The following is a 46,297-nucleotide window of genomic DNA, read 5'->3' on the forward strand; positions in this document are numbered from 1 at the left end:
ACAACATGGAGAAGTCCGGAAGCTTAAACAATGCAGCGGTATCCATGAGAGAAGCGTCTGATTGAGCCATATGATTGAGTACGTCCAGTTTAAAGCTTGCCGGATAATTTGTATAGCCGTTAGTAAAGACGGCCTCACCATGCATCTCATAGAGCTTTAACCAATATTGGAATTGAGACTTGGTAACGCGCATTTGATTTGCGTATTCTGACTGAGATAGAAGATCCGAGTCATACCCTTGAATTAATGCCAATTTGCTGTCCTTAGTAAATTTAGTCATAAAAAACTGCACCTCCAACTGTTAGATGTGTCTAACAATTGGGGTGCAGTTCAATTATGCGGCTTTTTATATTTATGTTATCAAGTTCATGTTATTACGCAATGACAAGAACTTGATAACATTCCCGACTGATGACAAGAACATGGTTACATTCCGGATATGATTTCACCCCGCACACGTTCTCAAAGAGGTCCAATGCCGCAACAGGGAATATGGTCCGATTACCGATTAGGTAAATATATAACTATGTTTCCATGCAATTTTATTAAGTTACGGGAAGTTTAACAAAACAAATTTATTCCAGGTTCGTCTAAAAAGTAGGTTGGATTTTGCGAGGAGGAGTTGAAATGTTGAGAACGTTAGTTTTAGGAGCAGCTTTAGTACTTGCCGTATGTATGCTTAGTGGTTGTAGTGCTTCGCCCGAAGCCAAAAAGGGGGATTATATTATTTCGAAAGAAGGCCAAAGAATCTTAGTAGCGAAGAATATTTCAAAGAAGGATTCTGAAAGTAAGGCCATCGCTGAAATCAAAAAGAGTAACATCGAATTAATCAATTATATAGTTGAGGATTCCCAACTCTATAATGAGCTTATGATAGGCGAAAAAGTTCATGTAACCCCCAAAACGAATGACAAAGGTGAATATGTTGTAATGAAATCCGATCCCCCGCAAATTATAGCTGGTCAGATAGAAAGACTTAAAGATTGATAAGATTATTGTAACGACTAAACAATATTTAATTTGTAATATTAGACTCGAGACTAAACAATAAACTTCCTATATACGCATTTGAGAAAGGACCTCATCGCATGTATTTGATAATATATTTACGATAACATTTTCACCTACTAACATACCACTTCAAGCGCGGCAGGAACAGGAAATCAACCCTTTTTTACTTTCCGCTCTGAAGCCGATAATGTGATCGTAAAGTGAACAATTTTGCAAGAAGAGGAGGGATCGCGTGAAAAAGATTCTTGTCATTGATGATGAAGCAGCCCTCAGAGATTTAATTGAGCTTGTGCTCAAAAGGGAAAATTTTTTGGTGCGGACAGCGGAAGACGGAGGTGCGGGGCTCAAGGAGCTGGATTCCTTCAAACCGAATCTGGTTTTACTGGATTTAATGCTGCCGGACTACTCGGGGTATGACTTATGTAAAGAAATCACCAATAAACAAGCTATTCCAGTCATTATGTTATCGGCGAAGAATGAGATTATAGATAAAGTGTTAGGACTAGAGCTCGGGGCGGAAGATTATCTGACCAAACCTTTTGATAACCGGGAGCTTATTGCAAGAATTAAAGTGGTCCTTAGGAGATATGAAAACAACGATCTGAATACATTAGGGGAAGACAAACCGATGTATTTTGAGGAATTGGCATTTGATTTGGACAGAAAAGTGGTGCTGAAGAACGGGGCTCCGGTTTCCTTGACCGCTAAAGAATTTAAAATTCTGGAGACGCTGCTCAAAAGGCCGGGAAAAGTCTTTACAAGGGATGAACTTCTGGAGCACGTTTGGGGCTATGATTATTTGGGGGACAGTCGCAGCGTGGATATGACCATCATGCGGTTAAGAAAGAAGCTGGAGGACGACACGGAAAACCCCAAATATGTGAAAACCGTCTACGGCTTCGGTTACCAGCTGGGAGGTGGCTCCAACTGAAATATGCAACTCGGCTGCTGCTGAATTATTTATTTTTCTCCGTGTTATCCTTTGCCATTATAATTATTTCCGTGAACAAAGCTATCGACTACTTTAGTTTTGTGACGATAGAGAAGAAAATGATGAAGCAGGCCGACTTATATGAGCTGTCCTTTAGAGAAACCCTCGCTATGCAGGATAGAACTGCGGCCGAGGAACCGGCTGCAGAGGTGGCGAGAATCGCTTTGGAAAGGTTGAAATCTGCAGGCCAGGAAGTGCGGATCTACGACAGCAGCCAGAAGCTATTGGGATGGGCCGTTGACGGCATTGTCATCAATGATGGAACCCCTCTAATTTTTCAGGGAAACATTCAAAATGCCATCAGAGGGAATTATGCGTACACCATTACCGATGCTAAATTGCTCTACTTTGCAGTGCCTATTCAAGATAAATATTATCAAAACAGCTTTGTATTCGAATTTGTGGAGGACCTTTCGTATTTCTACGTGATGATGGATCAAATCCGGTATATTTTACTTGCCGGGGCAGCAGGATTTCTAATTCTGATTACATTAGCAAGCTTATTTATTGCCCGTAATACAACAAAACCGATCAAATATCTGCTTGGGGCCACGGAGAAATTCTCCAAACAGCAGTTTCAGCAGGTAAATTTGAACAGAAAAGACGAGCTCGGGATGCTTGCCGCTGGACTAAACCGGATGGGCATTCAATTAAATGAGTATATCCAGCACCAGAAGCAGTTTGTTTCGAATGTTTCTCATGAACTGAAAACACCGCTTGCAGCCATCCGAGGATTTTCCCAATATTTATATGAAGAAGAAAATGAGGACAAGGAATTACAAAAGATCTATGCTCATCTTGTAAATGAATCGGACAGGCTGACCCTGCTTATCAATGAGTTGCTGTTGTTATCCCGGTTTGACAAGGCAGGTTCGGATGAAATGGGTAAGGAAAAGACGGATTTAACCGTGTTAACCGAACGTGTGGCCGCGGAAATGAGATCAAAAGCGGAGGACCAAGACATTCTGCTTGACTTCAAGCCGGGGAAACCGGTCTTCGCCTGCGTCAATCCAATCCTGATGTCGCATTCTGCCGCGAATATTGTTGATAACGCATTAAAGTATTCCAAAGGCGGCACACGGGTTAGAATCGAGACGTTTATCAGGGAGGAGACGGCGGTCATCCAAATAAGGGACGAGGGCGTCGGGATCCGTGAAGACGAAATTGCCCGGGTGCAGGAAAGATTTTATCGGGCGGACAATGCTCACGTGGCCAAAGGTTCAGGATTGGGACTCTCCATGTGCAAAGAAATCGTTGAGAAATTTGACGGTGAACTGGAGATTGAAAGCGAAGTGGGCGTCGGGACCACCGTGTCCATCCTTCTTCCTTTAGCATGAAGTTACAAGAATGATACAAGATTGTGATTAGACTAATAATTTGTTTTCATATGATGACTTCATAAGATTAAGAAATCATGTTGGGAGGGTACCCGTATGAAAGCATTAAGCAAACCAGCAGCCCTGATGATGTCGATTGTCCTTCTTGGGACTTTATTGGCGGGATGTCAGGGAACCAGGGAGAGTACGCCGGAGGCTCCCGTACCTTCATCAGGCAGTAACCCGGCAGAGGGCAGCGCCGATTCCGGCGTAATCAAGGAAGGAACGATTCCCAAGGACGGGAATGTAATTTTAAAAGAATTGGCTTTCGTCTACAAGGACAATACCATAGCCCTTTCCGATATCGTTGACGATGCAAAACTTGAAAGCATGCTGGGAAAAGCGGTTGAGAAAAAATCCCACACCTATACGGCAGACGATAAGACCAATATGGATCAGCTGCTTGGCCGTACAAAAAATGTATACACCTTTCCAGGGCTTGAAATCGAAACCTTCAATACAGGAGAAGGTACTGATTTCTTTATTACCTCGATTGAAATTACAGCCCCTGAATATTCCACAGTCCGAAATATGAAAGTCGGCGACAGTTTAGAGCTGCTCAAAAAAGCATATCCTGAAGGGAATCTAATGGGCAATGGAGCGACCAGCGCGGAGGACGATTACCGGTATACGCCGGCCAACTATGTGGATGTAATGACGTTCCATATCAAAGATGCAAAGATTGACCGTATTCGCATAAACACGCTTTTGGACTGAACAATTCAATTCACATAAGAGCGTCATGTAAGAAAGGTATCTTAAGGTTCAACCTAGCTGGAAGAGGGTTGGACTAGTAGATGGATATAATGATGATTAGGTGGAAGTTTGATCGACACCAAGCTAATCGTTGTTGAGTATAATCCTGATTCTCACGATGGATTATGCCATGATAGGGGCATCCTTGGTCAAAAGGCTATTCCGCTTTATAAAGCGGAATAGCCTTTTTTGACGATTCCAGAAAGTATAAAGAACTAGTACCGTAAAGGATTAGATAAGCATCTGCTATGTTATTCTTGCGATTTCATTTAATCTAACGGGCAGTTTCAAGTAATGGGTGGTCATTATTATCAGGCAGAAACCAAAAAAGGGCGAAGCCGTAAAGGGAAGGAGATTATGGAGGGATACAAAAGCCATTTATTAAATCAATTAAAATAAATGATGATATAATTACATAACAATAATTGGGTACCATGTAAGCTGGAATGTCCCAATAGACTGTTGTTATGTGAACATAATTTTTAGGAGGTTATTTATGTCCAGGCAAAATAGAACCCTAATGGATTGGAATGAGGGTGTATGGCTCAACGCCCCTCAGGCTTCTAGCATAGAAGATGGGATGCTGAAGATTGTGCCGGAGAAAGGCAGAGACTTCTGGAAAAAGACTTTGTACGGATTTGAATTTGAAGATGGACCGGCATTGTTGGCAAAATGGGATCGCAATACGGGAGTTGAGGTTTCCTTCCGGCTCAACTCCTTTGTCGAATTATACGATCAAGCGGGTCTGTTATTATATCATGGCCAGGAACAATGGATTAAAGCCGGCATTGAAATGAATGACGGGACTCCTCAACTTGCCGTTGTAGTTACAGACGGATATTCAGATTGGTCGCTTACGGCTGTACCGGATTGGGAGGGAGAGGAAGTTACCTTGCGGGCATCGATTATTAAAGATGCTGCGGTTATTCGGGCACGGAGCGGTAAGCATGCTTGGAGGACCATTAGGGTCGCAAGATTTCCATACCCTTCGAATAATCAAGCCGGTCCTTTTGCCTGCTCGCCGCAGCGCGAGGGCTTTGAGGCTACGTTTACCCGTTGGGAGGTAACTGCCCCTGACGAAGATCTTCATATTGATCCACCATTACAATAATCTAAACTATATACGCAGAATGGAATTTCAAAAACGAGATTAGGCGCAGACGATTATATCACCGAGCCCTTCAGCCCCCTCAAAGTAGTGACGCGCGTCAATACCGTTCTGTGTCGAAAGTCCAACGGAACATTGCAAAATCCTTTATCGATGGGTGTTGCTTTTTAAGTATACGAGGAAAGGGGGCTTCATCCTGAATAGGATGAAGCCCCCTTGTACCAACAACCTTTTTTTATAGAAACTACGGCATGGTCAAATGGGGCAGGCCTTGAGAGACCTTTTTCAGCGAGACATTAGTATCCCCTTTGACGTACCGGTCGAAGAAAGCGGATGAGAGCTCGTTAATGGAGCGGTGCATCTGACGAGGGGCAGCCCCTGTTGGCGGCAGCAATGGAGAGAACAGATAAAAATCCGTGAAACTCATATGGTTCGCATTGGCGAATACAACCGAGTATCCTTCTCCTGCACCAGCCCGTTTTCGACGATCCGCCGACTCGGCCCAAAACTGCTCGTAATCTTCCCGACTACGGCCGGAAGATTCAATTGCCTGGTCCAAGGATCGCTCGAATGCGAGGCGGTCTACGCTAGACTCCGCATTCATCTGCATATACGGCTTCCCGTATCCGCCTTCAGGCACCGGCTGGCCGTAAAGCGTTCCGTCCATATTAAGGGCAGCTTTCACTCTGCTATCCGCCAGCAGCATCTGGGCTGCCGTGGCTCCGCCAAAGGAATGGCCGAACATGCCGACCTTATCCATATCGAGTCTTTCGGAAAAGATCCCTTTATGGTCCGATCCGTTTAGCAGCTCTAATTGATCCAGTACAAACTTGGCATCTTCGACCCACAGCTGGCTCTTCTTCTCGTATGCATCGAATCCCGAAAGGTTCTCAAGTTTCAACATGGCTGTCTGGTCCGGAAAGACGACGGCGGCGGCATCATAGGGATGATCGATGCCAACGACAACGTATCCTCGACTGGCCAGTTCTTCAACCTGAAACGTATTCTGGTTACGGAAGCCGGTCAGCCCGTGAGAGAACAACAGTACGGGAAAACGATCCTGGTCCGTGGATAACTCCGCATCTTGCTCGGAATGGGATTGCACGTATTTCAGCTGGCCTAACAAAAACGGGGGGATGGAGATGGCCTGCCGTAAACCTTCAAGAACGACCGGGAGATGATTTATATACGGAGATTTCCCGGTCCCTGTGCCCAGTGACGCAGGGTACCAGATTTGGATCTTAAGCTTTCTGCTATCCGCAGGATCATCCGTGGCCGGCTCTTCTCTGCGTTCGTCCTCGAGTACCATCGTGGTCGACCCGACAGGATATGGTCCTTGAGGTTCGGCAAAGGAGAAAACCGGAAGGAGTATCGGCAATGCAGCGGAAACGCCGATATACACGATCAGAAGCAGCGCGGTGATCCAGCGCTTGATTGCTGTCATTACAGCAAACCGCTTTGCAGGCTGGACCGAGGGATGATCCTTCGAGTGGGTGGATTGCCGTAAATGATAAAGAGCCAGTCCTCCTACGATTAGACATTCCGCATAGGTCGGGATCATCTGCCATCGGTAGCCTTCGGTTAACATTTGGATAATGCTTAGGCCCCCGGACAGTCCGGCTGCCCAATAGCAGAGGTGTACAGAACGTTTGTGTTTTCCCAATAAGTAGACGCAACTTATGATTATTGCCAGATTCATGATCCATAATGCCGTTTCATATATACGCATAAGTATCCTCCTGTTTTATCGTAAAATAAGCTTATCAACCGGAGCTGTAGCCTAGCTGTAGCCAACCTTACATAATCCTTACAAATAATAATGGCTCCGTCTGACCGATAATTACAGTGTATATTTTTATAAAGAGAGCTCGGCTTTGCCGTATACATATGGAGGAACGATATGGAACAAGATACTAGACTAGCAAAAGGACGGACGATCTTGATAGCGGACGACGAGTCGGACATCACGGAGCTGCTGAGGCTGTTCTTGGAGCGCGAAGGCTATCGCGTGCTGGAAGCTTTAAGCGGACGGGAAGCGTGGAATATATTGCATCGGGAGCCGGTCGACCTGGCGGTAGTCGACATTATGATGCCTGAACTTGACGGCTATCAGCTGATCGCCCGGATCCGGGAGAATCACAGGCTTCCTGTCATTATTTTGTCGGCTAAAAATGGTGATGTAGATAAAGTTACCGGGCTGGGACTCGGGGCGGACGATTATATCTCCAAACCGTTCAGTCCGATCGAAGTCGTAGCGAGAATCAAGGCGCAGCTTCGTCGTTATTACGAACTGATGGGCGCGGAACCCGCCCAGCGGTCGGAGATGTTAAAGACCGTGTGCGGATCACTAACCCTGGATCATGAAGCTTGCGTCCTTTACAAGCGAAGCGAGGCGATTACGTTAGGCCCGCTGGAATACAAGCTGCTCAGGTTGTTGATGGAAGCGCCAGGGCGGATTTTTACAAAGCGTCAAATTTATGAAAATGTGTGGAACGAGCCGTATCTGGAGGACAGCAACACCGTCATGGTGCAGATCAGTAGACTGAGAGAAAAGCTTGAGGACGATCCTCGTGAACCGAGGTTTCTCATCACCATTAAGGGACTTGGGTACAAGCTCGTACCGAGAGACGTGGCACCATGAGGAATCGAAGAAGGGTCCATAACAGCCTGATGATAAATTATGTCCTGTTTTCCGTCATTCTAGGGGTTATCGGTTTTGTGGTATATGACAACATGTATGATGCCCGCGAGGAATATATAAGTCGGACACTTCCCAGGGTTGAAGCGAACCTGCTGATACGGGACGATTGGGAGAGCATCCCCCATGAAACCGTCCAATCCTTTGGCGGTTACATCCAGGTGCTGGACAAGAGCCTGAACGTTGTCTTTTCGCGGGGCAGCGGAATGGAGAAGGCAAAGGCGTCCTATACGGAGGAGGAGCTGCTTGCTCTGTTCTATGAAGGGAACGGATCGGGATATCACTCCCTTGCCCCTTTCGTTTCACCGGAAGGCCGGGAATACCACCTGCTTGTTACGATACCGGGCGGAGTTGTGATGAAGGAAAGCCATTTGGTGAAGACAAACGCCGAGATAACCAAAGTTTTCACGAGACTCCTGATTGATGGATTTCTGTGGTTTGCCGCCGCATTTTTATTGAGTTTATGGTTATACGGCCGGATTACGGCAAGAAGGATCACGAATCCGCTCACGGAAGTTTCCCGCGAACTTGCACAGATTGCAGAAGGCAGGGGAGGGAAACGGCTATTTTTTCGAGCCAACAAGGAGTTAATGGATCTTCAGCTTCATTTCAACCGGATGGCGGACAGGCTTGAGCAAGCGGAGACAGCAAAGCGAAGACTTGAAGAAGAGCGCCGCCGGCTGATGATGGACATTTCCCATGATCTGAAAACGCCGATCACAACGATACAGGGTTATGCAGAGGTGCTGCAGCTCGGTATGGAACAGAGCGAAGAGCAGCGCCAGAAATATGCGAACCGCATACATACCAAGGCGAGGTTTATCGCCTCGCTTGTTGATGACCTGTTTGAGTTAACCAAACTGGAGAGCACGGAACTGTCATACGAGCGGAAGATAGGCGATTTAGCTGAGCTGTGCCGCACTGCGGCAGCCGATCTGTACGATTCGTTTGAACGGAAGGGAATTACGCTGGACATCCGCATTCCGGAATCGCCAGTCATGCTGTCTTATCACGAAGGTCTCATGCATAGAGCTCTTTCGAATTTATTGACGAATGCCCTGAAATACAATAAGGAGGGTGCTCATGTATGGCTGGAGCTGGTGGCATGCGATGAGGATATCGTGCTTACCGTTGGAGATGACGGTCCAGGAATATCGGACCCTGTGAGAGAGACGGTGTTCGAACCTTTCGTGCGCGGTGATCAGGCTAGGAGAAGTGACGGCGGCAGCGGGCTCGGCTTAGCTATCGCACGAAGTTCAGTTGAGCGGCATGCCGGGCAAATTTGGCTTGATCCGGAGGCGGAGGGCACCGTGGTTCATATTCGATTGACCAAGACATAAGTGTATGAGCGAATTGGATGTTAAAGCATATTCACCGTTTCCAACTAGAAAGCGCCATGCAAGATAAACTTTCAAATAGGGGACCGCCAACATTTTTACGAAAACATACGTTAAGTTTTTAAACATGACGGGATTGTCGTTATTTATTCCTTTAATCTGAAAAAGTGTAAACTTATCGCCACTTACTATTACTGGAGTTAGGGTCTAGCCGTTTACGTTTCGGATGATAATTTCTAATTTTGAACGGATGCGCCCGTTTACACTCAGACGCATCCTAGGATATGCTACGCTGATTTTGTAAAATGTTGTATCGAAACCGCAGATCGCGCTAAAATGGCTTTAAATGTAACGCTCAAAAAAACGGGGGCTTCGCCGTGACGTTGAAATGGATCGACTTGTCCAGGAATGCGATAGACTTATATGAGCAGAAACATAGGGGCGGGCATCTCGTGTCCGAGCACTATCACCAGACGCACCAGCTGCTATTTGTGCTGGAAGGGGAAGGCACGATCCGGCTAGGGGGTGAAGTACGGAAGCTTACGGTCGACGATACGGCGCTGATCGTTCCGTATTCCGTCCACTCCGTCATGTCCGACTTCAGGCTGACCTTGTTAGTGTTGGCGTTTGACGAGGCAGTGCTCGATCCGGATATGAGGGCGCAGCTGCTCCACGCCTACTTTCCGGCCTCCTGCCTGATGAAGCCGGGATTGTTTGCTGCGAGCGAACTGCGTCAGCTGCTGAGGAAAATGCTGTTCGAGCAGTCCAGGGAGCTGTCGCCGCTCGTCCGGCTTTCGCTCAAAGTCCAGCTGTCCCAGTTGCTGCTCTTGCTGGTTCGATCGGCCGGAACGGAGGCAGCCGGAGCGGGCTCCAGCTCCAACAAGCTGCGTGCCGAGAAAATTCGCAGCTATATCGATTCGAAGTATTTTGATCCGCTGACTGCGGGGGACATCGCCTCCAAACTTGACATCAGCACGCGGCACGTGAACAATATTTTCAAGGAAAGGTACAACATGACACCGATGCAATATTTGACCGAGGTACGCATCCGCGTCGCCCAGAAGTTGCTGGCGGAAACGGGTAAGGACATTATATCAATCTGCTTCGAGGTCGGCTACGATTCCGTGTCTACGTTTTACCGGTCGTTCAAAGCTGTCACCAAGCTGTCGCCAAAAACGTACCGGGAGCTGAACGCGCCCGAGCAAGCTGAGTAGGCAGGGAGCCTTCCGCAAACGGACAGTGAGTGCACAATGTGCGATCAAAGGAACAAGATAACGCATATTTTCCCCTTCATCCCCCATCGGATAAGCGCCGGCGGGGGATTTTGTTTTTCGCTCGAATAATTCGCTTCCAAAAATGAGAATTGTGTTCCCGTAATCGTAAGAAAAGCGGTTTCACATCGACTACAATACGGTTATACGAAGCGAAGGGAGCGATGAACGATGGCAGTTCGCAACATCGGCATTATTATGAACGGCGTTACCGGACGGATGGGAACCAACCAGCATTTGATCCGTTCGATTCTTGCGATTCGCAAGCAAGGGGGCGTCGCGCTACCGGACGGCGACGTCATCATGCCCGACCCGATTCTGGTCGGACGACAGGAGAGCAAGCTGCAGGCGTTGGCCGCCGCCCACGGCGTCGAACGTTGGAGTACCGATCTTGAAGCATGCCTCGCCGATCCGTACGATGAAATCTATTTCGACAGCCAGACGACGGTGCGCCGCGCCGAAAGCATCAAGCAGGCGATCGCCGCGGGCAAGCATATTTATTGCGAGAAGCCGACGGCCGTCGATTTGGAAGGGGCGCTTGAACTGGCTCGCATTGCCGCTGAGGCCGGGGTGAGAAACGGTGTCGTGCAAGACAAGCTGTTTTTGCCAGGATTGCTCAAACTGAAGCGCTTAAACGACTCTGGCTTCTTCGGGCGTATCCTGTCCGTGCGGATGGAGTTTGGCTATTGGGTGTTCGAGGGCGACTGGCAGCAGGGTCAGCGTCCATCGTGGAACTACCGCAAGGAAGACGGCGGCGGCATTATCGTCGACATGTTTGCACACTGGCGCTATGTTCTCGAGAATTTGTTCGGGGAAGTGAAGGCTGTTTCCTGTCTTGCCGCTACACATATACCGAAACGTCTGGATGAGCAGGGCGTTCCGTACGATTGCACGGCGGACGATGCGGCGTACGCCATATTTGAGCTGGAAGGCGGCATTATCGTGCAGGCCAACTCGTCCTGGGCGGTGCGCGTAGACCGCGACGATCTGCTCACGGTTACGGTCGACGGCACCGAAGGCAGCGCCGTGGCAGGTTTGCGGGACTGCAAGACGCAGCATCGGGTCAATACGCCGAAGCCGGTATGGAATCCGGACATTCCGAACCCGTTCCAGTTCCGTGACCAATGGGTGGAAGTGCCGGACAACGCGTCATACGACAACGCGTTCAAGGTGCAATGGGAACTCTTCTTGAAGCATGTCGTCATCGGCACGCCGTTTCCGTGGGATTTGCTCGAAGGCGCGAAGGGCACCCAGCTTGCCGATCTCAGCTTGCAGTCGTGGCAGGAACGCCGCTGGATCGACGTGCCGAAGCTGAGCCTGCGTGAGTAGAGGAAGGCCCGGCTGAATTCAAGATTCGACGTCGAGTAAGCTTCATAGCTATACTTCGTGATCAAAAGCCGATTTTTTAACTACCTCTTAAGGAGGGGAATACAGATGGCCAAATCGTTGCTCCTCCCCCGCGCAGGGGGAGCGTTGTATGAATATACTCCGGGCAAAGCAGGCTCGTTCTTCGTGCCGGCCAAGCCGTTTACGGGCCGCATCGCCTTCTCGGCCGCCCATGTCGTCTGCGATCCGTTTGCGGACACAGATCCGCTGCATCATTCGCAGATTGATTGGAACTCGACGCTCGCCTACCGGCACCATTTGTGGTCGCTCGGTCTGGCCGTGGCGGAAGCGATGGATACCGCGCAGCGCGGCATGGGCCTCGACTGGAACCGCTCGAAGGAGCTTATCCGCGCTTCGATCGCGGAAGCGCGCTCGGTCGGTGGCAAAATCGCCTGCGGCGCGGGAACCGACCATCTGTTTCCGGGACCGTCGGTCACGATCGCCGACGTGGAAGCCGCTTATGAAGAGCAGGTCGGCTTCATCGAAGGAGAGGGCGGTCAAGTCATTCTGATGGCGAGCCGCGCGCTTGCCGCCTGCGCGAAAGGGCCCGAGGATTACCTGCGGGTGTATGGGCGCATTTTGGGACAGGTGAAACAGCCAGTCATTCTGCATTGGCTTGGCGACATGTTCGATCCCGCTCTGGCCGGCTATTGGGGATGCAAGGACGATCTGGACGAGGCGATGGACGTTTGTTTGCGCGTCATTCGGGCAAACGCGGACAAGGTCGACGGGATTAAAATCTCGCTGCTCGATGCCGGTAAAGAAATCAAGATGCGCCGGCTGCTGCCGGAAGGCGTCAAGATGTACACCGGCGACGACTTCAACTACCCGGAACTGATCAAGGGTGATGGGCTGGGATACAGCCATGCGCTGCTCGGCATATTCGACGCGATCGCGCCGGCGGCCGCCCAGGCGCTTCATGCGCTAGACGCAGGCGATCTGGTCAGTTATGAGGCGATTATGGAGCCTACCGTTGCCTTGTCGCGTCATATTTTCCAGAAGCCGACGTACGCCTACAAGACGGGAATTGTGTTCATGGCCTACTTGAACGGCTGCCAACCGCATTTCCGCATGATCGGGGGAGTGGAGGGATCACGCTCGATCGTCCATTTGGCCCAGCTGTTCGTGCTTGCCGACAGGGCCGGGCTGTTGGCCGATCCGGAGCTTGCCGCCGAACGGATGAAGCCTATCTTGGCGCTGGCGGGTATTCGGCCGTAATCAGTTATAGAGATGTTTGAAATCAAGGAGGGATCAGTATGGAACCGCTTCGTTCCATAGACAGACTCAGCTTGAACCAGATTACGACCGATCGGCTGAATATGCGTGAGGCCGTGGAAGCATGCCTTCGCGCCGAAGTGCCTTGGATCGCGCTGTGGCGGCATAAAGTGGCCGAGACCGGCCTGGCCGAGAGCAAGCGGCTTGTGCGGGACGCGGGCCTGAGCGTCTCCAGCCTGTGCCGTGGGGGTTATTTTCCGGCGGCCACCGCTCCTGAGCGCAAAGAGCGGATGGACGACAATCGCCGCGCTGTCGAGGAAGCGGCCGAGCTCGGCACCGATGTGCTCGTGCTCGTTTGCGGACCCGCGCCAGACCGGGATATCGATTTCGCCCGCAAGACGGTCGAAGAAGCGATCGCGGAACTTGTGCCGTTCGCCCGCTCGCACGGAGTCAAGCTCGGCATCGAGCCTTTGCACCCGATGTACGCCGCTGAACGCTCCGTCATCAATACGCTGGCGCAAGCCAACACGCTCGCGGAGCAGCACGACCCGCAAGACGTCGGCGTCGTCGTCGATGCGTTCCACGTCTGGTGGGATCCGGAGCTGTACGCGCAAATTGAGCGGGCCAGGGGGCGTATACTCGGCTTCCACGTCTCCGATTGGATCGTGCCGGTACCCGACCTGCTGATGGGCAGAGGGATGATGGGGGACGGCGTTATCGAGTTGCGCCGGATGCGTCATGCCGTTGAAGCGGCCGGTTATCTGGGGGCGATCGAGGTGGAAATCTTCAACCGGCAGGTATGGGATATGCCGGGAGACGAGGCGCTCACGCTCATCAAGGAACGTTATTTGCAGCATGTATGAATTATAAATTTGCAGCTTTGGCGGGCCGGGAGAATCGTTCCCGGCACGTCAAGGCAAAGCTTTGGAGGGAAGGAATGGTGAAGATTTGTCGCACCGCGCTGATCGGGATCGGGGGATTCGGCGCTGAACATGTGAAAGTCATGCAGAAGCTTGTCGAAGAGGGCAGCCTGCAGGTTGCTGCTTTTGCGGAGCCGAATGTCGGTGCTCATCAGGAGTCTTACGACAAGCTGACCGCGCTTGGGGCCGTCCATTATATGGATTACGTGCAGATGCTCACGCTGCATCCGGATATCGATTTCGTCGTCATCGTCACACCGATCTCCTCCCACAAGCCGATGTGCATCCAGGTGATGCGGATGGGATTTCACGTGCTGGTGGAGAAGCCCCCGGCGGTAACGATTCAGGACTTGGACGAGATGATCGCGGTGCAGCTGGAGACCGGGCGTTTGTGCCAGGTGAACTTCCAGAATACGTCGGGCCAGGCGTTCCGAACGCTGCTGGAAAGGATCGGCTCCGGTGTGCTCGGGCAGGTGGAGCATGTAGTCGGCATTGGCATGTGGAAACGGTTTCGCTCTTACTACGAACGAACCCGCTGGGCCGGCAAACTGGTCAGCGACGGCCAGTGTGTGCTGGACGGGACGTTCAACAATCCGTTCGCCCACTTGCTGCACCATAGCTTGCTGGCGGCCGGAGGAGGCGCCGCAGACTTGAACCCGGAATCGGTGCAGGCCGAGCTTTACCACGTCAATGACATCGAGGGGGACGATGTCTCCTGTATTCGCGCCGTTATGGCTAACGGTGTGAGCGTTCATTTTTACGCCATGCTTTGTCACGAAGTCAGCGAAGTGCCTTCGATTGCAGTTTACGGAACGCTAGGGGAGGCGCATTGGAATTACCAGAACAAGCTGACCATTCGCGCACAGGACGCCGAAGAGGATTTGGCGTTTGGTCCGACCGATTTGATGTGCAGCATGTATCTGAACCTGATGGAAGCGATTGAAACCCCAGGGAAACCGCTCTTCTCGCCGCTCAAGGCAAGCCGAAGCTTCGTGCTGGTATCCAACGGCGCCTATGAGTCGGCTCGCGCCGTTCGTGCCATTCCCGGCCGATTCGTGACCGAGCGGGAGGATGGAGATTCCACGGTGCGCTTGCTGCCCAGCTTGTCCGAGAAGATGAGAGACGCTGCAGCGAAACGGCAGCTGTACAGTGAATATCCGCTTCCTTGGGCGACGCCGACCCAGCTGTTCCGGATGGAGGGCTACAGCCGATTCGAGCTGCCTGCCAATATGCACACAAATAACGGTAGACCGACCAATTAGAGGCGTTCCTTCAGGGCTCTTTTTACAATGTCGAGGTTTCATCTAAAGATAAACCATAGATCAATAGTTTGCCGAGGCAATTCCATTTCTCACTGTTTTTTGGATTCCAACACAGTTAAAGATGGGGTTTCTTGTTGCAAGGGGAAGCCGACAAGTTACATGCATTAAAAATTCATTTTATGTATTTTTGGAGGCATGCTACCTATTTAAATGAATCAGGACCCAATGGTCTCTGGTTCTTTATTTTGTTTACCTGACTATTTCCTCACTACAGTTTTCATACAACTACCTTTTTAAGTTATTACCAAATTGATTTAAGGGAGTACATTTTTTTATTTGATCCTGAAGGTAAAATGATAAACATGAGAGCTCCTTATTACAGTCGGAAGGATGGGAAAAATGAAAGCGGTTTTAGACAGCTCCCGAAAGTACGGCGCAACAAAAAGGAATAATAACTTTCTGTACTATATCAAAAGAGACGGTCTGTTATATTTTCTTTTGCTGCTGCCGATGGCGTATATCCTGATTTTCAAGTATGCACCCATCTATGGCCTTGTGATGGCATTCCAAGATTACAACATTTTTGAAGGAATTAGAGGGAGCGAATGGGTAGGACTGGATGTGTTCCGGTTTATTTTTGAGCAGGACAGCTTCTACCGTGCATTAAAGAATACGCTGGTCCTGAATGTTCTGGACTTGATCGCGGGTTTTCCGGCCCCAATTCTTCTGGCGATTTTGCTCAATGAAGTACGGCAAGCAAAATTCAAGAAAATGACCCAGACCGTGTTGTATCTGCCCCATTTTTTGTCCTGGGTTATTATTGGCGGTATGGTCTATCTGATGTTTTCTAACGGCGGCATGATCAACCATTTTCTGTCGGGCTTGGGTTTGGAAAGAATCGAGTTTCTGTCGCAGAAAACACCTTGGTTAATTACTTATATTACCGTTGGCGTATGGCAAAATATCGGATGGGGCACCATCATTTATTTGGCGGCCATAACCGGAATCAATAGGGAGTTGTATGAGGCCTCCGATATTGATGGCTGCAGCAGGCTGCGCAAAATGTGGCATATTACACTGCCTGGCATTAAGTCTACCATCAATATTTTGTTGATTCTCCAAATCGGCAGAATGGTTTCCATCGGATTTGACCGTCCCTTTGTGATGGGGAATTCACTGGTTAGCGATTACTCTGATGTTATCAGTACTTTCGTCTATAGAGTTGGTATTAGTTCGGGTGATTTCTCCCAGGCAACGGCGGTAGGATTGTTCCAATCCGTGGTCGGCCTGATCCTGCTGTTATCTGCAAACTTTGTTGCGAAAAAATTAGGCGAGGATGGGATATGGTGAGGGCGGCTATCAATAGGGGCAAGAGGAAAAAAATGACTGTAGCGGATATGGCCATCATTGTATTTATCGTGGCATTGTCCTTCACATGTATCGTGCCGTTTCTGTATATGATTGCGCTTTCTTTCAGTTCCAACGAAGCGATAATTTCTCAAAAGGTAGGACTGTGGCCAGTAGACTTCACAGCAGAAACGTACAAAACCATATTGAGCGATATGGATATGCTGTATACGCTTGGATACAGTATCGTGCTTACGATATTTTACACTTTGGTATGCATGTTCCTGACCATATGTGCAGCGTATCCGTTAACGAAGAAGCGGCTAAAGGGAAGAAACTTTATTCTGACGGCGTTGGTCTTCACCATGTATTTCAGCGGCGGTTTAATTCCCTCCTATATTCTGGTTAAAAACCTGGGCATGATGAATTCGGTTTGGAGCCTGGTTTTGCCGGGTGCCATGAGCGTGTTTAATATGATCATCCTGAAAACCTTCTTCAGCAATCTTCCGGAGAGTCTGGAAGAATCGGCAGCCATTGACGGGTGTTCGGATCTGGGCATTCTCATCAAGATTGTGCTCCCCCTTTCGTTGCCATCGATCGCCACATTGAGCCTTTTCTATGCGGTGGACAGATGGAATGGATTCCAGGATGCGCTGTTCTACATTACGAAAAAAGAGCTGTACCCTATGCAGATGAAGTTATACCAGATCATTTCGGCCAATCAGCAGTTGGATAGCCAACAAGGAGGAGAAGGAAGTGTCGGCTCCTATATTGTCCCTGAGTCTTTGAAAGCGGCCAGTGTCATGTTTACAACGATTCCGATTTTGCTGATCTATCCTAAACTGCAGAAGTATTTCGTGGATGGTGTGATGACTGGGGCTATCAAGGGATGATGGGGAAACAGATTATGATGAAGGGGGGATCCCGGCCTAGCGGATGATTTAAGAGAATTAATCACAAGAACGAAAGGGTGGTTAACGTGTATAAGGGCATAAAGAAGAAAGCAGCAATTCTATTTAGCACAGTGCTTCTAGCCGTAGGAGTGGCAGGCTGTGGTGGCGCAGGCCATAACAATGGGGAGACGGTATCAAAAGGGTCCAACGTTTCGGAAACGGGCTCCGGTTCCCCAGTAACCTTGACAGTGGAAGTGTTTGACAGAGGTATTCAGGGACAACCAGACTTGAACAACAACACGTGGACCAAATATGTCAATGAAAAATTCGGGAAGCCTAATAACGCTATTGTAAAATTTGTTCCTGTCCCCCGTTCCCAAGAAGTCGATAAGCTGAATGTATTGATGGCTGCCAACGAAGCTCCTGATATTTCCTTCACCTATGACGGGAATACCGTAACCCGTTTCGCAAAAAGCGGTGGCCTTTATACACTGGATGAATTGTTGGAGAAGCATGGCCAGCAATTAAAGTCTTATCTGGGCGAGAACGTTCTTTCCTACGGGAAATATGAGGGCAAACAAATCTCGATCCCAGGCAAGCGTACCCTGATTGCTTGGAACGGCATGTTTATCCGCAAGGATTGGCTGGATAAGCTGGGAATGCCTGTTCCAACGAACCGGGATGAATTATATAATACCCTCGTGGCTTTCCGTGACAAGAACCCGGGTCATGTGAATGGTGTCATTCCGTGGGCAACAGCGGCTTCCGGTATGAACTACACCTTTGGCAACCTGATTCCTTCGTTCTGGGGTCCGATGTCGGAGGAGGAATTCGTTACCACCACCAATTGGCTGAAGCCCGGCACCAAGGATGCATATAAATGGCTGAACAAACTGTACAATGAAAAGCTGATCAGCCCCGACTTTGCGCTGGATAAAACAACCAAACAAGCGGATGCCGATGTGACCAATGGCAAGGTAGGCTTCTACGCTGCCAACTGGGATTATCCACTTTCACAAAAAATTCGTGAACCCCTGAAACAAAATGCACCTGATGCCAACTATGTTGCTGTAGATACCTTCAAAAACGATGAGGGGAAATATCTGAAAGAGATGTACAATGAAAACGGGATTTTCTCCTTCATCCCGAAAAGCAGCAAGAATGCGGAGCTGGCCATAAAGTATCTGAACTGGATGGCTGATCCGGAGGTGTTGTTCTTCCTTCAGTTTGGCGAAGAAGGCGTCAACCATAAGCTTATAGACGGCATCCCGCAAGGGATTGCGCAAACCGGCGAAAATATGCAAACGAGCAATCTGAATATGGATTATACTCTCATTGTTAACGGTGCAGAGCTGGGCGATACCGAAAAGAATGTCCGAACGTACGCAGCAGCCTTAGCAGCCGGAGATCAGAGCTATGAAAAACTGGCTGTCGAGTCATACAAGATCAATACGACGGATGGCTATACAGGCTTCTATTACGGCGTCTCGAACGAAGCTAGTATCAAGTACGGCAAAACGCTGGGTGACATGAACAAGCAAATGAGTGACAGGCTGGTCGTTGCCAAGCCGGCAGAGTTCGACGCCTTGTATGACAAGCTGGTGAAGGAATATATGGACGCCGGCGGTCAGGCTGTTCAGGATGAGAATATTAAGAACTACAGAGAAATCAAAGCACAGAGCAAGTAATCCATGGCATAAGGATAAACCAGTCCGTGGTTTATCCTTATTTCGTTGCTGTCCCCGAATAATTTTGCTATTATTCGGGGAAATCCATATGTTCAGGAGGATACCCATGTACAAGGTCATGATTGTAGATGATGAGCCGTGGGCAATTAAAGGAATCCGCAACGCCTTCGATTGGGATAAATATGGATTTGAAATTATCGGGCAATTTAAAAGCGCTTACAAAGCATGGGATGCCATAAAAGCGGATAAACCAGATTTGGTATTTACGGACATCCGTATGCCTGAGATATCCGGACTGGAACTGATGAAGAGGGCCAAAGTAGAAGGGCTGGACATTGAGTTTGTCATCGTAAGCGGATATGCGGAATTTGAATACGCCCAGAAAGCGCTGCGCTACGGCGCGCTGGATTATTTCCTGAAGCCTCTGGATATCGATAAGGCTGACCCCTTCATTGCGAAGCTGGCCATGCATTTCTCCCGAAGAAGCACCGCACGGAACCAACTCCTTCTGGATGCGCTGACCTCGGCGAATGAGGACGCGATCAAGAGCTTCCTACCGCTTCCCGATGATGCAGCTGTGTACTATTATCAGGTGTTGACCATCTATTTTGAGGGAGAACATAAAAATATAAGGAACATGCTTTCTTTGGAGGGAAAGCCTGTTCATGTTGTGGAAGTTGAAGCTGGAGCCCGAAAAATGCTAGTTGTCCTGATGACGGAGCATCGGGCTTGTCTGGAAGGACTTTCGGATAAGTGGATTCTGAATAAGACGGGCATCCATGTTATGGGCGTCAGCAGCATCTCTAATCAACTAAAGCACATGAGCAAGCTGATTAAAGAAGCAGACCTGTCCGCTTCCCAGGTTTTTCTTGAAGAAGCTGGGGGAGTCGTTCACTACGAGCCGAAGCTTCATCTGGTGAAGCCATGTATCGATGAAATCCACCACATCCTTCAGGGAAATCAATTTGACGATGTGGAAGCGTACATTAATGGGCTGCAGACATATTTCAGGGATCATCATCTGGGCATGTCTGAGGTTGTCTACCTGTGGAATCAAGCTGTTGGGATCCTTATCAAAGCATATTCTGAGGAATTGAAGGATATGGAACTGGAATTCCTGAATTATTCCGAGATCAAGGAACGATTTGAACACTTTGAGTCGCTATGCAGCTTTTTACATGAGGTTCTCGACTCCATCAGGATAGGAAACAGCCGCTCTGTGCAGGAAGGGGACATCCAGTCCTGCTTCAACAGGATGATCCATTATATCAACCATCATTTTGAACAGAAATTGTATTTGAAGGATTTATCTGCCCAGTTCTTCATTAACCAGGTGTATTGCTGTCAATTATTCAGAAAAAATCTGGGCAAAACCTTCTCTGAATATGTGTCGGAGCTGAGAATCAAGAAAGCCCGCGAGCTCCTGAAGCGAACGGATCTATCCATTGAAGAAGTGGCCATTCAGGCCGGGTATGTCGATTATTATTATTTCAATAAAGTGTTCAAGAAGCATTGCGGGATGACCCCCGCCAAATTCAGAAAAAGTTGATATGAACGGAGCGGCGGGCCATGAAGATCAGTAAACTGAAATTGAAGCATCAGATATGGCTTATCTTTTTTTTCTCCATCATCATTTTTACTGTCATGGAATTTTATTATTATTATAGTTTCTCTAATTTGACCCAGAAGAGAGCCGCCCATTACAGTAACCAGATGATAGAACAAACACGCCGCAAAATTGATTCTGCATTTAGTGACATCAGGGTCAGCACCAGCATTGCGGTCAATAGCAGACGGGTTCAGGAATTTTCTGTAGTGGATGATGATTATCAAAGGGCGTTTAATAGCGGTCCAAATGCATTGGATCTCATGGAATATATGAGATCCTTTAATTCGTATGTGGACGGAATCGTAATTAATGATATTCGGGGAAGACGGCTTTACAGTTCGGCATCAGCAAGCGGAGATATTTTTTTTCTTAATCGTTACGATACCTTTATCCAGAAGTATAAGGAAGATCCTTCGCTGCGGGACAAGGGGATGTTCACCTCGATTCTAAAAGACGACAGAACAGGAACGGAACAGTTCTTTTATATTGCGCCGATTGTGGAGGCCATCGGAGGAATCTATTTCTCCCAAATTACGGGTTACTGTACCGTTTTGGTCAATATGGACAAAATGCAGGGGCTTGTGGAAAATACGGAATTAACGCCCAACTCTACCTTGTACATTCTGAATAGCCGGGATGAGGTGATTGCTTCCACCAATTCCAATGCCCGAGGTGCGTTATTCAGGGAAGTTCTGTCTATGGATAAGGGCGTCCTGCTTAACGGGGTCAAAACAACGATCGATGGGGAAGATATTCTTGTCCAGGTTAAGGATTTGGAGCAGGCAGACGGGTGGCGGGTTGTGAGTATGATTCCAGTGCAAGAGCTTACTGCAGACATGAACCCTATACGGAAAGTCAGCATTATCGTGGGGATGGGGATGATTCTAAGCATGCTTATCATGGGCAGTTTCTTTATGAACAATCTGATGCGTCCGGTGATGGGACTTGTTCTGGATATGAAGAGAGTGGGGAGCCGGGACATGGGCTTCCGCATTAAAGTCCGGTCTACCAATGAAGTAGGCATGCTGGCCTGCGACATTAACCGGGTCATCAATGAAAGGGAAGAGATGGCAAGTGATATGATCAATACCCAGGCCAGATTATACGAATCTGAGCTGAGTCAGAAACAGGCGGAGTTTGCTGCCCTGCAAAGCCAGATCAACCCCCACTTTCTCTATAATACGCTCAATTGCATCAGCAGCATCGGATTGGAATACGGAAGCAGGGAGATCGCGCAAATTGCATCTTGCATGTCCAAAATATTCCGATACAGTATAAAAAAAGATAATCTTGTGCGGATAAGGGATGAACTGGACTGTATTCAGGCTTATATGAACATTATCGCCATCCGGTACGAGAATAAATTTATCATCGACATCGATGTGGACGATGGACTCCTGGAGATGCAAACCCCCAAGATGATTCTCCAGCCCATTGTGGAGAATGCGGTCTATCATGGGCTGGAACGGATGGATCAAGGGGGCCGGCTTCAAGTTACCGGGAGCATAGATTCGCATGGGGACGTGTGCTTCCAGATCACGGATACTGGGAAGGGCATGGACCCGGAGAAATTGGCTTCTCTTCAGGCTAAGCTGGGCATGGCATCCCCTGAACCTGCACCAGATGGCCAACCTGCTACAAGCATTGGACTATCCAATATCCATAACAGGCTTCGGCTATTGTTCGGAGAGGGTTACGGGATCGCCATACAAAGCCAGTTCGGCCATGGGACGACCGTGACCGTGAGGATTCCAAAGCTGTTAAACAACCGCAAACCTTCAGAAGAGTAAGGTTATGTCGATAGCCGGACACACTCCCTACAATGTATTGTTTTTCTTCAGGACACATCCCTTCATTGGGGATTGTGTCCTTTTTTTCTTCGGATTCCCGGCAATAACAATCAAACGTTGAGAGGGTTAAGAATAATCCGAAGGTCAAGACACTTTTTCTAAAACGGTTACCAAAACAATTTAAGATAGTACCTTTTTTTATTTTTCTCTGAAAGTAGAATGAGGTCATGGCTGAAAATATCAATGACAGGGGGATGGATGAGGTTGAAAGCGGTTTTATGGGATCGGAAAAGATTCAGGTATTTGCTGTTTTGTCTCGCAGTGCTGCTGATGCTGCCGCAATGGAACGGAGCGGCTATGGCGGTAGAGCAAACGCCAGATAGGGCGGATTTGACATCCCGGCAGGAGGGAAAAGATGTGTCTGATTTCTACAATGTTATCATGCAGACAGGCGCCGACCCTTGGGTTTACAAGCATACGGACGGCTACTACTACAATGTCTTTGTCAATGCCAGCGGCATCATGATCCGCAGAGCGAAGACCATTACCGGCATTGAGGCGGGCGAGAGAAGCCTTGCCTGGACACCGGTTAAGGGTACCATGTACAGTTCCAATGTTTGGGCGCCTGAAATGCACTATCTCAAAGATAGCGATGGCCAATTTAAATGGTATATTTACTTCGCAGCCGACAACGGTACCAACGCAAACCACCGTATGTACGTGCTGGAGAACACCAGTGAAAACCCGATGACGGGAAGCTGGGAGTTCAAAGGGAAAATTACCGATTCCACTGATCGTTGGGCAATTGACGGAACCGTGCTGACTGTAAACGAGGATCATTATTTTATTTGGTCCGGCTGGGAGGAAACCGACGGAAGCTTTCAAAATTTATATATCGCAACGATGAGCGATCCTCGGACCATCAGTTCGGAACGGGTCCTGATTTCAACGCCTGAATATGACTGGGAAACTTCCCCGGGGAGGATCAATGAAGGCCCTGAGGTCACGGTAAAGGGCGACACCATCAATCTGATCTATTCAGCCAACGGAAGCTGGACAGACAGTTACTCCCTCGGGTTGATCACGGCCAAGATTAGCGACGATGTAATGAATCCCGACTCCTGGGTAAAGCGGGATAAGCCGATCTTTTCTAGCGCCAATGGTGTTTACGGCCCTGGCCACCATAGTATCGTCTCATCTCCTGACGGCACAGAGGACTGGATCATTTACCATGCTGCCCGCTGGCCGGGGTCAGGCTGGACCCGCAAAGTCTACGCACAGAAATTCACTTGGAATGACGATAATACGCCGAACCTGGGAGAGCCGGTAGATCCGAACATACCGATTGCCATACCTTCCGGCGAGCCGATGCGGAAGCGGTATGAAGCGGAGAATGCGTTGTTGGTGAAGGATCCAAATGGAGAAACTTCTCCGGCTGTCCGGCGGGAAAGCACCGCATCAGGCGGGATGAAAATCGCGGGTATCAAGAACGCTAATGATTATGCCCAGTTTTCAGTAAATGTGCCGGAGGCGGGATTCTATAACCTGTCTGTGCGCAGTGCCAACGGCTCCCCCAATGCGGCGGATGCCTCCCATATATTGTCGGTCAACGGCAGCTCCGGTGCCAAATTGAACATCGTCTATTCTGGTCCGAATCGTTGGGGAGCCTCCACGGCGAAATTCTTCCTTAAGGGAGGCGACAACATCATCCGCTTCTCGAAAGGGAGCAATCTGGCCGAAATCGACAGTATGGATCTGTTTAAGCTGGATACATCGGAAATTTTATTTGAAATCCCGGGATTCACCCTGGGGTTGAACGAAACCCGCCGTTTGCCCCTGTATACGGTAACGGGCGCTACCTATACCGCTATCGATACAGGAGCTGCCTTCAGTTCTTCCGACACGAAGGTAGCCATTATTGATGAAGGGGATCAGATTCAAGCTGTCGGGGCGGGCAGTACGACAATTACCGCAACATATAATGGGAAAACAACAACGGCTGCGGTAACCGTTGTCGCAGAGCCCAGATCAGTGCAGTCACTTGACATAAGCGGATTGGACAGCGTCTTGAACAGCGGACAACGAAGCCTCCCATTGCAGGTAACTGCTCGCTATAACAACTATGAAATGAAGAATGTGGCAGCTGATGCTCAGTATACCAGCAGCGATCCCGGGGTGGCCCGGATTGATACTGTCTCGGTCACCCCATCGGTATACGCAGATAAACCGGGTACAGCTCTTATTTCAGCCGAATACAACGGCAGCAAAACGGCAATCCATTTGACGGTAATCGAGGCTTCTGATGCGGTTCAGGTGGTTTCCGAAGTGAAGACTCCTTCCGGAGTGACTCCTGATCCGCCCAGCGTTGTGGATGTTGTCAATCATAGCGAGTCGATGACGGCGGAAGTTGCCAGCTGGAAGCCGGAGGGAATGGACTTCAGCTCTCTTGGTACTACTCAGGTGCCAGTCATTCTGAAGGTGGATGGCCGAGATATTCCTTCCACTGTATCCGTAGAAGTTGTTGCAGGATGGGGCCTTGATGACATTGTGGACCAGCTCCGCAATAGACTGGCGAATTTCTCTTATCCGTTGGGCACGGGGTTAGGCAACTATAGCCAATCCAAGTATGACGCTTTTGTGGCCGAGGTGGATAAAGCGGAGGAGATGGCCTCCAACCCCGATCTGAGCAAAGAGCAGTTTGACGGGCAGCTGGATAATCTCGCTCAAGCGGAAGAGGCTTTGTTAGCTTCACTTAACCTCATACAGGATGGCGTTGTCTATAACGCTTACCGGGATTTCTCCGGCGATACGGTAGGCAAATACCCTTACGGTATCACTACCGAAGATCTGACCAATGGAGCTACCGCAACGGTAAAGGAAGAGGACGGGAATAAATTTCTACGACTGACCACGACCGCTACCTCGGGCAAGGCAAACCTGTTCCTGCCATATACAGGCGAGGTAAAGGCTGGGGCGGATCAGCGCATCGTCATCGAATACCGCGCCAGATTAAACAGCAGCTTCCCATACGCGAATGGCGCCATGATGAGAAACGACAGCGGTACCGGCAATTATTCGATGGTCACTGCTTTTGATACCGGTAAGTTTATTGTACAGAACGGCGGGTCCAAGAAAGCAGTCCAAAACGTGTCCTACAATACATGGTACAAAATCAAAATGGTGGCCAACTGGGATAACAAAACCTACACCGTCTACCTCGACGATGTTCCGGTAGCTACGGATTACAATTTCCGCCATACAGGCGGTGACAAGCTGATTGGACAACTGTTTGGGATTGACGGATACGCCAATGCCTCCATCGATTTTGATGATTTCAAAGCTATGGTCATAGGAGGACCATAGGCTGCGCCAGAGGGTCTTGGGAAAGTCGATGAAACAGCGGCTGGCGCCAAAGATGGACGCATCACCGGGGTGAATGATTCCATGGAATGGTCTTGCACCTGGTTAAATGTAGAAGGTGATACACTTGCCAATCTGCCGCTCGGAACGTACTGGGTTCGATACCGCGAAACGGACACTCATAAAGCAAGTCCTTATGTGGAGTTCACTATCTTGGCCTTTAATCAATCAATTCCTGTCACCGGTGTTAGATTGGACCAAACGATTGCGCAATTGTATACCAATCATGGGAGCTCTACTGTCCAGCTCACCGCACATGTAGAACCCGCTGAAGCATAAATTTAATACAAAGGAGAAGCTTTGGTTTGTAATCTCAATGTCTGTTAGAATTCAGCCAATTACTAACATCTTCAAGTGTGTTTTTCAACGCTGAAAACACCGCTTACCATCTCAAGTAGAAAACAATCCCTGAAAAATGAGAGAGCCGATAACCGCGTGATAGGGTTATCGGCTCTCTGTCTGTACGACTAGCTCTTTGACATGCGTTTATCAGCAACTTCTTGGTTATGTCACTTGTTGCTGGTCTTCTTGATCAAGTCCACGCCATCGTATGCCAGACTTTCCACGCTTGCAGCCTTCTGCAGTATATAATGATCAAAAAAGTTCTTCGTGTAGTCTGTAACAAGATTTCGCATCTCCATAGCATCCCGTTCGCCTCTGAGTTCCTCATTAACACTGGTAAACACGATGTCGCAGTAATCTAAATGCGCAACACGATCAACAGAGAAATAATAGGTTTCCATGCTATTGTTAGCGCCAATTATCGCATTCATGTTATAGTTAGGTTCGCAAAACAGTAGTAAGAAGGGTTTCTTAAGGTCGCTGCCCTGAAGGCCGAACGCACCACTATCCAAGCCAATCCCGCAGGCGAACCGATCGTCGTCCCGGCAAACCATCGCCGTCGTAGGCCCTCCATAAGAATGTCCGACTATGCCCATGCCGATGTCAAGCAGCAATCTGCCCTTAAAGATGGAATTCAGCTCTCCAGAGTCCAGTTTGTAAAGATAATCGGCTACATACCTTACATCTTCTGCCTGTAATTCGCTATACTCTGTTAACTTGGCAAGTATCGGCAGTGTAAGCACGTTTTGGCACATCTCAATGGCTGTTTCATCGTCAGGCCGCATCTCCATCTTACCAGCCAACGCCACCATCTCCGGATCTTCAGAAAACGCCATAATGACATCCGAAAAATCCATTGATACATTAAACAGTCGCCCATCTTTACGCTTATACATCGTGCTATTCGGATGCCCGATGCTTACCACAACATATCCCAAACTTGCCAAGTCAGTACAGATCACGGTACCCCATTCTGGAGAACCGCCCCCGCCGCAAACATAGAATAACACCGGATAGCGCTTTTCCTTCCCGGAGAGAGCAAGATCGTCGTAACACTGGGTCTTGATATCTATAGAGTAAGCATCCTTCAACGGAGCGAGAAGTGGCTGCTCATCAAGCATTTCGTAGACTTCAGGAAACATGTACGTTGATGTAGTCTTACCTTCGCTACTGTCGGACGGATAGTACACAAACGCCGTCAGTTCTCTTTTTGAATGATCTGATGCCGTATACTCAAAATCCATCTGGGTTCGACCGACAGCATAACTGCCGATTGGTTCTGGAAATGCGTCAAAAGTTTTCATTTTCTTGTTCCCCCTATCCTCAGTGAAACATATCTACTCCTTGGCTTTCTTGAGATCGCGAACCATTTCAGCATATTTATGATCTTCAAGCAGCCCATGACTCATAAAGTCAGTAAAATACTTCCTAATCTTATGTTGCAGCGTAGAGTCCTTAATATTGAATTCCCTAAAAAACATGACTAAATTAAACTGCATCGACTCAAACATAAAAGAAATCAGGTCGTCGTCAATATCAGGTCGGAGATATCCATCAACTCTCATTCGGCGTAAAATGTCCTTGATTAAGGGGAATGACTCGCCCTTCAGCACATTCAGATATATTTTAAGCAAAATGTTCTCAGGAATGTATAAAAGTGTTTCAGTGAGTTTGATTTCCAACTCATTCAGCGGCTCGGTCACAATGCCATTAACGCTACCAAATAAGCCAGTAAGGAAAAACTGGAGGAGGGAATCTTCATTACTGTTATTAAAATACGCAGCTCTTTTCTGGGTCACATTACGTATTAAGAGACAATATAAGTCATCTTTGTCTTCAAAATACCGATAAAATGTTCCGGGGTGCATGGACAAACGATCCAAAACCATCTTCATAGTTATATCCTCGTAAAGATGATCAACAAAAAGATGCATAGCGCTATTAGATATTTCCTCGCGCCTTGCTTCATCTAAACGAAAGAAAGTACTTTTTGGCATAGACTACTCCTTTATGTGAGGCGTGAATTGATTCACACTATAACGGTAATTAATTCACATGTCAAGCAGTGTTGAAATATTAACATCATAATAAAAGATTTATATGAAGTGAAAAGGACGGAACGAACGGTTACAGAGGGAAGAGTGAGAAAGGAGCGAAAAGTGAGGATGTATTCTAAAAGCAATAGAATATGGATTGGTGTGGTGGTAATAGTTTGTGTAGTAGGAGATGTAATGAGATTCCAAAGCACATATGCGAAAAGTACGACTAATCAAAGCCACTGAATTAATCAATGCTATAGGTGTGGATGGCACTGCAGGCTATGGGCAAAAAAGACTTAGATGGCGAGCTGCCAAAGTCACCCGGAGAAGTCATTGCAATACAGAACAGTAGATCACCTGATGGTCGGGATATTCCGCTGTTTGATGTTGATGGTCAATCGGTAAATGGTGTGTTTCATGTTGGAGGAAAGTAATAAAATAAGATGATAAGTGTTACGCCTCCGCAATAGGGAGCTAAGAACATGGAATTCTTGTCAAAACACAATGACAAGAACTTGATAACATTCCCGACTGATGACGAGAACATGGTCACATTCCGGAAAGAATTTCATCGACGGTGGTAGACGTCCTTTGATTAAACTTACGGGCAGATTTTTTAATTTACCCTCCTTCGTTAAATTAAATTTGTATTCGGTCAGGCCAGGGCTGTGCACATTAGCAATCCATGAGAAACCGGACATACTGTTGGATGATAAAATGTAGGCATAAAGGAGGCTGCATATGAAACGTGTAATCTTGAGGATGAATGTGCAAGAAAACCAGGGAGGAGAGTCAGTCGCATGGCAAAGATCGTTTTCGCATTGAACCAGTCTCTGGACGGATTCGTCGACCACGACCACACGGCATTTCAGCCCGACCCCGTACTATTCCGTCATTTCATCGACGACGTGCGCGGCCTCGCGGGCATCCTGTACGGGCGCCGTATGTACGAAACCATGCGGTATTGGGACGAAGACCATGTTGAATGGGATTCGCCGGAACGGGAATACGCAGCGGCGTGGCAAAGCAAACCGAAGTGGGTGGTGTCGAGCACGTTAAAGTCCGTCGGTCCAAACGCTTCTCTGATCGGAGGCGAGCTCGCAGCGGCCATACGTGGGCTAAAGGCTCAGCATGATGGGAAGATTGAAGTTGCCGGACCGGAGTTGGCCCACAGTCTGACGGAGCTCGGTCTCGTTGATGAGTATCGACTCTATCTCCATCCAGTCGTGCTGGGTCACGGCAAGCCGTTCTTCGCCGGTCCACGCCCGCCGCTGCGCCTCGTAGCAAGCGATCGAATTGGCGAGAAGGTGATAAGGTTGACCTACGTTCCAGCTTAGTGTGCGGTTGACCCAGCGGCCTACAGGGCATGTTACTTTAATAGGGATTCTCCGTCTGTAGCGGCAGTCAGAGGATCTCTTATTCTTTAAAATTTGTTCAGTTATGCGAAATGACATAGTTATTTATGGAATTGACGATTGACCGACCCATTGAAAGTCGCTAATTTAGCGGCTTTTTTTGTGCCTTGGTTCCGTCAGGAGTTCAACGCTGGCACCTTATACCGTAGCCCTCTTCCTTATAAATCCCTTAAAAATGGCTGTTACCATAGTAGTAACAAACCAAAAGGAGTGAAGTTATGATGTATGAGTATATAATAAAAACCAATAATGTTTCTAAAAAATTTAAAAAGACTTATGCAATAAAAGATTTATCTATGTCTGTAAGGAAAAATTCTGTCTACGGTTTATTAGGACCTAATGGTGCTGGCAAATCAACATTATTGAAGATGATTACAGGCATTATCAGACCAACTTCAGGTGAAATATTATTCAACAATCAGCCTTGGATCCGAAAAGATTTATTGAATATTGGTTCATTAATCGAATCACCTCCACTGTATGAGAATTTAACGGCATTTGAAAATTTAAAAGTGCGAGCGACTCTTCTGGGGATTTCAACAAATAAATGCAATGAAGTTTTACAAGAAATGGACTTAATGGATGCTAAAAATAAAAAAACATCCGATTTTTCGTTGGGAATGAAACAGAGGCTGGGTATCGCATTGGCGCTGTTGAATAACCCCAAATTATTAGTCTTAGATGAACCTACAAACGGGTTAGACCCTTTTGGTATCGAAGAATTAAGGAAAATGATTCGGACTTTTGCGGAGTCCGGGATATCTGTGATTATGTCCAGCCATATTTTAAGCGAAGTAGAGCAAGTTGCCGATGACATAGGGATCATATACAACGGATCACTGTTGTATCAAGATAAGATTGATGCAAATAATGGAAACCTGGAACAACTGTTTATGGATATCATTAGACAGGAGCGTGTTTCCTGATGTTGCAAACTTATTTGATAGCAGAAAACCTAAAATATAAACGCTCCCTATTCAGAAAACTTATGATATTGATTCCGACAGCTTTAATTATGATATCTATGGTATTCATCTTTATTGGTATTGGTTTAGGCGGTTTTTCAAGTGCTATGGTCAGCAATTGGAGTATGCCGATTGCGTCTTTGTCCATAGTGATTTTATGTCATTTAGTAAATAACAAGGATCAAAAACACAAATACCGAACTATTTATAGTTTGCCCATCGACTTGAAGAAGACATTTATTTCTAAAACTATTTTGATCGTACTTAATCTTTTGATCATATCATTATTCCTATCGCTCATCACTATTATCTCTGAAGGCATATCGTCAGGTGTTTCAGTTGCAATGGGTCATACCGGATATTATATTTTAGGATACTACTTATTGTGGCTCTCTTTATTATGGCAGATTCCTTTCTGTTTATTTTTGGATCAAAAAGTGGGGTTTATTGGTTCTGTGATCATTAATTTGTTTGCTAGTGCATTAGGTGGTTTGTTTTTTTCCTTGACGCCTTTGTTTTGGTTCATCCCCTATAGCTGGCCTGCAAGGTTTATGGTTACATGTTTTGGAGTCTTGCCAAACGGATTATTGGTCGAAGCCGATTCAAGATATATTTTGAATTTAGGAGAAAGCTCGTTGCTGGTATTGATTTCTGTGCTTGCTATGCTGATTCTTTCCGCCTTGTTTTCGCGCTGGTATAGAAGGCAGGTGTATCGCATTTGATGATGATAAGGGAGTTTTGTTCTAACTTTACCAAAATCAAACGAACCCCAATATTATTATTGCACTTGTTACTGCCTATAGCGATTACAACATTATTTTTAATATATTACGCCTTTGCCGGATACCATATTATTTCTGATGTGAGGTTATTTTTCGTTATCTTACAAATAGGCTATCCGATTTTTGTTGGTATTGTTGCGCCAATATTAATTCAATTAGATCGGAATATAAACAATATTCAAAATGCTCTAGGTTTAGTGGAGTCTCGAAGAAGTGTATATCTGGGGAAATTGTTCTTTCTACTATTTTTATCAAGCATAAGTATCATAATATATGAGCTTTGTTTCTTTATTGGAGTCAATTTGTTTTTAGATATCAGCGTAATGCACTTTGATTCATATCTTGATCTATTTTATATATTTTTATTTAGCAGCTTATTTTTATATTTATTACACATACCAATTGCTTTTAGGTTTGGTTCAAGTATTTCTGTTTTGTTAGGGATATCTGGTGCAATTTTTGCGGGTTTCTTCGAAAATGCGATTGGTGATGAAATTTGGCCGATCATTCCCTGGGAATGGGGTGTTCGGTTTTTAAAAAATACTTTTGGCTTTTCAAGTGCTCCTATTTTTTGGGGGATTATTTCTCTGATAATGATGACTTCGATGATTCTAGTTTTATCCATACTATGGTTCAGTAGATGGGAAGGTAAAGTCATACAAGAATAAAACAAGGGGGATAGACTATGTCGAAATTGTTAGTGGTCGATGATGACCTCGATATGCTGGCCCTGGTGCGTGCTGCCCTGGAAAAGGACGGCCACCAGGTAGACACCGAGGCGGATTCCACTACCGTGCAGCCCGCACGATGCCATCTGTATGACCTGCTGATGCTCGATGTGATGATGCCCGGCGAGGATGGTTTTTCCCTTTGCAGCCGTATTCGTGCCGAGGTGGACTGCCCCATACTGTTCCTGACCGCCAAAGCGGAAGACGCAGCCCTTGTACAGGGCTTTGGCTTGGGCGCCGATGATTACATTAAAAAGCCCTTCAGTATAGCGGAGCTGCGCGCACGGGTAAACGCCCATCTGCGGCGGGAGGTGCGGCAACCGACCCACACGCTGAGTCAAGGCGGTGTGCGCTTTGATATGCAGGCAAAATCGGCCATAGCGGGCGAACACACACTGCCCTTTACCAAGGGCGAATACGCCATCTGTGAGCACCTGGTCCTGCACGCCGGGCAGGTGTTTACCAAAGAACAATTATACGAAGCGGTTTTCGGCTTTGACGCCGAGGGCGATTCGTCGGCCGTTGCGGAGCACATCAAAAATATCCGCGCCAAGCTGAAAGCGGGCGGCCTCAGCCCCATAGAAACCGTTTGGGGGGTAGGCTACAAATGGCGAAAAGACAGCGTACGGTAAGCCTTTCTTTTGTGCTTTTACGCTATGCGATCGTTATGCTTTGCTGTATGCTGTTATGTTGCCTGGCATGGTATTTCGTCATGGTGCGGCTTCAAAACACCGGCATTACATACCAGGGAGCCGTCTCCAACCAACAGGTGGAGCAAATGCTGGCTGGAGAGCCAACAACCTTTGTTTCTCCTGGTGATGATTTTCTGGCCGAATACGCTTTGTTTGACCGGAACGCCGAAGTGTTGGAAAGCAACGTAGAAGGAAAGAAGCTGGAAGTCCTAGCCGGTTTTTTACAGGAGGACGCCAACAGCATTGATGTTTCGCGGCACACCTACGCGGATGGAAGCACCGTAGTCCTTCGCTGGCATTTCAGGGCGGAGTTTGTCAATCCTGCGCTGCGCGACATGCTGCCCCCCGCTGAATATCTGGGGCTAGGCACACTTGTTGTGGCATTGTTGCTTTGTCTGCTGTTCAACACCCTGTGGCTTCGTCGGCGCCTCGCCGCCAAGCTGAAGCTGTTCAGCGAGGTGAGCAAGAAGGTAGGCGCGCAGGAGCTGGATTTCACAATTCCTCACGCCGGGATACGGGAGTACAATCAGGCGCTCGATGCTATGGAGCAAATGCGGGAGGCATTGTACAGATCCCTTTCATCCCAATGGGAGGCACAGCAAGAACGCGATGCCGAAATAACAGCACTTGCGCATGATTTAAAAACCCCGCTCACCTTGGTGGGAGGAAACGCTGAGCTTCTGCTGGATGAAGAACTGCCTGAGAGCAGCCGCAAAATGGTGAAAACCATTGTGGTAAGCAACAACCGGGCCAAGCAGTATGTTGCCAGCTTGTTAGAAACCTCCACCGGTGCGAACGAGGCATTTGAAAACACCAGCCTGTCCGCCATGTTTGACGAGCTTTGCCAGAGCACAATGGTTATTGCAGAAGCCAAGAGGGTTTGCTTGCATACCCAAAACGGCCTGAAGGGTACAGCGAGCATTCAGAAAGATCATTTACTTCGCGCCCTTGGTAATGTGGTGCAGAATGCCATTGAGCATACACCGGCGGATGGAAACGTGTATTTGGAAAGCAGTATGATAGATGACGGCTGGCAAGTCACTGTGTGTGATGAAGGCTCCGGTTTTAGCGAGGCGGCGTTACACCATGCGACAGAGCGTCTATGGCGCGGAGATGCAGCGCGTGGCGCCGATGGACACCATGGTCTTGGTCTTTGGTTTGCAGCACAAGTAGCTAAAACACACGCAGGACAACTAGAACTGCGCAACTGCGATTCTGGTGCGGTGGTTACCATGAAGTTTCGTTAAGCCGCTAGGGGTTATTCGGAACATTTGAAAATGTGAGAAGCTAGGTTTGTCTAAGATACCTATCATTGCTGACGAACAAAAATAGGGGGGAATCTAGTATCTAAAAGTTTATATCATGGAATATCCCAGCAGAAAATGTCATGGTTGAGATTGCGGTTGATTTTGATGAATTATATGATTTTATGAAAGATCATTCGGCTTTCAATGATGAAGATAATACAAGAACATAGTCGCATTAAAAGTCGCTAATTTAGCGGCTTTTTTTGGTTTTATCGGTACAAGTTCTTGTCCAGAATCGAGGACAAGAACATAGTCCGATTACCGATTAGATAAGTATCTATTTGGCTATTGGCACGGGAATTGCACGCTCCTTTAACAAAGACATAAATGATGTCAGTAATATTGACGTAATTTATGTCACCTGTTATATTATCGACATAAATTCGTCAGGGAGTGATGATATGAGTCAGAGTGAGCCGATCGCTTTCAAAACAGTGTTGGAATATTTGGTTATGATTAACGAGCAATCATATTCAGGAATCGGTCGCCACCTTCACATTACACCGCAACAGTTTTCAGATTGGATCAAAAAACGACGACCGATTCCCCAAGAGCGGTTACAGGCTCTAGCGAATTATTTTTGGGATTGACGGTTCTATTTTGGTTGATAATAATAACTTCGTAAAACCACTGACACCTTTGAAAAAAGTAGATCTTCATATCTTATTGTTAGATCAGCATTTGACACTGCTTGAGGAGGAAGGGGCTGAAGATGAAGACATTGGACCATATAGAGAGAAAAAACAAAAGCTACTTAAAGAGAGGGCAGAACAGCACCGTTTAGCTAAAATTGCTGCCACGCTTCAGCTAAACGACAATCGAATTAATCAAATATTAGATTACGTTATACACGAACTCGAATCCGGTCGGGTGGAAGAACTTGAATTGAAGTTAAATAAAGGAGAGGAACAACGATGAGTACCGCAATTTACTTCAACCCGGAGAACACCCGACTTCTGGGAAAAAATCAGGATGTCCCTTACAAAGGAGCATACATATTTACAAATAAACGCGGTGTAGTCAAAAGTGCACTTGTGCAGCCGCCAGAGCGACCAGCAAAATGGATATCCCGATACGGTAGCCTTACCATCTCACAAGCCGGCAAAGAAATGCCAAACGGCGGAATCAACGAAGCAGGTCTTGTTGTAGAGCAGACAACACTATGGCAATCTACTTATACGGATGATGATCGTCTACCAACGGTCGGAGAGTTGCAGTGGATCCACTTGCTTCTGGACACTTGCGCCTCAGTAAAGGAAGCGATGCAAGTCGCTTACGGTGTACGCATTGCTCAGCCAATGTCAAAGTTGCATTATATGATAGCCGATCGCTCTGGAGATTGCGCGATATTCGAATTCCTAGGTGGTGTCATGTATATATATCGGGGAAGCTCATTGCCATTTTCAATTATGGCAAACACTCCTTATACTGAAGCGATTAAAGATTTGGAAGACAAAGAAGAACGCTGGCGTATCGCGTACAGCGATTACGATCGTAATTCCATGGAACGATTCTTTAAAGGGGCAACTCGCCTTGCAGATGTGATCCCGGTCAGCGAGAGAGAGCGACTCCAATTCACTCAGGATACTTTAGAATTTGTTCGCAGGGAAGATACTGCTTATACTCTCATCTATGATTTAGAAAAAATGCAACTTCATTTCGCAACAAGTATTTATCCAGATATGAAGACAGTACGGATTGGTGCGTTGGATTTTTCTTCAGATGCAGCGCCGCTGGCGCTGAACCTTCAAAAGCCCGCTGTCTCCTATATCAACTACAACGTGGAAATGAACCGTAGGGTTGCAGAATCGTTTTTCAGGGACCCGGTTTTGACGAAAACATTTGGTTGGAGAATTACAGATGATATGATTGATTATTTTGCGTCATTTCCAGATAAATTTCTGAACAAACTAGATTTTTAACATCATAAATGAGGGGGACTGGAAACGTTAATAGTTTATAATGGAAGAATAAATGATAGTTAAAGATGGAGGAATAAATTTTGGAGACAAAAGAAGAAAATTTTCCAAAAGATATTACCATGGAATCAATCAAAAGTTTAACAGAGAAAGATGCAAAGACTTTCTTGAATCTTATATATGCACTTTTAAAAGACAATGAAAGTCCGAGCGAACATTTGATTTCAAATGTGTTATCCATTTTTGAGAAACAATTACCGAGAGTGGCTAAAGCAAGACAGAATAAAAACTAGTCATCATGGAGCTACAAAACGCTGTGAAGATAAAATAATGGAATTTGAACAACGGATATAGGAATACCCCTTGATTCCGACCCGCATAACGGGTGGTTTGATGTTACTTACTAAAACTATCGCCATTCGTTAGTTCAATATCTATGTACCTTGTGCAAAAATGTCTATATTCAATGTCTTTAACACTTCAATAGCTTCTATCACTGGTAATTTGGGTAACAAAAACTCTTCTGATAGCACTGCTTTTATTTCCTCTGATGAGGATAAGGTTTTAACATTTATTTCACCATTTGAATAACGTATACCGAACTTATTATTTACTAAAGATACACTTCTTTGTTTATAGGTCTGATATAGTTGGCATCTTAAGATAGTCATAAATGGGGCGTTGGGTTTATTAGATTTTTCTATAACATCATTAAAATCACTAACTTTAGCTTCGTTTCGAGAGTTGAAGTGCCATGTTTTTCCGTTTTGTTTACCATTAGTGTAGCGGACATATTTATACCTGTTTATTTGTATCTCTTCTGGTAAAATATACACTTCATCTTTACCAAAATCAGAGATATTCTTTAAATCATTCTCAAAACGTACTGGCTTGAAAAAGGGAGCCGCAGCACCACAATCAACGTAAAAACGTTCATTATCCATTTTAACTATAATGCCCATATGCTCCTCGCCAAGCATAACATGATAACAATCAAACCCTATATCTCGTAACAAAATCATTAGGCTGGAGTTTAAAGTATAACATGTCCCTCCGAAGTTGTATTCGCTAAAATTCTTAGTAAATAACTCAAATGAAGGCAGCTCAAAATTACTATAATTATTATCTCTAAAATAGAGTAATTTGCTGATATTCTCAAAGGGAAAAGTATTTAATTGTGCATGGCAAATTTGTTCTAAATAATTATATGATGGCTTCTCTAAATCTAAATTCAAATAATCCAGATATTTAATTGTACTATCAGTTATATTTGGCACTCCAAGTTACCTCCCAAAAATTTTTATTGTCAAATCTATATCAACCTAAATTATCCTGCCTCATTAATTCAATAAAAATTGGTATCTTCTTATTGAAGAATACTGACAATCCCCTCCTTATTTTAACATTTTACCTGAGTATTCAGGTTAACTTTCCGCGGTGGAACTATAATATTGATCAAATTTGCGTAAAAGTAATTAACGGAAGTTTTACACTGCATGAAGCTAATCATCGACTCTGTTAGCATTGAAATCCTTTCGCAATCAAGTAGTAACTAAGGAATGAATAAACTAACGGGCAGATTAGTTCAATCAAACACTCTAGTTTTGGACACTTAACCTTAAGTTTACGTATAAAGGAAAAGAAGTCGAGGGGAGTGGGGAATGATAAAAGTGGTCATTATCGTTATTGTATTTGGATTGATATTTGCAGCATGTAGTAGTTCAGATGTAACAAGTAAAATCATCACTGATTTCATAACCAAACCAACGATTAATACAGTAACCAAACATGAGTTAAATTCCGGGCAGGTCATCTACCATCATAACTATGACAACATGGATCGTGGGAATCATGATTTAGAAGGTCAGGTTGTGATTGATTTGAAGTATTACAATGAGCATGCGATTAGTCGCGGTGATATCGTATACTTTACAAATCCTGAAACTAAAAAGAATCTTGGTGAGTACAGTATTTCTAGAGTAATCGGGTTACCTGGCGAAAAAGTGAAGATTGAAAAAGGACAGATCTATATTAATGGGAAATTGCTTGATGCTTTTTACGGAAGAGCACATCGACTCGGTGCTGATCTCGATAGTTTGAAAAAAGCTTTAGAGCGTGTTGACTTAGAAGATCACATACGAAAAAATATTGAAAACAATGTGGATTATTTTCAACAACTGAGCATGGAGGAAATCGAGATCCCCGAAGACAGCGTTTATCTTGTAGGCGATGATTGGTTACGCAGCAATGATAGCAAATTGTTCGGCCCATTACCCACAGATAAAATTGAGGGGAAAGTGGTGGGGGTGATCGGCAACCCGTAAAGCTAACGGGACGATAACTTAATAAAAACAAGAAGGTAGCCGATCCACATGGATCGGCTGCTTTTGCTTAACTAACGGGCAGGATGATTCAATATTGTAGTGAAATACAACAATAAATGGAATGAGGGGGAAAAGACTCTTAAGAAACATTTCTCTATGTATGACGTCTAATTTTATATATAATCTTAATTTTAGGAGGAACACAAATGTTCAAAAAAATATCTCTTACGATGTTGGCTGCATCTATGTTTGTACTGCCTAACCTCTGCTCATCTACCTATGCTGCTGATGCGCCAGTTACAATAGATAGTGGTATTTTAAAAAACAATCGGGTTCTCATCCCTCTTAGAGCAGTTTCTGAATACCTTGGGGCAGACGTGAAATGGAATCAACAACAAAAAACAATTACCATTACTAAAGATAATACAGAAATGCTTCTTATCATTAATTCTAATAAAGTAATCCTTAATCAATCAGAGGTTCTTCTGGATGTTCCAACGGAACTAATTTACAACTCCACATATGTACCGGCTCGATTTGTAAGTCAATCCTTAGAAGCAGACGTAAATTGGAACCAACAAGCTAGTTTGGCGACAATCACCTTGGACGGGAAGCAACTCCAAGTAACGATGCAAAAGCCACAGGTTCAAATTCCAAATGCAAAGAAAATAACTGATAAGCAAAGACAGGTACTCGCGAACAAATTGAACGAAGCAACTGATCTATCTACAATAAAGCAAATCAGAACTTACTTCAGCCCATACTTTACGGATAAATTTATCAATGAAATCATACGCAGCAAAGGATTGAAATACGACTTTAGGTTTACAACGATTTATCAATCGGCTATCAGTTATACCGATAACAACACAGCTAAACTGAGTCAGTCATCAGGTCCTAACTCTAAATATGCTCCTAATGAAACACTTTACAGAAAGGCTAACCTTATCTATACAAGTAAAGGCTGGAAAGTTGATTCGGTAGATTTTTCCTTGGTCCAAGAAGTATTGAATCCGTAAAGGACAAGATCATGAGCCGATGACCGAAAGCATTTCTGTATTCATAGAAAAGAGGCTATTACATAAGTATATGACAATTTATGAAGTAGCCACTTTTTACATATTTACATCTTATGGATCTGTAGTATTTACGGATTCACCATATAGAGTTTGAATTACATCATTTTTCAGCACTTCATATTGACTATTCTTGGCTAATAATGACATTTCAGCTTTATCGGAATTATCAAGGCTGAATTTCCCCTGTTCCAGTGAGCTGATCCAATAACCTTGTTTTTTCTCATTCCACACTAGAAAAACAACATATTTCAACCCAGGTACCATTTTTGTGTACTCTTCGTAATTGAACCTAGTAGGTCCTTCTTCACCTTCAGCTATATAAGTTGGTTCGAGCACATTAATGGATTGACCGAGTTCAGTACCGCTCTTATTTTCAAAAACTTTATTTACTTGAACCTCAGTACGAGTATGTCCTGTTGTAAATCCATTTTCGTCGGTTATGACATTCTCTGAATTATCAGTTGCCACTACTTCTGCGACTACTTGCGAGAGAGAAAGGGCATCTTGGTAATTTTCAAATATGGCATGATCAGCAGAAATTGTCTCTCCTTTGATCTCATTAGGAACTTGGTTATTAGTTACAGGTGCAACATTTTGTTTAGATCCCTGAGTTACTGGAGCAGAAACTTGTTTGGATCCTTCAATATGATCTATATAGGCATACCCTCCGACTCCAATAAACAACGCTGTAGCAGCAGTTATCAGAACTACTTTTTTATTCATTCTTACCACCCCCATTTTGTTCTTACATGGGCCAAGTCAGTAAAAGTAGGTGATGTCAAGGCAATTTTACCGGTTTTCATCCATTGCTCTCCTGAATGTGCTGGCGATTCTGATTCGAATGTAGCATCGCTCTGGTTCCCAGCATCTTATAGGATCCTAGCTTGTTGAAACGATGATCCCATCCTTCGAAGACTCATCCCATTTTGCTGCATCAATTATCTGGAGACGGTAATACCGTATGAAGCTACTGAAGCATCTAACCAATAAGTAAGACTGCTTGCCCCTCCAGAGATAGACTCTTTTTTTATATGGGCCGTAATGGGATTTAATTTCATTACAATATATATGACGTCTAGTTGGATGGTTTTGTTTCAACTTTTAATTTATTCCAACTTGGTGCCTCTGAGTGATATTTATTGATCTAAAGAACGAATCGAGCCATTTTTTTATGTAACTGTAAAGTATAACTTCGTTTTGCCAAACAACTATTTAGGATCGGTCATCGTCGAGGGACAAGAACTTATTCCGATTGCTGTAAAGGACAAAAATATGAGCCGATTTCCGATTAGATTAGCTATGTTTCGAAGCATTTTCATTAAGTTAACGGGCAGGATAATTGAGGATCAAACACGTTGAGCCGTATCACAAGTAGAGCGAATGTTTGGCAATACCTTAATGTTGACAATAAATATATCGGCAGCGACGATTTATATTTACCATGAGAACAAAGAGGATCTGCTCTACAAGACCTACTTGAAGATTAAAGACAAGATGAGCGAGAAAATGTTTCAGGGAGTGGATCATGCCGGAACCGTTTATGAACGGTTTGAGGCTATCATCCGCAACTATGTTGATTTTATCCAGTCCTTCAAACCATATTTTTTGTTTCTGGAGCAAATAATGAATTCGCCCTTGCCCCAGAAATGGTGCCTAGAGGATACGGCAAGTCAGTTTCAACCGATTTACGAGATGTTTGACGCTGGCATCCGACAAGGGATATTGAAGAAGGAGGATACCAACATGCTGGTTGTTTACTCCATCTTGCCAATAGCCGAATTGGTGAAAGCACATTTGAAGAATGGGACCATATTGAATAGTAACCAATTAGATTCTGCCATCAAGATGAGTTGGGACGCTATTAAGGCATAGCATAGTATTTTAAGCGATGCGTAGCATCGCTGTTCTTTCCACCAATAATAAATGAATATTCACTTATTATTGGTGAGATATAGATAAAAGAGAGGCAAAGTACAATGAAGTTTACCATCTTTGGAGCTAGCGGGGGTACGGGCTTACAGCTAATTGACCAAGCGATCAACAAGGGACATACCGTAACAGCCTTTGTACGTACCGCAGATCGAATTCCGTTTACCCGGGAGGGCTTAATCGTTGTAGAAGGCAATGTATTTAGTGAAGAGGATGTAGGATCGGCGGTTGAGGGGCAGGACGCGGTGTTTGTAGCTTTAGGAGCCACAGCAAGAAGTCCTTCAGATCTATGCTTACGTGGGACTCGTTCCATTGTGAACGCGATGAGAAGGCATAAAGTAAAGAGACAGGTCGTTCTTACGGGCTTTGGCACCAGCAGAGAAAGCAGGAATCAGCTCGGAAATGGGATGAGAATGATGGTAAAACTGGTTTCTTTAATAACGTTCCGAGAGTTTTACGATAAGGAAAGGCAGGATGGTATTGTGCGGAACTGTGGATTGGACTGGACGATCGTTCAGCCTTCAAGGCTCACCAATGAGCCGGGCAAAGGGCGATATAAGCACGGTGCTTTTACGCCTTCCATGCTAGCTAAAATTTCTCGTGACGACGTAGCTAGATTCATGATCGATTCAGTCGAACATGCTCGTTATATCAAACAATCCTCGTTCATTCATGACTGACTGAAACAGCTTTGCATGTAGTAATAACCCACTTACATATTAAAATATAAGCTCTCGGAGGAATAAATCATGAGACCAAACTGGACGCCTGACGATCTCCCAAACTTAATAGGAAAAACCGCTATCGTGACGGGAGGCAATAGCGGGGTAGGCTATTATACGGCATTAGAGCTAGCGAAGCACGGTGCCAGAGTGATCATTGGAAGCCGTGATCCTAAGCGCGGCGAAGAAGCTATCATAAAGATGAAACAAACGGCACCGAATATAGATATAACAGTGGAGCCATTAAATTTGGCTGATCTGAAGTCAGTTCGAAGCTTTGCCGACACGATCCACGGGACAGTGAAAGGAATAGACATCCTTATAAACAACGCTGGGATAATGGCAGTTCCCACTCGTGAACTGACTGCCGATGGTTTTGAAATGCACTTCGGAACTAATCATCTTGGACATTTCGCGTTGACGGGTCTGTTATTGTCGCTAATTGAAAAGAACCACGGTCGAATCGTTACAGTTAGCGCACAATCAGCTCAAATGGGTGATATAGATTTTTCTGATTTAAAGATGGATAATAAATACAGACCAATGGCAGGATACAATCGCTCGAAACTTTCAAACCTACTGTTTGCACGAGAATTAAATCGACGTGCGAAGAAGAAAGGAATCACTTCTATAGCAGTACATCCTGGCACAAGTCCTACAGGAATCGGGAGAAACGGATCGAAGGGAACCAAAGCATTCGGACTGCTATTAATGAAAATATTCGGCACTTCTCCTGATCAATCATCTTGGCCATCCCTTATTGCGGCGACGGATTCGACAATTACCGGAGATGTTTACGTAGGGCTAGGAATGAATCCTCTAAAGGCTAAGAAACCGAAGTTTGTAGATTTTCCCAAAAAAGCATTGGATGTGCAGCTTGCGGAAAAGCTTTGGTTACAATCCGAGAAGTTAACCGGAGTAGTTTATGACTTGTAAAAAAACATTTTTATCGCCTATAGACCCGTTAAGATGAACCGTATCACATATGCCAGGTTATTACGCTAACGTAGAAACGATAGCTCAATGAAGACATATAAAGGCAGCCGGCTTTATGGTCGGCTGCCTTTTCTGGACTAACGGGCAGGGAAATCGTGTTGGGCGACAAAAACTTGATCCGATTGCCGATTAGATAAGTATCTAACTGGGTTTTGCTATTTATGCATTATTGAAGAAGAAGGCGTCTCCGATTTGGCGGCTTCAGATCACTGGCTCCCTTTTGTAAGGATCCGGAACGTGACGCCGAATTTATCCGTTACATTGCCGTAAGCGGGGCTGAAGAAACTTGCCTGCAGCGGCTCATTCACTTGACCCCCCTCTTTTAGTGTTTCAAAATATTGGGTAGCCTTGTCTTTGTCATCGGTTTGAACAACGATGGTCACTTGCGTTCCCTTCTGATAGCCGCCGCCGGTAAAATGGTCGGAGAGTTGAAGCTCCGATTCGCCGATTTTCAAGACGGCGTAGTTGATCCAGTCTTTCTTTTCCTGAGGCAACGGGGATTCCGGATTTTCCGGCATATCGCCGAATCGCAGCGAATAAACAACCTTGGCATCGAGCGCTTTCACATATAAATCGATAGCCTCATTTGCGCTGCCGTTCATTTCAAGAAAAGGGATCAAACTTGTACTCATAACATTCATCTCCTTAGTTTATATGTTATTTACAGAGACACCGGCCGGTTTCCCTTGTCACTAGCTATGTCGTAAGTAAGCAAGGAAACGTGACCGATTGCGAATGATTTTTTCTGGGTACAGATAAGAAACTCCAGAATAAAACTGTATTTTATCGCAGTGCTCCGTCACATCTGCTGAGTTTCGTTCGACATATAAGTAACACGGAAATGAAGGAAGGAATGTGGCGTATGAACGATCACAACTGGCTTGTGGAACAATTCGAGGCGCACCGGAATCATTTGCAAGCGGTAGCTTACCGGATGCTCGGATCTTTAAGTGAAGCGGATGACGCCGTACAGGAGTCATGGATACGTCTTAGCCGCTCCGATACTAGCGGAGTCGAGAATATGGGAGGATGGCTGACAACGATCGTCTCGAGGGTGTGTCTTGATATGCTTCGGTCTCGTAGATCACGGCGCGAGGAGCTTATTTTGGTTAGTATACCTGAGCCGGTAACTAGCCACCAAGACGGAAGCGATCCCGAGCACGAAGCGCTGATGGCCGATTCTGTCGGTCTTGCTATGCTTGTGGTGTTGGGAAAATTAAATCCCGCCGAACGAATTGCGTTTGTTTTGCACGATATATTCGCCTTGTCTTTCTCGGAGATCGCTTCTATCATAGGGTGTAACGAGGCCGCAGCAAGAAAGCTTGCGAGCCGTGCACGTCACCGGATTAAGGGTACCGAGTCGAACTCTAGAGCAGACGAGCTCAAGCAAAAACGGGAGCTTGTCGATGCATTCCTTGCAGCATCACGCACCGGAGACTTTAAAAAACTTCTCTCAGTATTAGACCCGAATGTCGTACTCCGAAACGATACTGCATTTGCGCCAATAGCAAATATGCCGGTTGTTCGGGGTTCAGAGGCCGTTGGCAAACAGGCCAACCAATTCGCCGCTCGTGCCCGGGGTGGCATGAAGCCGGTGCTCGTGAATGGAGCGGTAGGCGTCATCGCGGGTCATGTGGATCAACCGATATTCATTCTCGAATTCACGGTTGTGGATGGAAAGATCAGCGAGATCGACATGATTGCCGATCAGGCAAGCCTTTGCCAGCTCGACTTGGAAGTCTTGAACGATTGATAGGCTAAGGAGTAGATGCAATAACTCTATTATAGAATGCAGAAGCATAGAAAACGCACTGTCGCGGTTTGCAGACAATGCGTTTTTTTGTACCTTATCAGTAGATAATTATGATTCCGCGGCTATAATGGACCAATTTACTCAACCTGAAAAATGGATCCATGATTGGCTATATGGAATCGAGGACAAAAACTTGTACCGATTGCCGTAGAGGACGAGAACTTGTTCCTTAATGAATCTTTGGAGGTTCAGACTTCATCGTATCGTTAAGTTGGGTCACAAAAACACCTTCGTTCGGGCCAGGGTTATTTCCAGAGGGTTCCTACAGATATATTTTACAACAACTAAAGAATCTATCTGTTCTGGCCGACCTAAGAATTTGTGACATCGGTTGTGGTCAGGGTGAATTAGCCTACCTTTATCCGAGCTTGGGTGTTTGAAGCAGCGTATCGTATCTTAAAACCAAATGGAATTATGATCTGGGTGATCATGCATCCTTGCCTTCAATCACCATATAGTTACCCGCTAGGTGATGGTTCGAGGAAGATCATTCGGTATGATTCGCAATTTTGGAAATCGGAAGGAGTGGGTACGATCCGTTCTACTTTAGGAGCTCATCATCGTCCGATCTCACAGTATTTAAATGATTTTCTGACTTCCGGTTTTTCACTAATTCGAGTCGATGAATTGGAACGAGACGATAATTCAATAGACAATTTGCCTTTAATGTTTGCTGCGATTGGTGAAAAGAAGAACAACTTGGGTCAATAAAAAGTTTCTTTCTTGTTACGCTAACGGGACACGATAGTTAATAAATAAGAGAAGGCGGAAGCAATGGCATCAGACAATCCTCACTGCCTAAATGAAAACCAGCTAATGTTTGTCAAGCATTTCAGCTTGGATGAATTCTCTTTTCGTGATATACTTTTTCCGACCAACCCGAATAACCTCCACATCTATGGAGGTTTTGGTTAAATATGGTTTAAGCTTGGTAGGGCTGCCCCTTCTGCAAGATGGCGAAAATGTGATGCAACAGCTTGTTGGCGCAAGCGATCACGACCACCTTGTAGGGCTTGCCCTCTTTTCTTTTTTTCTCATAATACGAACGAATTCTTGCATTCGCGTTTTTCCGCATACCACATTGCACAGCCAAATATAGAGAACGCCTGAGCCTCTTAGAGCCTCGTTTCGTTATTCGTGTACTCGTTGACGTAAACTTTCCTGAAC

Annotated in this window: 43 protein-coding genes; 35 read left to right on the forward strand and 8 right to left on the reverse strand. The window is 46.0% G+C overall.

The window, feature by feature from the left end; genetic code table 11:
* The coding region (locus BMX45_RS30355; RefSeq protein WP_139212514.1) for a helix-turn-helix domain-containing protein at window positions 1-280 on the reverse strand (280 nt) is incomplete at its 3' end.
* Between the two features lie 347 nt (window positions 281-627).
* On the opposite strand from BMX45_RS30355, the gene BMX45_RS30360 reads away from it, so the two are divergent.
* From BMX45_RS30360 to BMX45_RS30380, 5 genes are all read left to right on the forward strand, one after another.
* The gene (locus BMX45_RS30360) at window positions 628-987 is read left to right on the forward strand and encodes a DUF3221 domain-containing protein (RefSeq protein ID WP_090914433.1); all 360 of its coding nucleotides are present in this window, start codon (window positions 628-630) and stop codon (window positions 985-987) included.
* Between the two features lie 256 nt (window positions 988-1,243).
* Complete coding sequence (locus BMX45_RS30365; RefSeq protein ID WP_090914435.1) at window positions 1,244-1,942, forward strand: response regulator transcription factor; 699 nt, start codon at window positions 1,244-1,246, stop codon at window positions 1,940-1,942.
* Between the two features lie 101 nt (window positions 1,943-2,043).
* On the forward strand, window positions 2,044-3,339 hold the full coding sequence (locus BMX45_RS30370; protein ID WP_254778377.1) for a sensor histidine kinase: 1,296 nt from the start codon (window positions 2,044-2,046) through the stop codon (window positions 3,337-3,339).
* 96 nt (window positions 3,340-3,435) lie between these two features.
* Window positions 3,436-4,095: a hypothetical protein gene (locus BMX45_RS30375; protein ID WP_090914439.1), complete on the forward strand. Its 660-nt coding sequence runs from the start codon at window positions 3,436-3,438 to the stop codon at window positions 4,093-4,095.
* A gap of 535 nt (window positions 4,096-4,630) precedes the next feature.
* Window positions 4,631-5,245, forward strand: coding sequence for a DUF1349 domain-containing protein (locus BMX45_RS30380; RefSeq protein ID WP_090914441.1), 615 nt, complete (start codon window positions 4,631-4,633; stop codon window positions 5,243-5,245).
* A 241-nt stretch (window positions 5,246-5,486) separates the two neighbouring features.
* On the opposite strand, the gene BMX45_RS30385 is transcribed toward BMX45_RS30380, so the two are convergent.
* Window positions 5,487-6,830: an alpha/beta hydrolase family protein gene (locus BMX45_RS30385; protein WP_254778379.1), complete on the reverse strand. Its 1,344-nt coding sequence runs from the start codon at window positions 6,828-6,830 to the stop codon at window positions 5,487-5,489.
* 312 nt (window positions 6,831-7,142) lie between these two features.
* Here BMX45_RS30385 and BMX45_RS30390 point away from each other — a divergent pair, with 312 nt between their 5' ends.
* The 13 genes from BMX45_RS30390 (at window position 7,143) to BMX45_RS30450 (ending at window position 26,021) form a co-directional block, all read left to right on the forward strand.
* Window positions 7,143-7,883: a response regulator transcription factor gene (locus BMX45_RS30390; protein ID WP_090914444.1), complete on the forward strand. Its 741-nt coding sequence runs from the start codon at window positions 7,143-7,145 to the stop codon at window positions 7,881-7,883.
* Window positions 7,884-7,912: 29 nt separating this feature from the next.
* Window positions 7,913-9,280: a HAMP domain-containing sensor histidine kinase gene (locus BMX45_RS30395; RefSeq protein WP_254778380.1), complete on the forward strand. Its 1,368-nt coding sequence runs from the start codon at window positions 7,913-7,915 to the stop codon at window positions 9,278-9,280.
* Window positions 9,281-9,654: 374 nt separating this feature from the next.
* Window positions 9,655-10,491 (forward strand): helix-turn-helix transcriptional regulator, encoded by an 837-nt coding sequence (locus tag BMX45_RS30400; RefSeq protein WP_090914448.1) that lies wholly within the window; start codon window positions 9,655-9,657, stop codon window positions 10,489-10,491.
* Between the two features lie 228 nt (window positions 10,492-10,719).
* On the forward strand, window positions 10,720-11,877 hold the full coding sequence (locus tag BMX45_RS30405; protein WP_090914450.1) for a Gfo/Idh/MocA family protein: 1,158 nt from the start codon (window positions 10,720-10,722) through the stop codon (window positions 11,875-11,877).
* Between the two features lie 105 nt (window positions 11,878-11,982).
* On the forward strand, window positions 11,983-13,152 hold the full coding sequence (locus BMX45_RS30410) for a dihydrodipicolinate synthase family protein (protein WP_090914452.1): 1,170 nt from the start codon (window positions 11,983-11,985) through the stop codon (window positions 13,150-13,152).
* Between the two features lie 38 nt (window positions 13,153-13,190).
* Entirely contained in the window at window positions 13,191-14,012 is an 822-nt protein-coding gene (locus BMX45_RS30415) for a sugar phosphate isomerase/epimerase family protein (protein ID WP_090914454.1), read from the forward strand.
* Window positions 14,013-14,086: 74 nt separating this feature from the next.
* Entirely contained in the window at window positions 14,087-15,331 is a 1,245-nt protein-coding gene (locus BMX45_RS30420) for a Gfo/Idh/MocA family protein (protein ID WP_254778382.1), read from the forward strand.
* 399 nt (window positions 15,332-15,730) lie between these two features.
* Window positions 15,731-16,681 carry an ABC transporter permease gene (locus tag BMX45_RS30425; protein WP_090914456.1) on the forward strand — a complete coding sequence of 317 codons (951 nt, stop codon included), beginning with the start codon at window positions 15,731-15,733 and terminating at the stop codon, window positions 16,679-16,681.
* Window positions 16,675-17,571, forward strand: a complete 897-nt coding sequence (locus BMX45_RS30430; protein ID WP_090914458.1) for a carbohydrate ABC transporter permease — start codon at window positions 16,675-16,677, stop codon at window positions 17,569-17,571. Before BMX45_RS30425 ends, BMX45_RS30430 begins: the two co-directional genes overlap by 7 nt.
* 248 nt (window positions 17,572-17,819) lie before the next feature.
* On the forward strand, window positions 17,820-19,259 hold the full coding sequence (locus BMX45_RS30435; RefSeq protein ID WP_254778387.1) for an extracellular solute-binding protein: 1,440 nt from the start codon (window positions 17,820-17,822) through the stop codon (window positions 19,257-19,259).
* 106 nt (window positions 19,260-19,365) lie between these two features.
* The gene (locus BMX45_RS30440; protein ID WP_090914462.1) at window positions 19,366-20,808 is read left to right on the forward strand and encodes a response regulator; all 1,443 of its coding nucleotides are present in this window, start codon (window positions 19,366-19,368) and stop codon (window positions 20,806-20,808) included.
* Window positions 20,809-20,972: 164 nt separating this feature from the next.
* Entirely contained in the window at window positions 20,973-22,658 is a 1,686-nt protein-coding gene (locus BMX45_RS30445; RefSeq protein WP_254778383.1) for a sensor histidine kinase, read from the forward strand.
* 264 nt (window positions 22,659-22,922) lie between these two features.
* Entirely contained in the window at window positions 22,923-26,021 is a 3,099-nt protein-coding gene (locus BMX45_RS30450; protein ID WP_254778384.1) for a family 43 glycosylhydrolase, read from the forward strand.
* A gap of 566 nt (window positions 26,022-26,587) precedes the next feature.
* On the opposite strand, the gene BMX45_RS30455 is transcribed toward BMX45_RS30450, so the two are convergent.
* Window positions 26,588-27,724 carry an alpha/beta hydrolase gene (locus BMX45_RS30455; protein ID WP_090914466.1) on the reverse strand — a complete coding sequence of 379 codons (1,137 nt, stop codon included), beginning with the start codon at window positions 27,722-27,724 and terminating at the stop codon, window positions 26,588-26,590.
* Between the two features lie 33 nt (window positions 27,725-27,757).
* Entirely contained in the window at window positions 27,758-28,417 is a 660-nt protein-coding gene (locus tag BMX45_RS30460) for a TetR/AcrR family transcriptional regulator (protein ID WP_090914468.1), read from the reverse strand.
* A gap of 323 nt (window positions 28,418-28,740) precedes the next feature.
* Between BMX45_RS30460 and BMX45_RS31530 the strand changes: the two genes are divergently transcribed.
* The 10 genes from BMX45_RS31530 to BMX45_RS30505 all read left to right on the forward strand — a co-directional run bounded on the left by BMX45_RS31530 (window position 28,741) and on the right by BMX45_RS30505 (window position 36,560).
* Complete coding sequence (locus BMX45_RS31530) at window positions 28,741-28,893, forward strand: hypothetical protein (protein ID WP_175495242.1); 153 nt, start codon at window positions 28,741-28,743, stop codon at window positions 28,891-28,893.
* Between the two features lie 366 nt (window positions 28,894-29,259).
* A complete protein-coding gene (locus BMX45_RS30465) occupies window positions 29,260-29,796 on the forward strand; it encodes a dihydrofolate reductase family protein (RefSeq protein WP_090914470.1) in 537 nt (178 codons plus the stop codon).
* A gap of 299 nt (window positions 29,797-30,095) precedes the next feature.
* A complete protein-coding gene (locus BMX45_RS30470) occupies window positions 30,096-30,800 on the forward strand; it encodes a lantibiotic protection ABC transporter ATP-binding protein (protein ID WP_090914501.1) in 705 nt (234 codons plus the stop codon).
* Window positions 30,800-31,561, forward strand: a complete 762-nt coding sequence (locus tag BMX45_RS30475) for a lantibiotic immunity ABC transporter MutE/EpiE family permease subunit (RefSeq protein WP_090914472.1) — start codon at window positions 30,800-30,802, stop codon at window positions 31,559-31,561. Before BMX45_RS30470 ends, BMX45_RS30475 begins: the two co-directional genes overlap by 1 nt.
* Entirely contained in the window at window positions 31,561-32,289 is a 729-nt protein-coding gene (locus BMX45_RS30480) for a lantibiotic immunity ABC transporter MutG family permease subunit (RefSeq protein WP_254778388.1), read from the forward strand. Before BMX45_RS30475 ends, BMX45_RS30480 begins: the two co-directional genes overlap by 1 nt.
* Before the next feature lie 17 nt (window positions 32,290-32,306).
* Complete coding sequence (locus tag BMX45_RS30485) at window positions 32,307-32,981, forward strand: response regulator transcription factor (protein WP_090914476.1); 675 nt, start codon at window positions 32,307-32,309, stop codon at window positions 32,979-32,981.
* Window positions 32,957-34,288, forward strand: coding sequence for a sensor histidine kinase (locus tag BMX45_RS30490; RefSeq protein WP_090914478.1), 1,332 nt, complete (start codon window positions 32,957-32,959; stop codon window positions 34,286-34,288). The genes BMX45_RS30485 and BMX45_RS30490 overlap by 25 nt, the downstream gene beginning before the upstream one ends.
* Window positions 34,289-34,948: 660 nt before the next feature.
* Window positions 34,949-35,266 carry a hypothetical protein gene (locus BMX45_RS32075; RefSeq protein WP_254778385.1) on the forward strand — a complete coding sequence of 106 codons (318 nt, stop codon included), beginning with the start codon at window positions 34,949-34,951 and terminating at the stop codon, window positions 35,264-35,266.
* On the forward strand, window positions 35,263-36,270 hold the full coding sequence (locus BMX45_RS30500) for a linear amide C-N hydrolase (protein WP_090914480.1): 1,008 nt from the start codon (window positions 35,263-35,265) through the stop codon (window positions 36,268-36,270). Before BMX45_RS32075 ends, BMX45_RS30500 begins: the two co-directional genes overlap by 4 nt.
* An 80-nt stretch (window positions 36,271-36,350) precedes the next feature.
* Window positions 36,351-36,560, forward strand: a complete 210-nt coding sequence (locus BMX45_RS30505) for a hypothetical protein (protein ID WP_090914482.1) — start codon at window positions 36,351-36,353, stop codon at window positions 36,558-36,560.
* Window positions 36,561-36,701: 141 nt separating this feature from the next.
* On the opposite strand, the gene BMX45_RS30510 is transcribed toward BMX45_RS30505, so the two are convergent.
* Window positions 36,702-37,544: an arylamine N-acetyltransferase gene (locus BMX45_RS30510; RefSeq protein WP_090914484.1), complete on the reverse strand. Its 843-nt coding sequence runs from the start codon at window positions 37,542-37,544 to the stop codon at window positions 36,702-36,704.
* Window positions 37,545-37,928: 384 nt separating this feature from the next.
* On the opposite strand from BMX45_RS30510, the gene lepB reads away from it, so the two are divergent.
* Window positions 37,929-38,591, forward strand: coding sequence for a signal peptidase I (gene lepB / locus BMX45_RS30515; protein ID WP_090914486.1), 663 nt, complete (start codon window positions 37,929-37,931; stop codon window positions 38,589-38,591).
* A gap of 206 nt (window positions 38,592-38,797) precedes the next feature.
* A complete protein-coding gene (locus tag BMX45_RS30520; protein WP_090914487.1) occupies window positions 38,798-39,610 on the forward strand; it encodes a stalk domain-containing protein in 813 nt (270 codons plus the stop codon).
* Window positions 39,611-39,721: 111 nt separating this feature from the next.
* Here the strand turns inward: BMX45_RS30520 and BMX45_RS30525 are convergent, their stop codons facing one another.
* The gene (locus BMX45_RS30525; protein ID WP_090914488.1) at window positions 39,722-40,393 is read right to left on the reverse strand and encodes a hypothetical protein; all 672 of its coding nucleotides are present in this window, start codon (window positions 40,391-40,393) and stop codon (window positions 39,722-39,724) included.
* A 675-nt stretch (window positions 40,394-41,068) separates the two neighbouring features.
* On the opposite strand from BMX45_RS30525, the gene BMX45_RS30530 reads away from it, so the two are divergent.
* The 3 genes from BMX45_RS30530 (at window position 41,069) to BMX45_RS30540 (ending at window position 43,257) form a co-directional block, all read left to right on the forward strand.
* The gene (locus BMX45_RS30530; protein WP_254778386.1) at window positions 41,069-41,542 is read left to right on the forward strand and encodes a TetR/AcrR family transcriptional regulator; all 474 of its coding nucleotides are present in this window, start codon (window positions 41,069-41,071) and stop codon (window positions 41,540-41,542) included.
* A 104-nt stretch (window positions 41,543-41,646) separates the two neighbouring features.
* The gene (locus tag BMX45_RS30535; RefSeq protein ID WP_090914490.1) at window positions 41,647-42,279 is read left to right on the forward strand and encodes an NAD(P)-dependent oxidoreductase; all 633 of its coding nucleotides are present in this window, start codon (window positions 41,647-41,649) and stop codon (window positions 42,277-42,279) included.
* Between the two features lie 69 nt (window positions 42,280-42,348).
* A complete protein-coding gene (locus BMX45_RS30540; protein ID WP_090914492.1) occupies window positions 42,349-43,257 on the forward strand; it encodes an oxidoreductase in 909 nt (302 codons plus the stop codon).
* A gap of 266 nt (window positions 43,258-43,523) precedes the next feature.
* Here the strand turns inward: BMX45_RS30540 and BMX45_RS30545 are convergent, their stop codons facing one another.
* Window positions 43,524-43,949, reverse strand: a complete 426-nt coding sequence (locus BMX45_RS30545; protein ID WP_090914494.1) for a VOC family protein — start codon at window positions 43,947-43,949, stop codon at window positions 43,524-43,526.
* Between the two features lie 230 nt (window positions 43,950-44,179).
* On the opposite strand from BMX45_RS30545, the gene BMX45_RS30550 reads away from it, so the two are divergent.
* On the forward strand, window positions 44,180-45,070 hold the full coding sequence (locus tag BMX45_RS30550; RefSeq protein WP_090914496.1) for a sigma-70 family RNA polymerase sigma factor: 891 nt from the start codon (window positions 44,180-44,182) through the stop codon (window positions 45,068-45,070).
* Between the two features lie 432 nt (window positions 45,071-45,502).
* A complete protein-coding gene (locus BMX45_RS31535) occupies window positions 45,503-45,841 on the forward strand; it encodes a hypothetical protein (protein ID WP_175495243.1) in 339 nt (112 codons plus the stop codon).
* A 211-nt stretch (window positions 45,842-46,052) separates the two neighbouring features.
* Here the strand turns inward: BMX45_RS31535 and BMX45_RS30555 are convergent.
* Window positions 46,053-46,297, reverse strand: a 245-nt coding sequence (locus tag BMX45_RS30555) for a transposase (protein WP_139212516.1), incomplete at its 5' end; no start/stop codon positions are given.

This window comes from Paenibacillus sp. cl141a (assembly GCF_900109305.1).
GTDB lineage: Bacteria > Bacillota > Bacilli > Paenibacillales > Paenibacillaceae > Paenibacillus_AQ > Paenibacillus_AQ lautus_A.

Excerpts from the sequence above, each read along its gene's own strand:
- BMX45_RS30360 (WP_090914433.1), top strand. The coding sequence starts at position 628 with ATGTTGAGAACGTTAGTTTTAGGAGCAGCTTTAGTACTTGCCGTATGT.
- BMX45_RS30375 (WP_090914439.1), top strand. The coding sequence starts at position 3,436 with ATGAAAGCATTAAGCAAACCAGCAGCCCTGATGATGTCGATTGTCCTT.
- BMX45_RS30380 (WP_090914441.1), top strand. The coding sequence starts at position 4,631 with ATGTCCAGGCAAAATAGAACCCTAATGGATTGGAATGAGGGTGTATGG.
- BMX45_RS30385 (WP_254778379.1), bottom strand. The coding sequence starts at position 6,830 with ATGTTAACCGAAGGCTACCGATGGCAGATGATCCCGACCTATGCGGAA.
- BMX45_RS30390 (WP_090914444.1), top strand. The coding sequence starts at position 7,143 with ATGGAACAAGATACTAGACTAGCAAAAGGACGGACGATCTTGATAGCG.
- BMX45_RS30395 (WP_254778380.1), top strand. The coding sequence starts at position 7,913 with ATGATAAATTATGTCCTGTTTTCCGTCATTCTAGGGGTTATCGGTTTT.
- BMX45_RS30405 (WP_090914450.1), top strand. The coding sequence starts at position 10,720 with ATGGCAGTTCGCAACATCGGCATTATTATGAACGGCGTTACCGGACGG.
- BMX45_RS30410 (WP_090914452.1), top strand. The coding sequence starts at position 11,983 with ATGGCCAAATCGTTGCTCCTCCCCCGCGCAGGGGGAGCGTTGTATGAA.
- BMX45_RS30415 (WP_090914454.1), top strand. The coding sequence starts at position 13,191 with ATGGAACCGCTTCGTTCCATAGACAGACTCAGCTTGAACCAGATTACG.
- BMX45_RS30420 (WP_254778382.1), top strand. The coding sequence starts at position 14,087 with ATGGTGAAGATTTGTCGCACCGCGCTGATCGGGATCGGGGGATTCGGC.
- BMX45_RS30425 (WP_090914456.1), top strand. The coding sequence starts at position 15,731 with ATGAAAGCGGTTTTAGACAGCTCCCGAAAGTACGGCGCAACAAAAAGG.
- BMX45_RS30430 (WP_090914458.1), top strand. The coding sequence starts at position 16,675 with ATGGTGAGGGCGGCTATCAATAGGGGCAAGAGGAAAAAAATGACTGTA.
- BMX45_RS30440 (WP_090914462.1), top strand. The coding sequence starts at position 19,366 with ATGTACAAGGTCATGATTGTAGATGATGAGCCGTGGGCAATTAAAGGA.
- BMX45_RS30445 (WP_254778383.1), top strand. The coding sequence starts at position 20,973 with ATGATAGAACAAACACGCCGCAAAATTGATTCTGCATTTAGTGACATC.
- BMX45_RS30455 (WP_090914466.1), bottom strand. The coding sequence starts at position 27,724 with ATGAAAACTTTTGACGCATTTCCAGAACCAATCGGCAGTTATGCTGTC.
- BMX45_RS30460 (WP_090914468.1), bottom strand. The coding sequence starts at position 28,417 with ATGCCAAAAAGTACTTTCTTTCGTTTAGATGAAGCAAGGCGCGAGGAA.
- BMX45_RS31530 (WP_175495242.1), top strand. The coding sequence starts at position 28,741 with ATGGGCAAAAAAGACTTAGATGGCGAGCTGCCAAAGTCACCCGGAGAA.
- BMX45_RS30465 (WP_090914470.1), top strand. The coding sequence starts at position 29,260 with ATGGCAAAGATCGTTTTCGCATTGAACCAGTCTCTGGACGGATTCGTC.
- BMX45_RS30470 (WP_090914501.1), top strand. The coding sequence starts at position 30,096 with ATGTATGAGTATATAATAAAAACCAATAATGTTTCTAAAAAATTTAAA.
- BMX45_RS30475 (WP_090914472.1), top strand. The coding sequence starts at position 30,800 with ATGTTGCAAACTTATTTGATAGCAGAAAACCTAAAATATAAACGCTCC.
- BMX45_RS30480 (WP_254778388.1), top strand. The coding sequence starts at position 31,561 with ATGATGATAAGGGAGTTTTGTTCTAACTTTACCAAAATCAAACGAACC.
- BMX45_RS30485 (WP_090914476.1), top strand. The coding sequence starts at position 32,307 with ATGTCGAAATTGTTAGTGGTCGATGATGACCTCGATATGCTGGCCCTG.
- BMX45_RS30490 (WP_090914478.1), top strand. The coding sequence starts at position 32,957 with ATGGCGAAAAGACAGCGTACGGTAAGCCTTTCTTTTGTGCTTTTACGC.
- BMX45_RS30500 (WP_090914480.1), top strand. The coding sequence starts at position 35,263 with ATGAGTACCGCAATTTACTTCAACCCGGAGAACACCCGACTTCTGGGA.
- lepB (WP_090914486.1), top strand. The coding sequence starts at position 37,929 with ATGATAAAAGTGGTCATTATCGTTATTGTATTTGGATTGATATTTGCA.
- BMX45_RS30520 (WP_090914487.1), top strand. The coding sequence starts at position 38,798 with ATGTTCAAAAAAATATCTCTTACGATGTTGGCTGCATCTATGTTTGTA.
- BMX45_RS30525 (WP_090914488.1), bottom strand. The coding sequence starts at position 40,393 with ATGAATAAAAAAGTAGTTCTGATAACTGCTGCTACAGCGTTGTTTATT.
- BMX45_RS30530 (WP_254778386.1), top strand. The coding sequence starts at position 41,069 with ATGTTGACAATAAATATATCGGCAGCGACGATTTATATTTACCATGAG.
- BMX45_RS30535 (WP_090914490.1), top strand. The coding sequence starts at position 41,647 with ATGAAGTTTACCATCTTTGGAGCTAGCGGGGGTACGGGCTTACAGCTA.
- BMX45_RS30540 (WP_090914492.1), top strand. The coding sequence starts at position 42,349 with ATGAGACCAAACTGGACGCCTGACGATCTCCCAAACTTAATAGGAAAA.
- BMX45_RS30545 (WP_090914494.1), bottom strand. The coding sequence starts at position 43,949 with ATGAGTACAAGTTTGATCCCTTTTCTTGAAATGAACGGCAGCGCAAAT.
- BMX45_RS30550 (WP_090914496.1), top strand. The coding sequence starts at position 44,180 with ATGAACGATCACAACTGGCTTGTGGAACAATTCGAGGCGCACCGGAAT.